General features: G+C 72.7%; 53 protein-coding genes and 2 tRNA genes (1 of these 55 only partly in view). 33 read left to right on the top strand and 22 right to left on the bottom strand.

From position 1 onward, the window contains the following. The 4 genes in view from ABZ342_RS10630 to ABZ342_RS10615 are tightly spaced (at most 11 nt apart) and all read right to left on the bottom strand, a layout consistent with a single transcriptional unit that may run on beyond the window. Positions 1-540 carry the 5' portion of an LLM class flavin-dependent oxidoreductase gene (locus ABZ342_RS10630; protein WP_360471185.1) on the bottom strand. It extends 300 nt beyond the left edge of the window, so only the first 540 of its 840 coding nucleotides appear in the window; its start codon is at positions 538-540; its stop codon lies beyond the left edge, outside the window. After that, entirely contained in the window at positions 537-1,307 is a 771-nt protein-coding gene (locus ABZ342_RS10625) for an aldolase/citrate lyase family protein (RefSeq protein WP_360471182.1), read from the bottom strand. The genes ABZ342_RS10630 and ABZ342_RS10625 overlap by 4 nt, the downstream gene beginning before the upstream one ends. Continuing rightward, positions 1,304-2,167, bottom strand: coding sequence for a hypothetical protein (locus tag ABZ342_RS10620; RefSeq protein ID WP_155547155.1), 864 nt, complete (start codon positions 2,165-2,167; stop codon positions 1,304-1,306). The genes ABZ342_RS10625 and ABZ342_RS10620 overlap by 4 nt, the downstream gene beginning before the upstream one ends. An 11-nt stretch (positions 2,168-2,178) precedes the next feature. Next, positions 2,179-3,069, bottom strand: coding sequence for a DUF6282 family protein (locus tag ABZ342_RS10615; protein WP_360471180.1), 891 nt, complete (start codon positions 3,067-3,069; stop codon positions 2,179-2,181). 150 nt (positions 3,070-3,219) lie between these two features. Here ABZ342_RS10615 and ABZ342_RS10610 point away from each other — a divergent pair, with 150 nt between their 5' ends. Further along, positions 3,220-4,581 carry an MFS transporter gene (locus ABZ342_RS10610; RefSeq protein WP_360471177.1) on the top strand — a complete coding sequence of 454 codons (1,362 nt, stop codon included), beginning with the start codon at positions 3,220-3,222 and terminating at the stop codon, positions 4,579-4,581. An 11-nt stretch (positions 4,582-4,592) separates the two neighbouring features. Then, complete coding sequence (locus ABZ342_RS10605) at positions 4,593-5,615, top strand: hypothetical protein (protein WP_360471174.1); 1,023 nt, start codon at positions 4,593-4,595, stop codon at positions 5,613-5,615. A 188-nt stretch (positions 5,616-5,803) separates the two neighbouring features. On the opposite strand, the gene ABZ342_RS10600 is transcribed toward ABZ342_RS10605, so the two are convergent. From ABZ342_RS10600 to ABZ342_RS10585, 4 genes are all read right to left on the bottom strand, one after another. Next, complete coding sequence (locus ABZ342_RS10600) at positions 5,804-6,595, bottom strand: IclR family transcriptional regulator (protein ID WP_155547159.1); 792 nt, start codon at positions 6,593-6,595, stop codon at positions 5,804-5,806. 103 nt (positions 6,596-6,698) lie between these two features. Further along, positions 6,699-6,869, bottom strand: coding sequence for a hypothetical protein (locus ABZ342_RS10595; protein ID WP_360471171.1), 171 nt, complete (start codon positions 6,867-6,869; stop codon positions 6,699-6,701). Positions 6,870-7,283: 414 nt separating this feature from the next. Then, complete coding sequence (locus ABZ342_RS10590; RefSeq protein ID WP_360471168.1) at positions 7,284-8,480, bottom strand: hypothetical protein; 1,197 nt, start codon at positions 8,478-8,480, stop codon at positions 7,284-7,286. Positions 8,481-8,726: 246 nt separating this feature from the next. Beyond that, a complete protein-coding gene (locus ABZ342_RS10585; RefSeq protein ID WP_360471166.1) occupies positions 8,727-9,677 on the bottom strand; it encodes a hypothetical protein in 951 nt (316 codons plus the stop codon). 176 nt (positions 9,678-9,853) lie between these two features. On the opposite strand from ABZ342_RS10585, the gene ABZ342_RS10580 reads away from it, so the two are divergent. The 5 genes from ABZ342_RS10580 to ABZ342_RS10560 are packed head-to-tail and all read left to right on the top strand — an operon-like array spanning position 9,854 to position 13,454. Next, positions 9,854-10,102, top strand: a complete 249-nt coding sequence (locus tag ABZ342_RS10580) for a PLD nuclease N-terminal domain-containing protein (RefSeq protein ID WP_360471164.1) — start codon at positions 9,854-9,856, stop codon at positions 10,100-10,102. After that, positions 10,099-11,001 (top strand): ATP-binding cassette domain-containing protein, encoded by a 903-nt coding sequence (locus tag ABZ342_RS10575; protein WP_360471161.1) that lies wholly within the window; start codon positions 10,099-10,101, stop codon positions 10,999-11,001. The genes ABZ342_RS10580 and ABZ342_RS10575 overlap by 4 nt, the downstream gene beginning before the upstream one ends. Further along, on the top strand, positions 10,998-11,672 hold the full coding sequence (locus ABZ342_RS10570) for a hypothetical protein (protein ID WP_360471158.1): 675 nt from the start codon (positions 10,998-11,000) through the stop codon (positions 11,670-11,672). Before ABZ342_RS10575 ends, ABZ342_RS10570 begins: the two co-directional genes overlap by 4 nt. Before the next feature lie 25 nt (positions 11,673-11,697). Beyond that, positions 11,698-12,813: a histidine kinase gene (locus ABZ342_RS10565; RefSeq protein ID WP_360471155.1), complete on the top strand. Its 1,116-nt coding sequence runs from the start codon at positions 11,698-11,700 to the stop codon at positions 12,811-12,813. Further along, the gene (locus ABZ342_RS10560; RefSeq protein WP_360471153.1) at positions 12,810-13,454 is read left to right on the top strand and encodes a response regulator transcription factor; all 645 of its coding nucleotides are present in this window, start codon (positions 12,810-12,812) and stop codon (positions 13,452-13,454) included. Before ABZ342_RS10565 ends, ABZ342_RS10560 begins: the two co-directional genes overlap by 4 nt. Here the strand turns inward: ABZ342_RS10560 and ABZ342_RS10555 are convergent. Both ABZ342_RS10555 and ABZ342_RS10550 read right to left on the bottom strand, forming a co-directional pair. Then, complete coding sequence (locus ABZ342_RS10555; RefSeq protein WP_196425678.1) at positions 13,451-14,008, bottom strand: helix-turn-helix transcriptional regulator; 558 nt, start codon at positions 14,006-14,008, stop codon at positions 13,451-13,453. The two genes, ABZ342_RS10560 and ABZ342_RS10555, sit on opposite strands and share 4 nt — an antisense overlap. Positions 14,009-14,014: 6 nt before the next feature. Next, positions 14,015-14,404, bottom strand: coding sequence for a nuclear transport factor 2 family protein (locus tag ABZ342_RS10550; protein ID WP_360471149.1), 390 nt, complete (start codon positions 14,402-14,404; stop codon positions 14,015-14,017). Between the two features lie 253 nt (positions 14,405-14,657). Here ABZ342_RS10550 and ABZ342_RS10545 point away from each other — a divergent pair, with 253 nt between their 5' ends. After that, entirely contained in the window at positions 14,658-15,401 is a 744-nt protein-coding gene (locus ABZ342_RS10545; protein ID WP_360471146.1) for an intradiol ring-cleavage dioxygenase, read from the top strand. Here the strand turns inward: ABZ342_RS10545 and ABZ342_RS10540 are convergent. The 3 genes from ABZ342_RS10540 to ABZ342_RS10530 are packed head-to-tail and all read right to left on the bottom strand — an operon-like array spanning position 15,398 to position 17,215. Beyond that, positions 15,398-15,763, bottom strand: coding sequence for an Ohr family peroxiredoxin (locus ABZ342_RS10540; RefSeq protein ID WP_360471143.1), 366 nt, complete (start codon positions 15,761-15,763; stop codon positions 15,398-15,400). The two genes, ABZ342_RS10545 and ABZ342_RS10540, sit on opposite strands and share 4 nt — an antisense overlap. A gap of 40 nt (positions 15,764-15,803) precedes the next feature. Then, positions 15,804-16,556: an SDR family oxidoreductase gene (locus tag ABZ342_RS10535; protein WP_360471140.1), complete on the bottom strand. Its 753-nt coding sequence runs from the start codon at positions 16,554-16,556 to the stop codon at positions 15,804-15,806. A 56-nt stretch (positions 16,557-16,612) separates the two neighbouring features. After that, positions 16,613-17,215 carry a hypothetical protein gene (locus ABZ342_RS10530; RefSeq protein ID WP_360471137.1) on the bottom strand — a complete coding sequence of 201 codons (603 nt, stop codon included), beginning with the start codon at positions 17,213-17,215 and terminating at the stop codon, positions 16,613-16,615. A gap of 71 nt (positions 17,216-17,286) precedes the next feature. On the opposite strand from ABZ342_RS10530, the gene ABZ342_RS10525 reads away from it, so the two are divergent. Both ABZ342_RS10525 and ABZ342_RS10520 read left to right on the top strand, forming a co-directional pair. Next, complete coding sequence (locus ABZ342_RS10525; RefSeq protein WP_360471134.1) at positions 17,287-17,694, top strand: cupin domain-containing protein; 408 nt, start codon at positions 17,287-17,289, stop codon at positions 17,692-17,694. Between the two features lie 58 nt (positions 17,695-17,752). Continuing rightward, the gene (locus ABZ342_RS10520) at positions 17,753-18,628 is read left to right on the top strand and encodes an RNA polymerase sigma-70 factor (RefSeq protein WP_360471132.1); all 876 of its coding nucleotides are present in this window, start codon (positions 17,753-17,755) and stop codon (positions 18,626-18,628) included. A gap of 4 nt (positions 18,629-18,632) precedes the next feature. Here the strand turns inward: ABZ342_RS10520 and fadD8 are convergent, their stop codons facing one another. Continuing rightward, the gene (gene fadD8 / locus ABZ342_RS10515) at positions 18,633-20,243 is read right to left on the bottom strand and encodes a fatty-acid--CoA ligase FadD8 (protein ID WP_360471129.1); all 1,611 of its coding nucleotides are present in this window, start codon (positions 20,241-20,243) and stop codon (positions 18,633-18,635) included. A 471-nt stretch (positions 20,244-20,714) separates the two neighbouring features. On the opposite strand from fadD8, the gene ABZ342_RS10510 reads away from it, so the two are divergent. After that, positions 20,715-21,983, top strand: a complete 1,269-nt coding sequence (locus tag ABZ342_RS10510) for a sigma-70 family RNA polymerase sigma factor (RefSeq protein ID WP_360471127.1) — start codon at positions 20,715-20,717, stop codon at positions 21,981-21,983. A gap of 33 nt (positions 21,984-22,016) precedes the next feature. On the opposite strand, the gene ABZ342_RS10505 is transcribed toward ABZ342_RS10510, so the two are convergent. Beyond that, the gene (locus tag ABZ342_RS10505; protein ID WP_360471124.1) at positions 22,017-24,314 is read right to left on the bottom strand and encodes a PQQ-dependent sugar dehydrogenase; all 2,298 of its coding nucleotides are present in this window, start codon (positions 24,312-24,314) and stop codon (positions 22,017-22,019) included. Positions 24,315-24,482: 168 nt separating this feature from the next. Here ABZ342_RS10505 and ABZ342_RS10500 point away from each other — a divergent pair, with 168 nt between their 5' ends. The 4 genes from ABZ342_RS10500 to ABZ342_RS10485 all read left to right on the top strand — a co-directional run bounded on the left by ABZ342_RS10500 (position 24,483) and on the right by ABZ342_RS10485 (position 28,928). Continuing rightward, positions 24,483-25,004: a PadR family transcriptional regulator gene (locus ABZ342_RS10500; protein WP_155547176.1), complete on the top strand. Its 522-nt coding sequence runs from the start codon at positions 24,483-24,485 to the stop codon at positions 25,002-25,004. Then, entirely contained in the window at positions 25,001-25,690 is a 690-nt protein-coding gene (locus tag ABZ342_RS10495; RefSeq protein ID WP_360471121.1) for an ABC transporter ATP-binding protein, read from the top strand. The genes ABZ342_RS10500 and ABZ342_RS10495 overlap by 4 nt, the downstream gene beginning before the upstream one ends. After that, positions 25,687-27,936, top strand: a complete 2,250-nt coding sequence (locus ABZ342_RS10490) for an FtsX-like permease family protein (protein WP_360471118.1) — start codon at positions 25,687-25,689, stop codon at positions 27,934-27,936. The genes ABZ342_RS10495 and ABZ342_RS10490 overlap by 4 nt, the downstream gene beginning before the upstream one ends. A 170-nt stretch (positions 27,937-28,106) precedes the next feature. Continuing rightward, positions 28,107-28,928 (top strand): hypothetical protein, encoded by an 822-nt coding sequence (locus tag ABZ342_RS10485; RefSeq protein WP_360471115.1) that lies wholly within the window; start codon positions 28,107-28,109, stop codon positions 28,926-28,928. A 61-nt stretch (positions 28,929-28,989) separates the two neighbouring features. On the opposite strand, the gene ABZ342_RS10480 is transcribed toward ABZ342_RS10485, so the two are convergent. Further along, on the bottom strand, positions 28,990-29,847 hold the full coding sequence (locus tag ABZ342_RS10480; RefSeq protein WP_360471112.1) for an alpha/beta hydrolase fold domain-containing protein: 858 nt from the start codon (positions 29,845-29,847) through the stop codon (positions 28,990-28,992). A gap of 136 nt (positions 29,848-29,983) precedes the next feature. Between ABZ342_RS10480 and ABZ342_RS10475 the strand changes: the two genes are divergently transcribed. Beyond that, entirely contained in the window at positions 29,984-31,210 is a 1,227-nt protein-coding gene (locus tag ABZ342_RS10475) for a hypothetical protein (protein ID WP_360471110.1), read from the top strand. Here ABZ342_RS10475 and ABZ342_RS10470 read toward each other — a convergent pair. Then, positions 31,207-32,175: a DUF5937 family protein gene (locus tag ABZ342_RS10470; protein ID WP_360471107.1), complete on the bottom strand. Its 969-nt coding sequence runs from the start codon at positions 32,173-32,175 to the stop codon at positions 31,207-31,209. The genes ABZ342_RS10475 and ABZ342_RS10470 overlap by 4 nt on opposite strands. Positions 32,176-32,242: 67 nt before the next feature. On the opposite strand from ABZ342_RS10470, the gene ABZ342_RS10465 reads away from it, so the two are divergent. Continuing rightward, positions 32,243-33,430 (top strand): MFS transporter, encoded by a 1,188-nt coding sequence (locus ABZ342_RS10465; protein ID WP_360471105.1) that lies wholly within the window; start codon positions 32,243-32,245, stop codon positions 33,428-33,430. Here ABZ342_RS10465 and ABZ342_RS10460 read toward each other — a convergent pair. The 3 genes from ABZ342_RS10460 to ABZ342_RS10450 form a co-directional block, all read right to left on the bottom strand. Next, positions 33,415-34,728 carry a jacalin-like lectin gene (locus ABZ342_RS10460; protein ID WP_360471472.1) on the bottom strand — a complete coding sequence of 438 codons (1,314 nt, stop codon included), beginning with the start codon at positions 34,726-34,728 and terminating at the stop codon, positions 33,415-33,417. The genes ABZ342_RS10465 and ABZ342_RS10460 overlap by 16 nt on opposite strands. Positions 34,729-34,833: 105 nt before the next feature. Then, on the bottom strand, positions 34,834-35,034 hold the full coding sequence (locus tag ABZ342_RS10455; RefSeq protein WP_155547183.1) for a hypothetical protein: 201 nt from the start codon (positions 35,032-35,034) through the stop codon (positions 34,834-34,836). Then, a complete protein-coding gene (locus tag ABZ342_RS10450; protein WP_360471470.1) occupies positions 35,031-35,450 on the bottom strand; it encodes a DUF6010 family protein in 420 nt (139 codons plus the stop codon). Before ABZ342_RS10450 ends, ABZ342_RS10455 begins: the two co-directional genes overlap by 4 nt. Before the next feature lie 129 nt (positions 35,451-35,579). On the opposite strand from ABZ342_RS10450, the gene ABZ342_RS10445 reads away from it, so the two are divergent. The 13 genes from ABZ342_RS10445 to ABZ342_RS10385 all read left to right on the top strand — a co-directional run bounded on the left by ABZ342_RS10445 (position 35,580) and on the right by ABZ342_RS10385 (position 52,211). Beyond that, the gene (locus ABZ342_RS10445) at positions 35,580-36,218 is read left to right on the top strand and encodes a helix-turn-helix domain-containing protein (RefSeq protein WP_360471102.1); all 639 of its coding nucleotides are present in this window, start codon (positions 35,580-35,582) and stop codon (positions 36,216-36,218) included. A gap of 87 nt (positions 36,219-36,305) precedes the next feature. After that, the gene (locus ABZ342_RS10440; protein ID WP_360471100.1) at positions 36,306-37,778 is read left to right on the top strand and encodes an amidohydrolase family protein; all 1,473 of its coding nucleotides are present in this window, start codon (positions 36,306-36,308) and stop codon (positions 37,776-37,778) included. Next, complete coding sequence (locus ABZ342_RS10435; protein ID WP_360471097.1) at positions 37,775-38,896, top strand: M20 family metallopeptidase; 1,122 nt, start codon at positions 37,775-37,777, stop codon at positions 38,894-38,896. The genes ABZ342_RS10440 and ABZ342_RS10435 overlap by 4 nt, the downstream gene beginning before the upstream one ends. A 32-nt stretch (positions 38,897-38,928) precedes the next feature. Then, a complete protein-coding gene (locus tag ABZ342_RS10430; RefSeq protein WP_360471095.1) occupies positions 38,929-39,810 on the top strand; it encodes a GNAT family N-acetyltransferase in 882 nt (293 codons plus the stop codon). Then, positions 39,807-40,913 (top strand): o-succinylbenzoate synthase, encoded by a 1,107-nt coding sequence (menC, locus tag ABZ342_RS10425; RefSeq protein WP_360471092.1) that lies wholly within the window; start codon positions 39,807-39,809, stop codon positions 40,911-40,913. Before ABZ342_RS10430 ends, menC begins: the two co-directional genes overlap by 4 nt. After that, complete coding sequence (locus tag ABZ342_RS10420; protein ID WP_155547190.1) at positions 40,910-41,053, top strand: hypothetical protein; 144 nt, start codon at positions 40,910-40,912, stop codon at positions 41,051-41,053. Before menC ends, ABZ342_RS10420 begins: the two co-directional genes overlap by 4 nt. 119 nt (positions 41,054-41,172) lie before the next feature. Then, positions 41,173-42,555: a serine hydrolase domain-containing protein gene (locus ABZ342_RS10415; protein ID WP_360471089.1), complete on the top strand. Its 1,383-nt coding sequence runs from the start codon at positions 41,173-41,175 to the stop codon at positions 42,553-42,555. Then, on the top strand, positions 42,552-43,442 hold the full coding sequence (locus ABZ342_RS10410; RefSeq protein WP_360471086.1) for a serine hydrolase: 891 nt from the start codon (positions 42,552-42,554) through the stop codon (positions 43,440-43,442). The genes ABZ342_RS10415 and ABZ342_RS10410 overlap by 4 nt, the downstream gene beginning before the upstream one ends. Then, entirely contained in the window at positions 43,439-45,028 is a 1,590-nt protein-coding gene (locus ABZ342_RS10405; RefSeq protein ID WP_360471083.1) for an ABC transporter substrate-binding protein, read from the top strand. The genes ABZ342_RS10410 and ABZ342_RS10405 overlap by 4 nt, the downstream gene beginning before the upstream one ends. Continuing rightward, the gene (locus tag ABZ342_RS10400; protein ID WP_360471081.1) at positions 45,025-46,005 is read left to right on the top strand and encodes an ABC transporter permease; all 981 of its coding nucleotides are present in this window, start codon (positions 45,025-45,027) and stop codon (positions 46,003-46,005) included. Before ABZ342_RS10405 ends, ABZ342_RS10400 begins: the two co-directional genes overlap by 4 nt. A 1-nt stretch (position 46,006) precedes the next feature. Beyond that, entirely contained in the window at positions 46,007-47,893 is a 1,887-nt protein-coding gene (locus tag ABZ342_RS10395; protein WP_360471078.1) for a dipeptide/oligopeptide/nickel ABC transporter permease/ATP-binding protein, read from the top strand. Beyond that, positions 47,890-48,837 (top strand): ABC transporter ATP-binding protein, encoded by a 948-nt coding sequence (locus tag ABZ342_RS10390; RefSeq protein WP_360471076.1) that lies wholly within the window; start codon positions 47,890-47,892, stop codon positions 48,835-48,837. Before ABZ342_RS10395 ends, ABZ342_RS10390 begins: the two co-directional genes overlap by 4 nt. A gap of 26 nt (positions 48,838-48,863) precedes the next feature. Continuing rightward, on the top strand, positions 48,864-52,211 hold the full coding sequence (locus ABZ342_RS10385; RefSeq protein ID WP_360471073.1) for a serine hydrolase: 3,348 nt from the start codon (positions 48,864-48,866) through the stop codon (positions 52,209-52,211). On the opposite strand, the gene ABZ342_RS10380 is transcribed toward ABZ342_RS10385, so the two are convergent. Beyond that, entirely contained in the window at positions 52,201-53,115 is a 915-nt protein-coding gene (locus tag ABZ342_RS10380) for a zinc-binding alcohol dehydrogenase family protein (protein ID WP_360471070.1), read from the bottom strand. The two genes, ABZ342_RS10385 and ABZ342_RS10380, sit on opposite strands and share 11 nt — an antisense overlap. Before the next feature lie 74 nt (positions 53,116-53,189). Here ABZ342_RS10380 and ABZ342_RS10375 point away from each other — a divergent pair, with 74 nt between their 5' ends. Continuing rightward, on the top strand, positions 53,190-53,597 hold the full coding sequence (locus tag ABZ342_RS10375) for a MarR family transcriptional regulator (RefSeq protein ID WP_360471067.1): 408 nt from the start codon (positions 53,190-53,192) through the stop codon (positions 53,595-53,597). Between the two features lie 235 nt (positions 53,598-53,832). Here the strand turns inward: ABZ342_RS10375 and ABZ342_RS10370 are convergent, their stop codons facing one another. Next, positions 53,833-55,281 (bottom strand): DHA2 family efflux MFS transporter permease subunit, encoded by a 1,449-nt coding sequence (locus tag ABZ342_RS10370; protein WP_360471064.1) that lies wholly within the window; start codon positions 55,279-55,281, stop codon positions 53,833-53,835. Positions 55,282-55,472: 191 nt separating this feature from the next. Here ABZ342_RS10370 and ABZ342_RS10365 point away from each other — a divergent pair. Both ABZ342_RS10365 and ABZ342_RS10360 read left to right on the top strand, forming a co-directional pair. Next, positions 55,473-55,547, top strand: a tRNA-Val gene (locus ABZ342_RS10365). A gap of 39 nt (positions 55,548-55,586) precedes the next feature. Next, positions 55,587-55,658 (top strand) — tRNA-Val (locus tag ABZ342_RS10360). Positions 55,659-55,779 lie beyond the last annotated feature (121 nt).

The raw sequence follows: 55,779 nt of genomic DNA, 5'->3' as shown, positions 1-55,779 counted from the left end.
CACCGCCCACTGGACCACCGACAGGAAGAGGTCCCCGATCGTTTCGCGTGCCCAGCGCGTGTGCTCCGGCGTGACGAGGAACGTGATCAGCCCGTCGGCGCGCTCGGCCGCGAGCCGGGTGATCCCGGCCGAGTACGCCCCGAGCACCTTCGGCACGCCGTGCGCCACCTTGTCGACGCCGTCGAGGTACTCGCGCAGGAACGGGAGTGGTCCGACCCCGCGTTCACGGACCGCGCCACTCACGCCGAGCCCCAGCACGTAGCGCCCGGGATACCCCGCGGCGAGGTCCCGTGCGGCCGACCCCGCCGACTTCGGCACGCGCTCGAGAGCCCGCGCGACGCCGTTGCCGACGATCAGCCGCGAGGTCGACGCCAGGACCAGGGACGCCGTCGTGAACGCCTCCCGCCCGTTCACTTCGGGAATCCAGACCATGCGGTGGCCGTACTCCTCGAGCGCCCGCACGAACCGCACCACGCCGTCGTGGTCCAGGTCGTCCAGCTCGGCGATCGACAACGCCGTGCGCGGCAGGGACAGCGTCATGCGGTCGCGTCCCGGAACGCCGTGACGAGGTTTCGCGCGGCCTCGGCCAGCATCGTCGTGTCGTTGCTGAGCAGGACGAAGTCGCAGCCGTCGCGCACGGCCTGCGCCGCCTTCTCCGGCAGCCCGCCGAACGCCAGCCCGCACTTCTTCCCGGCGTCGTGCGCGGCCGCGATCGCCGCGGCGATCAGGTCGAGCACGTCCGGTGACGCGGGCGTCGAGCCCATCGACATCGACAGGTCCGCCGCACCGACGAACACGGCGTCCACCGTGTCCAGCGCGAGCATCTCGGGCGCGGCCTTGATCGCCTCGACGCTCTCCAGCTGCGGGATGCACAGCACGTCGTCGTTGCCCGTGGCCAGGTACTCGGCGTTGGGCCGCAACCCCCACGCCCCGGCCCGGCTGGTGCCGCCCGCGCCGCGGACGCCGTGGGGCGGGAACCGGCACGCCCGCCCGACGGCCGCCGCCTCCTCGACGGTGTCGACGTGCGGCACGAGGATGCCCATCGCGCCGGCGTCGAGGATCTTCTGGATCGTCGACGGCGTCTTGTCCGGCACCCGCACGATCGGCGTCAGGCCGAGCGCGGCGGCGGTGTTGATCAGCCGGTACGCCGTCACCAGGTCCAGCGGCGCGTGCTCCAGGTCGACGACCACGAAGTCGAACCCGGCGAACGCCATGATCTCGGCCGGCTCGGTCGAGGCGATCTTCAGCCAGGTGCCCACGGGCGTGGCGTCGCGGGTGAACAGCCCGCCTCCGGTCCGCCCGCTCACGGCATCGGGTAGTCGTCGGCGTTCAGGACCCAGCCCGGTTTCTCCGAAAAGTCCACCCGCGGCGGGCTGAAGATGTCGATCAGCTGGTTCACGCCCGGGTCGCTCGCTTCGGACGTGTGCACGGTCGGCGGCGGGATGACCGTCACCGACGGGCTCCCGATCCGGACGTGCTCGTCCTCGCGCCAGGTGCTGCTGTCGGGCAGCCACGGTGTCCGGATGTGGTGCACGTATTCGCCCTGCACGGCCAGCGAGAGCTGCTCGAAGTCGTCGTGGTGGTGCGGAGACAGCTTGTGCGGGTCGCGTGGGCCGTCCTGCAGGGGCAGGAAGTTGACCATGAAGGAGCGGGTGCGGAAGATCCGTCCGAACCGCTTCGGGTCGTCCGGCACCTCGGACAGCGGGTAGAAGCGGACCCGCTCTTCGGCGGGCGCCGGCCAGCGTTCCAGCAGCGTGACGCGCGGGTGGGCTTGCGCGTACGCGTCGGCGTTGGCGACACGATCCCGCCACGCGGGTTCGGTCGCCTCGACCAGCCGGACGAGCGGGCCGTCGCCGTGGACGCTGATCCGCGACGCGCCCGGCGGGACGACCACGAGCCCGGGGGAGTCCACCTTCGTGGCGCCGTCGCCGGTCAGCACGGTGAACGCGGGGGAGGCGTCGGTGACGATGATCGCCAGCTCGCCGTCCAGGGTGCCGTTGTCGAGGTCGTCGCCGTCGCGGGCGTCGGTGTGGACGAGGATGACGTTCTGCGCGCGCACCACCGGCGTCGCGCGCAGGTCGAGGTACTGCGCGGCGGTGATCGCGGCGCCGCTGTCGGGCCGGGCCGCGGTGGCCAGCGCCGAACGGGGATCGTCCTTTTCGTACACGGGAGGTCCTTTCAGGCGTCGAGGTTCAGCAGGTACGTCGGGTTGTCCCGGACCATCCGGCGCAGGTCCTTCTCCGGCAGGCCGAGGTCGAGCAGCGCTTCGCCGACGCGCAGCCACGCGTCGACCGGCTTCGGGTTGGCCTTCTGGCCGAAGTCCGACGCCAGCACCGTGTGCTCCGGGCCGAGCGCTTCGATCCAGGTCAGCAGGTTCTTCGGGTCCCACTTCTGGGTGCCCTCGGGGTCGTACATGCCGACCTCGTGCTCGATGAACGCGCCCAGTTCGATCAGCTCGCGGCACAGCGCCGGGTCGGCGCCGATGACGAAGTCCGGGTGGCTGACGACCATCCGCTTCATGCCGCGCTCGTGCGCTTCCTGGAAGAGCGTCTTGATGTACTCGGGGTACATGTGGCCGCCGTTGAGGACGGCCTGCTGCTCCTTGATCTCGTCGAGGATCTCGATGGCTTCGGGCTTGAGCGCGCCTTCGCCGTCGACGATGTCGATGCGCTCCAGCGTCAGCGGGACGGTGGTGGTCGGGAAGGCGCCGTCTTCGGGGTGGCAGTCGATGTGCCGGCCGGAGGAGATGGTCGGGAACCAGACGACCTTGCCGCCCATGCGCAGGGTCATGCGCACGGCGTGGACGTTGAGCCCGCCGACGGTGCTGTTCAGCGCGATCCCGCCGAAGGCCTGCGCCTTGACCCCCTCGAGCCGGCCCTTCATCGCGAGGATGTCCATCTGGGTGTTGTGGTGGTGGGACTTCGCGACCATGGCGCGCATCCCGATGCGCGCGCCGTCCTGCGCGGCCTCGACGTGGTCGAAGCGGCGGGGGAACGGGCTGGGGCCGGAGTGGACGTGCATGTCGACCAAGCCGTCCAGGACGGAGGCGATGGCGGGACGCGAGCTCATGAGCGGCCTTTCGGTTCACATTATGAAGTCAAAGTTCACTATAAGACCGGCTGTCAACCCTGTGACCGCTCTTGTGCATCGACGAGTCCATATTTAGAGTGTCTGACGTTCACTTGGTGAACATTCAGTTCGGAGTAACGGAGGACGCTGATGTCCACACCGCCCAGCGCCGCAGAGGCGGCCGCCCGTCCCGGCACCCCGCACGGCCCGGACGCGACCAAGGTGCGCGCCGCGGTCCGTGGCGGGACGCTCGCCTACTTCGTCGACCAGTTCGACATCTACCTGCCGATCGTCGTGCTGGCCCCGGCGACGGCGTACTTCCAGGCGGCCAACCTCAGCGCGAGCACGACGGCGCTGCTGGCGTCCCTGGTGTTCGCCTCGACGCTGATCGGCCGCCCGCTCGGCGCGATCATCTTCGGCCACTTCGCCGACACGGTCGGGCGCAAGCGCACGACGCTCGTCGCGGTCGGCGGTTTCGGCATCATCACGCTGCTGACCGCGTGCCTGCCCGGGCACGAGACGATCGGGATGTGGTCGGTCGGCATCCTCATCGCGCTGCGGTTCGTCGACGGCATCTTCCTCGGCGGCGAGTACACGACCGCGGTGCCGCTGGCGATGGAGTGGAGCCCGAAGCACAAACGCGGGCTCTACGCCTCGATCATCACGTCGACCTCGCCCGCCGCGTACGCGGTGATCGCCGCGATCACGCTGCTGATGCTGCAGCTGCTCCCGGCCGCCGGCCTGCACAGCGCGTACGTCCAGTGGGGCTGGCGGATCCCGTTCTTCGTCGGCGCGCTGCTGGCGGCGGTGCTGTTCCGCTACTACCAGAAGCAGGTCCACGAGCCGCCGTCCGAACTGACCGGCGAGAAGCACAAGGTGCCGTTCGTCCGGCTGGTGAAGAAGTACCCGCGGGCGCTGGGCCAGGTGTTCATCCTGATGACCGGCACGTGGCTCGCGACCAACATGGAAGCCGCCGTGACCCCCGCGCAGCTGAAGGCGCACCTCCTGCTCTCCAGCAAGGAGGTCACGCTGACCATGCTCGTCATCAACGCGGCCGCCGCGTTGTCCTACCCGGTGTTCGGCGTGCTGTCCCAGCGCATCGGCCGTCGCCGGTTCTACATCGGCTACGGCTTCTCGATGGTCGTGATCGGCGCGGGTTCCTACACGCTGCTGATGGCGTCGAACGGCGGCTTCGGCGCGGCACTCGGCTTCGGCGTCCTCATCGGGGTGTTCACCGTCGGCACGTTCGGCCCGATCGCGGCCTACCTGACCGAGCGGTTCCCGGCGAGCATCCGCTCGACCGGCTACGGCGTCGGCTACAGCCTCGCGCTCATCGCCCCGGCGTTCTACCAGTTCTACCTGCAGCGGTTCGACGGTTTCATGCCCGCGCACCTCGCCCCGGGCGTCCTGATCGTCCTCGCCGGGCTGCTGATCAGCCTCGGCGGCTTCCTCGGCCCGGAGACCAAGGACGTCGACATGGCCGACGACAGCACGATCCCCGCACTGTCCTGAATGGACTTCGGATGGATGTCGCGGGACTCGCCACCGCCAACCCGGTGTGGGTCGGCTCGTCGGAGCTGACCATGACCCTCGACGGGCTCCTCGCGTGCATCGACGCGGGCGCCGGGGCGGTGGTGGCGAAGTCGGTGAACGAGAGCGCGGCGGCCCGGCGGCAGCTGGACATCGCCGACTACGCCTTCGTGTCCTGGGACGGGCGGGTGCGGCCGCCGGGTACGGCCCGGCCCGGCGACGGGCTGCTGAACCGGTCCGGGCTCGCGCAGGTGGACCTGGACCACTGGCTCGGGACCCTGGCCACCGCCGTCGCCCGCGGCGCGCCTCGCGACTGCCCGGTGCTCGGCAGCATCACCCTCGGAGACCCGGCCGCGGCCGCGCGCATCGGGCGGGCGATGGCGGCCGTGGTGCCGGCGGTGGAGCTCAACATCGGCGCACCGCACGGACGTGAGGCGCGGGCGGTGCGCCAGCTGACCGAAGTGGACGGTGTGGGCGAGGCGGTGCGGACCGTCCGCGACGCGGTCGACGTCCCGCTGTTCGTGAAGCTGCCGGGCCAGGCATCGGACGTCGTCGCGCTGGCCCGCGCGGCCCGCTCGGCGGGAGCGGACGCGGTCGGCCTGGTCGGCCGCTACCCGGGCTTCCTGCCCGACCTCGACGGCGGCGCGGTGCTGGGATCGTGGGGCGCGTGGAGCTCGCCCGGGTGCCTGCCGATGAGCCTTTACTGGGTGAGCAAGGCATTTTCGGCACTGGACGTGCCACTGGTCGGCACGAACGGCGCCCGCTCGGCGGCGGACGTACTGCGGTTCCTGGCGTCGGGCGCCCGGGCGGTGGAGGTCGTCACGGCGTTGTGGGTCGGCGGCCCCGCGGTCATCGGAGCGATGGTGGCCGGAGTGGCGAAGTACCTCGCCGGCCGGGACTTCGACGAGTTCGTCGGCAGTGCGGTGGCCGGAACGCGGGAGTACGCGGAGGTGTCGCCGTTGCCTGCGCCGGCGTGGTTGCCTTATACGGCGCGTTGGATGTCGTCGGGTCGGTAGTGGTCGCGCGGTTTGTGGGTGGGTTCGGGTGTGGTGTCGGCCGCGCCCTGTGGCTCGGGGGCTGCTTGCGCTGGCGTGGTTGCCTTACGCGGCGCGTTGGATGTCGTCGGAGTCGGTAGTGGTCACGCAGTTCGCGTGCGGTGTCGGCCGCGACCGCCGCGAAGCTCCCGATCGTCGGCGTGGTTGCCCTACACCGCTCGCTGGACGTCGTCGGGTCGGTAGTGCCCACCCAGCTCGTGGGTGAGCTCGCGCGCGGTCTCGACCACCACCCGCAGCTCCGGTGTGTCGTCGGCCATCGACAGTGTGTTGTCCGGGCCCACGATCGCGATCGTCGCGCAGATGCCGTACTCGTCGAACACCGGCGCGGACACCGCCACTATCCCGGGCGTGCTCATCGCGGAGCAGTGGCCGACCGCGCGCACCCGGTCGACGTCGGCGCGCAGCTCGTCGCGCGCCGTGCCGGACAGGTTGCCGATCAGGCGTTCCATCGCCAGCTGGTCGGCGTGGTAGGCGAGGAAGACCTTGCTCTGCGCCGTGTCCAGCGGCAGGTGGCTGCCGACCCGCACGGACACGATGACGATCGTCGAGGGGTTCTCCTCCACCCGCGACACCACCGGGCCGCTGATACCCCAGAGACTGAGCACGACACTGGTCTGCGTGGCGCGCGAGAGCGCCTGCATGTGCCGCGGCGCGAGGTTGACGACGCGGCGGTGCCCGATCGCGAACGCGCCCAGCTGCAGCAGCAGCCCGCCGGGCACGTAACCGCCGTCGGCACTGCGTTCCAGCAAGCCGGCCGCGACGAGCGAGGTGCAGTACCGGTACGCCGTGGTGCGGTTCAGGCCGAGCCGCTCGGCGACCTGGGCGGCGGTGACATCCGGGGTGGCCGGGTCGAACAGCGAGAGGATCTGGCTGACCCGGCTCACCGCCTGGATGTCCGCCTGGTCGGCGCGGGCGTCCGGGGACCGCGTCGGTTTGGTCACGGGGAGCCCTCCGCCGGAAGTCTGGAATCGCTGTTCACTTCGTGAACACGGACATCAGGCTACCGGACCGGACGCTTCGGCCGCACCCTCGGAACCCGCACCCTCAGAACTCGGTGAGACCGACGTGGACGAAGGCCAGCAGCGAACCGGGCCCGACGAGCAGGCAGATCCCCAGCCCGCCGAACAGGGGCTCGTCGTGGCGGAACATCTTGACGAGCAGTCCACCGGCAACGGCGACGGTCGCGACGAGCAGGGTCAACACAACAACGGGCATGACGGGAAGTCCTCCGGGCAGCAGTGAGCGCGACACCGGGAAGCGGTGCCGGGTAAGGGATTCAGCTCACGAAGGACGGAGGCGCGCGGCTGGACCGCGCGAGCGGGGGAGCGCCGGCCGAAGACGACTCGGCGGGCTGATCGAGCAGCGCCGACAGCGCGGGCGGCGGAGAGCCGACGGAGGAAGGGCCAACAGCGAAAGGGATCGAAGCGGGCACGCGGGGCGCGGCGTTCCGGCCTGACAGAACGGACTGCGACTGCGTCGTGGCCACCGCGGGACCGTCGGCCGCGGCCGAGACCGGGTGGACGACCGGTGCCCCGGACAGGAACAGCAGGACGGCGAGCAGCAACCCGAGGCGGTGCTTCCGCCCCGGGTCGCGCTGCTGTCCGAAGTGTCCGATGTGGTCAGGCTACCTCAGCCGCCGCCGTAGGTGGCCTGGGTGACCGCGAAGACGTTGCGGTTGCCCGCGCCCTCCTGCAGGGACCACAGCAGATCCGCGGCGGTGTCGTCCTCCCAGTACGAGAGGCTTTCCCCGCTGCCGACCCAGGCGAACGTCGACGGGCCCGCGGTCGGCGTCCAGTAGTACAGCTGCTTCGAGCCGGACGAGTTGAACCACCAGCGCCCGTTGTGCGACGCGACGCCGTTGAGCTTGTACCAGGGCAGCTGCAGCGCCTGGCTCGCCGTGGTCGTGGCCGCGAAGGTGCCGGACGAGGCGAACGGGTACCGGATCGCGCGCGGTGCGCGGTTCGGGTAGTCCGTGCAGCCGGACGAGCACGTGTACTCCGTCATGACGATCGACTTGCTCACCCGGTCGAGGGAGATCGACGACCACGCGAGGTTCGTGCCGGACGTCGTCTTCGACGTGATCGTGCCCACCTGGGGCAGGACGTACCCGTAGTTGTGCGCGTAGTACGTGCTGCCGGTCTCGTGCCCGATCTGGTCGGCCGTGCCGCCGGTGTCGGTCTTGAGGATCTTGCGCATGTCGAAGACGCGCATGCCCTTCCCGGTGTCGGCGACGTAGAGGTAGTCGCCGTACCAGGAAACGCCGCCCGCGTGGACCGGGATGTCCTTGAAGTCGGGTGCCGCCGCCGTGCCGGTCGGCTCGACGAGCAGGACCTTGCGGTACTTGTTCGGGTAGGTGGCGTCCCAGTCGACCAGCGTGATCCGGCTGCGCGTCTGGCCGCCGTCGCAGCCGTCCTTGGTGTACCAGCTGACCACGACGAGCTGGTGGCCGTCGTAGTTGCCGCTGTTGGCCGTGCCGACCGCGTCACGGCTGGTCGTGATGCCCTGCGGGTAGTTCGCGCAGTCGGAGTTGTCCCCGCTGTCGAACCGGAAACCCGTGGACAGCCCGGCGACGGAGAACGACGACGGCAGCGCCGTCCGGTCGTGGTTCGCGTTGTCCATGACCGTGTGGACGGCCGCGGTGCCCAGCGTCGAGACGAGTGCGGAGTTGACGGCGTCGAACTGGTTGTAGTTCGCCGCCAGGGTGTACTGCGAGGCGGGCAGGGTCGTCGGCCCGGCCGCGGCGAGCGCCGCCGGCGGTGCGGCGACCAGGCCCGCGAGGATGCCGGCCGCGAGGACGGCTTTGCCCAATCGGTGGCGCAATGACATGAGACCCCCAGTAGTCCGATCAATGCCCGGGACACAGTAGAACCGGGCGGGGTTAATGGGCAACAACTTCTTGACGAATAGGGGAAGATCTTTTCCGGCGTCTCACATTGAGACCTGCGAGGGCGGGGTCACGTGGTGTGATCACAGCCATGGAGTCCGAACCCGAACCCGGCGAGCACCGGGCGTGCTTCGAGCGAACCCTGGTGCCCGCCGGGTGGCGGATCGACTTCGAGGACGCCGGCGGGACTACCAGCTCGACGGGACGTAAGCCCAGCCGAGGTAGTCGGAGCGCTGTGCGTACGTCGTCGTCTGGTACACCGACGGGCCCGTGCTGATCGCGACGCCGCCGCCGAGCGCGAGCATGATGTGCCCGTTGCTGGTGGTGCTGGTGAAGAACACGGCCGTGCCGGCCGGGGCGACCGATCCCGTGTGGATGCGGCCGTTGGCCTTCTGCCACTGGTAGTGCGTCGTGGCCGAGGCGAACCGGCCGCTGGTCCCGAAGGAGCGTTCGACGAACAGCTCGCACTGGTTGTTCCAGTCCGTGTGACCCAGGCGCGCCTTGGCGAAGGCGATCGCGCTGTCGGCCCGCGAGTCCGCCGGGTACGCCGAGCCGCCCGCCTTGAGGCCGTCGGTGTCGCAGTGCGGGACACCGCTGACGAACCCGTCGGTCCCGGTCTTGATGAGGGCGTCCGGCACCCACAGGTTGTCGCTGGTGAAGTCCCAGATCTCGTCGGACGCGGTCGCCTGGCAGACCACCGGCACCGACGCGCCGGTCGGGTACTTGTTCGCGACGCTGCCGGCCGCGTCCGCCGCGTCACCCTTCTTCGCCCGGCCGTTGAGGTCGGCCTTGGCCGGGAACGCGTGCGGCGTGGTGCACTGCGGCGCGACCATCGACGTCGACCCGGTCTTGACGTAGGCGTCGGGGATCCAGAGACCGTCGGTCGTCAGGTCCCAGATGCTGCTGCCGCCGTACTCCGGGCCGGTGTCCTGGCACGCCAGCGTCACCGAGGTGCCCGAGGTGTACATGTTCGCGATGCGCTGCTTGCCCACCGCGACGTCCGGGTCCTTGACCGTGCGACCGTCCACTGTGGTCGTGACGGGGTAGGCCGACGCGGCCTGGGCCGCGGGGGCGGCCAGCCCGGTGAGCGCGACGCCGAGGCCGATCGTGGCCACCGCCGCCTTGAGTGTGGTTCTCACTTTTCCTCCAGAACGATTCCGTGGGGCGAATCGTCGGCGGCCGCCGTACAAGAGCCGTACAAGCGAGCCCGGCGGCCTAGTACTTTCCGCCTATCCCGGACTCCCCGAAGATCGGATGCGCGGGCACCGGCGATCGGCGATCGTGGATGCGACAGACCGACGTGAGGAGAAAACCCATGCATCCGGCCGCCCTGATCGAAGGCCACGAACAGACCTGGTCGTGGCTCGCGCTCGGCCTGACCGGCGCCGTCGTCCTGGCGTTCCTCGGGTTGTTCCTGGGCGCGCTGATCAGCATCCTCGGCTCGCGGCTCACCGGCGGCATGAAGCTCGTCTGGGTGATCTTCGCCTTCTGCGCGCCGTTCCTGGGCAGCCTGCTGTGGTTCGTGTTCGGCCGTCGTGACGCCTCCGAGCCGGCCCGCCGGTGATCGTCGCGGAAGGGCTGGCGAAGACCTACCGCGGCGGGGCCGGCGTCGAGGACCTGTCCTTCACCGTGCGGCCCGGCGTGGTGACCGGCTTCCTGGGACCCCACGGCGCCGGCAAGTCGACGACGATCCGGCTGATGCTCGGCCTGACCCACGGCCGCGGGCACACCACCTTCGGCGGCCGGGCCTACGCGGACGTCCCGGGTCCATTGCGGACGGTCGGGGTGCTGACCGACGCCGCCGCCGTGCACCCCGCCCGGCCGGCCGCCGCGCACCTGCGGATGGTCGCCGCGGGCGGCGGCCTGCCGGCGCGGCGCGTCCGCGAGGTGCTGCGGACCGTCGGCCTCGAGTCCGTCGCGAACAAGCCCGCCGGCCGGTTCAGCCTCGGCATGAAGCAGCGGCTCGGCCTGGCGACGGCGCTGCTCGGCGACCCCGAGTACCTGATCCTCGACGAGCCGGCCACCGGCCTCGACCCGGAAGGCGTGCGATGGCTCCGCGGCCTCCTGCGGCGGCTGGCGGGGGAAGGCCGCACGATCCTCGCGTCGTCGCACCTGCTGGCCGAGGTGTCGCTGCTCGCCGAGGACCTGATCGTCATCGGCGCCGGGCGCCTCGTCTCGGCCGGACCCCTGGACGAGTTCGTCCGGCGGCACGCGCGCGCCGACGTGGTGGTCCGCGCCGAGAACCGCAGCGTGCTGATGGTCGCGCTGGCCCGCGCCGGGCTGAAGGTGCGGCAGGAAGCCGCCGAACTGGTCGTCGACACCGCCGACACCGAACGGGTGGCGGCGATCGCGGGCCGGGCCGGGATCGGCGTGCGGGAGCTGTTCGTGCGGCGCATTGGGCTGGAAGACGCCCTCCTCGCCGCGACCGCGGCCGCCGTCCGGCCCCGGGGGGACCTGCCGTGAAGCACGCTCTGGCCTACGAGTGGGTGCGGGCCCGGTCGCTGCGCTCGACGTGGCTGCTGCTCGCCGCCGCCGGGGTGCCGCAGTTCGCGTCGGGCCTGTATTGGGGCCTGAAACGCGACCTCGGCGCGTTCACCTCGGCGTTCGGACCGGCCGCCCGGCTGGGGGCGCTGCTGGTCGCGGCGATCGGGATCGCCGCGTTCGGGCTCGACCGCCGGCACGGCACCCTCGCGACCACCCGGCTGGTGCTGCGCTCGCCGGCCCGGATCGTCGCCGCGCGCGCCCTGGTCACCGCCGGGCTCGCGCTGCTGGGCGGGCTTCTGATGGTGGTGCTGACCGCCGCCGGGGTGCTCACCGGCGGGGGTGCCCTGCCTGCCGGCGCGGGGGCGGCAGGCAGGGCGGGGGCCGCGGTGCTGCCGCTGACCGTCCTTTCCGGACTCGCCGGCGTCGCGCTCGGCGGGCTGCTGCGGCACACCGGGCTCGCCGTCGGGCTGTTCGCGGCGTGGACCTTCGTCGCCGAGACGGCGCTGGCCGCGCTCGGCTGCGTGCCGGTGACCGCGCTGCCCTTCAGCGGCACGGCGCTGTTCGCGCTGCCGGGGACGGCGGTGTTCGCCGTCCTGGTCGTCCTCGCCCTGGGCGCGACGACGTTCACCCTGGCTCGCCGTGACGGCTGATCCGGCGCGCCCTAACCTGGGCACGGTGAAGCGCTGGCTGAGCTGGTGGGACGGCCGAGTCGTCCTGCTGGCGCTCGACGTCGCGGTGGCTGCGGCCACTATCGCGTTCAGCCTGCTCGGCGGCGACCCGCGCGACCAGCACCCGGCGCTCTACGTGCCCGCGGTGGTCGTCTCCGGGCTCGCGCTGCTCGCGCGGCGCCGGTGGCCGCTCCTCGTGCTGGGGGTCGCCGCGCTGTGTTTGCTGGCGGACGTGACGCTGCTGCCGGTGACCATCGCGACGTACTCGGTCGCGGCCCGGCACGGCGTCAGCTGGCAGACCGGGGCCGCGGTCGTCGTCGCCGGCGCGACCGGCAACGCGTTCGGCCTGCTGCGGCAGCCGGGGGACGTCACGATGGTCGTGATCGGGCTGGGGTTCTTCGTGCTCGGCCCGGTGCTGGGCGGGCTGTGGATGCACCAGCGCGCGACGTTGCTGGCCGTGCTGCGGGATCGCGCCGAGGAGGCCGAGCGGGCCCGGACGCTGCTGGCCGACCAGGCCGTCTTCGCCGAACGGCGGCGGATCGCGCGCGAGATGCACGACGTCGTCGCGCACCGGGTGACCGCCGTCGCGCTGCAGGCGGGCGCGCTGTCGCTGCGGGCGCCGGACGAGAAGACCGAGCAGGCCGCCGAGACGATCCGGGCCACCAGCGCGACGGCGCTCGACGAGCTGCGCGGCATCCTGCAGGTGCTGCGCGACGACGCCCCGGACCCGGGCCCGGGCGTGCTCGCGTCGCTGGAGGACCTGGTCGCGGAGGTCGCGGCGACCGGCGCGCGGGTCGAGCTGACGCTGCCGGACCCGCTGCCCGCGGTACCCGACCAGGTCGGCCGGGCCGTCTACCGGGTGGTGCAGGAGTCGCTGACCAACGCGGGGAAGCACGCGCCGCACGCGGCCGTCGACGTCCGGCTCGCCGTCACCGGGGAGCGGCTGGCGGTCGAGGTGACGAACCGGCTGACGCCGCACGGCAGCGCCGTCCCGGGGTCCGGCTACGGGCTGGTGGGCATGCGCGAACGCGTCGAGCTGGCCGGCGGTGACCTGCGCACCGGCCCGACGGGTGACGGGCGGTTCCGGGTGCTGGCGGCGTTTCGGGTGGGGGAGGGACCGTGACGGTCAAGGTCGTGCTGCTGGAGGACGAGGAACTGGTCCGCAGCGGTATCCGGATGATCCTCGAGTCGGCCGACGACGTCGAGGTGGTCGCCGAGGACACGAACGGCGCGCGCGTGGTCGAGCTGACCGACCGCTACCGGCCGGACGTGGTGCTGACCGACGTCCAGATGCCCAAGGTGGACGGCATCGAGGTGGTCCGGCGGCTGGCCGCGCACCCGGCGGCGCCGGCGGTGGTGGTGCTGACGACGTTCGACGTCGACGAGTACGTGTACGCGGCCCTGCGCCACGGCGCGGCGGGCTTCCTGCTGAAGGACACCCCGCCGCGCGAGCTGGTCAACGCGGTCCGGGTCGCGGCCCGCGGCGAGGCGATGCTGTCCCCGAAGATCACCAAGCGGCTGCTGACGGACTTCGCTTCCGGGGGAGGGAGTTCACGGGCCCGGATGCGGCTGGCGGAGCTGACGCCGCGCGAGCACGACGTGGCCGTCCACATCGGACGCGGGCTGAGCAACGCCGAGATCGCGAAGGCGCTGACCGTCAGCGAGTCGACCGTGAAAGTCCACATCGGACACATCATGGCCAAGCTGGAGGCGGCGAACCGCACCCAGGTGGCGATCGTGGTCCACGACGCCGGGCTGAGCTAGCGCGCCGCCCGGCGTTCGAGGATCTTCAGCGACTGCTCGCACCAGCGGAGGTTCTCCCGCTCGAACGCCAGCCCGCGCATCAGCGTCAGGTACGGGCCCACCCGCTCGGCGTCGGCGAGGTAGTCGTCCTCGAAACGGCCGTCGAGCAGCTTCGCCCGGAGGCGCTCGTACCGGTCGATCTTCGTCTCCGCCCGGGTCATCCGGTCCTTCAGTGCCTGCCGGACGGCGGCTTCGTCGCCGGTGTCGACCGCCTGGACCTGGATCAGCAGCTCGTCGCGGATCACGCCCGGGCGCGGCGGGCGCGCGGTGAAGTCGTGGAGGGCCCGCGTGCCCGCCTCCGTCAACGAAAACAGTCTCTTGTCCGGCCGCTTCTCCTGGTGGACCAGCCGGGCGTGGACCAGCCCCTCGGACTCCATCCGGTCCAGTTCGCGGTAGAGCTGCTGGGGCGTCGCCGGCCAGAAGTTGGCCACCGACGCGTCGAACCCTTTCGCCAGGTCGTAGCCCGACGCCTCGCCCTCCAGCAGCGCGGCCATCAGCGCATCACGCAGAGCCATAGTGAACTAGTTGAGTGCTTCGCGCTGGATCTGGTCGAACTGGGCCGCCATGGCTTCCGACAGCGCCTGCGCGGCCGACAGCGGGCGGACCATCACCGTGAACTCGTCGATCAGCCCGTCGTCGTCGAAGTGCAGGAAGTCGCAGCCCTCGACGCGCGCGTCGCCGATCCGGGCCTCGAAGACGAGCGCGTGGTCACGGCCTTCGCCGCCGCTCAGCTCGCGCACGTAACGGAAGTCTTCGAACACTCGCAGCACGCCCCGCAGGATCGCGGCCGTGATCGCCTTGCCCGGGTACGGCTTGAACGCCACCGGGCTGCGGAACACGACGTTCTCCGCCAGCGTCGCCGCCATCGCGTCGGGGTCACGGGCCTCGACGGCCTTCCGGAAGCTGGCCATGCCTCACCTCACCTAGTCAACTTGTTGAATAGAACTGTACCGCTCGGCGACCCACAGCGTCACCACAGCTCCGCCACAGGCCCGGCCGCCACCTTGGTTCAAGGCCGGCTCAGGCGACCGTCAACCGGCCTTTACTCCCGAAACCTGACCGCGAAAGGACACCCATGGACCACGACCATGAAGGACAACGGGTCAGCAGGCGCCGGATGCTCGCCGGGGTGAGCTCGGTCGGCCTGGGCGCGCTCGTCACGGCGTGCGCGGGCAAGAGCCCGGTCACGACGTCCACCGGCGAGACCGTCGCCCTGCAGGCGGTGACCTCACTGCCCTGTTCGCCGGCGCGCGGACCTGCACCCTCACCGCGTCCACCACCCAGGGCCCCTACTACTTCGACGCCGACAAGATCCGCGGCGACGTCCGCGAGGACAAGCCGGGCGCGAAGCTGCGGCTCGCCCTGCAGGTGCAGGACAGCGAGACGTGCAAGCCGATCCCGCACGCGGTGGTCGAGATCTGGCACTGCGACGCGGGCGGCCTGTACTCCGGCGCGGAAGCGGCGTCCGGCGGCGGTGGCGGCACGCCGCCCACCGGTCCGCCACCGACCGGGACCCCGCCCACCGGGGGCCCGCCGCCCGGTGGGGATGCCGACCTCGAGCCGACCGACGACAAGCGGTACCTGCGCGGCGCCCAGGTCACCAACCAGCGCGGGATCGTCGAGTTCACCACGATCTGGCCGGGCTGGTACCGCGGCCGCACGATCCACGTCCACGTGATGGTGCACGTGGGCAACGAAAAGACCCTCACCACGCAGCTGATGTTCGACGAAACCCTGAACTCCGCGGTGATGGCGACCGAGCCCTACGCGCAGCGCACCGGCCGGGACACCTTCAACGACGGCGACTCCATCTACCAGCCGAGCATGCTGTTGAAGGTCACGAAGGCGCGTGACGGGTACGTCGACTGCATCGTGCTCAACGCCGACCCGGACCACGACGGCAGCTAGCCCAGCTTCGCGTACGGGCACAGGGTTTTCGCCCGTTCGACCAGCCGCCGGACGTCGCCGGCGCCGGGCCACGCGACCGCGATTTCGGTGCGCAGCACGGAACCGGCGCCGGCCGGGTCGCGGCCGACGGCGACCGTCACCGTGACGGTCAGCGCGGCCGGGTCGGCGCCGGTCTCCCGCGCGAGCACGCTCAGCGTCGCGTGGAAGGAGGCGGCGTACCCGGCCGCGAACAGCTGCTCCGGGGTGGTGCCGCCGCCTTCCCCGCCGAGTTCGGCGGGGAGCCGGAAGTCCAGCTGGAGGGTGCCGTCGGCGGACCGCGCCCGGCCGGACGCCCGGCCGTGCGCGAGCCGCCCGCCTTCCACCGTGACGGTGGTGGTGTGGAAGGCGGTGAACCCGGACCGGTCAGGCGCGGGAATCGCGGGCCAGCCAGTCGGCGAGCTTCGTCTCGGCGAGCTTCGCGCCCGGCCCGGGGAGGAGGTCTTCCGGTCCCGGCACCGCGCCGAAGTACGGCGCCTCGGGGTCGGTGACGACCTCGCGCGGGTCCTCGCGCGCGGTCAGCACGGTGCGCACCCACTCGTCGAGGCCGAAGACCTCGGGACCGGCGATCTCGGTGCGGCCGCCGACCGGCTGCCCGGCCGCGGTCCGGGCGACGGCGGCGGACACCTCGGCCGCGGCCATCGGCTGGACGCCGGCACCCGGCAGCCGCACGACGCCGTCGGTGGTCGAGGTGTCGGCGATCCCGCCGGCGAACTCGAAGAACTGCGTCGCCCGCACGATCGAGAACGGCAGGCCCGACTCGGTGATCAGCTTCTCCTGCGCGACCTTGGCGCGGAAGTAGCCGACGTCCGGCTGCCGGTCGGTGCCCACCACCGACAGCGCGACGTAGTGCGAGACGCCCGCTTCCTTCGCCGCCGCGACGAGGTTCCCGGTCGAGGTGCGGAAGAAGTGCATCACGTCGTCGTCGGCGAACGACGGCGAGTTCGAGACGTCGATCAGGACGTCGGCGCCCAGCAGCACCTCCTTCAGCCCTTCGCCGGTGAGGGTGTCCACGCCCGTGCTGGGGGCGGCGGCGACCGCCTCGTGGCCGTGCTCGGCCAGCCGCGCGACCACGTTCGTGCCGATCAGGCCGGTTCCGCCGATGACGACGACCTTCATGTCCGTTCCTTCCGCTCGGCGCCGCCCCGGAGGGCCCGGAACGGCTGCACAACCCACTAGGACAAGACGGCGTGCGCGTTCGTGACAACGGTCCAGCCTCGCAGCTTCGCGGGATTGAGGACCAGCCAGAGGTCGGTGAGCACCCGGTCGCGTGCTTGCCAGACGACGATCGCCGCGACGAGGTCGTCCACTCGCACCACGAGTCCGGTTCCCCCGTTGACCGAGTGCTCGTCCACCCGCGTGCCGGGGCGCGGGGCCAGCAGGGCGAGGACGGCCCGCGTCACTTCGGCGCGGCCCCGCACCGGCCGGTCCGCCGTGCGCAGCTTGCCGCCGCCGTCGAACCAGGCGGTGACGTCGTCGGCCAGCAGGGCGCCCAGTGCGGGGGTCGATTGCCCGGCGCACGCGGCGCGGAACCGCCGCGCGAAGTCGTCGGCCGGCGCGGGGCGAGGGGGAGCGGCGAGCCGGTGCAGGCAGCAGCGGCCGACCGCCCGGGTCAGCCACTCCGTCGGCGACACGACGGCCGCCCGCTCGGCGGCGCCGAGCGCGTACCAGGCGCGGTAGGCCTCGTCGACGACGTCGCCGGGCCCGGCGAGCCAGGCGGCGACCTCCTCGAGGTGGCGGCGTTCGGCCAGCAGTTCGGCCAGCGCGGCATCGACCATGTCCGTTCGACAAGACGGCGCGCCGGAACGTGACGTGTCACAACGGCGAGGGCTGTCTTGTCTGCACTGGCATGACCACTCACATCCCGGGGCCGCCCCCGCAGCTGGACGTCGTCGCGACCGTGCCCGGCGCGCCGCAGATCCACGAAAACGCCGAAGCGATGACGATCCTCGTCACGCTGCCACCCGGGAGCCCGGGCGCGCCGCCGCACCGCCATTCCGGCCCGGCCTACGGCTACGTTCTCAAGGGCGAAATCGTCTTCGAGCTGGAAGGCGAGCCCGAACGGGTGGTCAAGGCGGGCGAAGCGTTCTGGGAGCCGGGCGGCGACGTCATCCACTACCAGGACGGCAACCACCTGACCGACGCGGAGTCCGCGTTCGTGGTCACGATGTTCTGCGTGCCCGGCCGGCCGATGCTGGAGCCGGTGAGCGCGGAAGAGCTGGAGCGGCGCCGGGACCGCCGCGCGCCGCGGCCGTGATCCGCCGGATCGCATGATCGACACCGGTAGGCTGACGCTGTCGGAGGGAGCCGCGCGCATGGAGGACACCGGCCTCGAGGACGCGACCGCCGTCTTCGCGGAGGTGCGGCCGCGGCTCTTCGGGATCGCGTACCGCATGCTGGGCAGCGCCGCCGACGCGGAGGACCTGCTCCAGGAGGTGTGGCTGCGCTGGCAGGCCAGTGACCGGGCCGCGGTGCGCACGCCGGCGGCCTACCTCGCGACGACGACCACGCGGCTCGCGATCAACGCGACCAAAACGGCCTACGCGCGCCACGAGACCTACATCGGCCCGTGGCTGCCGGAGCCCGTGGACACCTCGGCCGATCCCCAGCTGGGGGCCGAGCGGGGTGCCGCGCTGGAGCTGGCGGTGCTGCTCCTGCTGGAGAAGCTGACGCCGACCGAGCGCGCGGCTTACGTGCTGCGCGAGGCATTCGACTACCCGTACGTCCAGATCGCGGAGATCGTGCAGACGACGGAGGTCGCGGCCCGCCAGCTCGTCAGCCGCGCGCGCAAGCACCTCGCGGCGGAACGACGGACACCGGCCGCACTGCCCGAGCAGCGGCGGCTCCTGACGGCGTTCGTGACGGCGGCCCAGGAAGGCGACTTGTCGACACTGGAAGAGCTGTTCGCGGCCGACGTGATCAGCTACTCCGACGGCGGCGGCGTGGCCCGCGCGTCGCGCATCCCGGTGCGCGGCGCTTCGACGGTGGCGAAGTACATCCGCGCGTTCAAGGACCGTTTCTGGGAGGGCGTGACGGTGACCCCGTCGCTCGTGAACGGCGCGCACGCGATGCTGCTGTCCCGCGACGGCGAGGTATTCACGGTGCTGACGGTGACCGCCTCGGCCGAGGGCATCGACCAGGTGCTGTGGATGATGAACCCCGGCAAGCTCAAGGCGGTCGCCGCCGTATAACGCCCTACACGCTCGCTCCCTTGGGCTGGTACTGGGCCCGCAGCGCCTTCTTGTCCGGCTTCCCCAGTCCCGTCATCGGCAGCGACGCCGCCACGATCACCTGCTTCGGCACGTGCACCGGGCCCTTCTTCTCCCGCACCGACGCCTGGATCTCGGCGGTCAGCTTCTCGATCGCCGCGTCGTCGGTGGCCGCGTCGGGGCGGAGGACCACCACTGCCGTCACCGCTTCGCCCCACTTCTCGTCCGGGGTGCCGATCACGCCCACCTGGGCGATCGCCGGGTGCTCCGCCACCACGTCCTCCACCTCGCGGGGAAACACGTTGAACCCGCCCGTCACGATCATGTCCTTGACGCGGTCGACGATGAACCAGAAGCCGTCCTCGTCCTCGCGGGCGACGTCGCCCGTGTGAAGCCAGCCGTCGCGGAACGTCTCCGCCGTCACCTCCGGGAGGTTCCAGTAACCCGCGGCCAGCAGCGGGCCGGCCACGCAGATCTCGCCGGGTTCGCCGGGCGCGACCGGGTTGCCGTCGGCGTCGAGCAGCGCCGTGCGCAGGAACGCCGACGGCCGTCCGCACGAGGACAGCCGTGCGTCGTCGTGGTCGCCCTTCGCCAGGTAGCTGATCGCCATCGGGGCCTCGGACTGGCCGTAGTACTGCGCGAAGATCGGCCCGAACCGGTCGATCGCCTCGCGCAGCCGCACCGGGTTGATCGACGCCGCCCCGTAGTACACCGTCTGCAGCGACGACAGGTCGCGCGTGCGCGAGTCGGGGTGGTCCATCAGGGCGTAGAGCATGGTCGGCACCAGCATGGTCGCCGTGATCCGCTCCTCCTCGATGATCCGCAGGACGCCGGCCGGGTCGAACTTCGGCACGACGACCAGTGACCCGCCCTTCAGCAGCGTCGGCGCGAAGAACGCCGCGCCGGCGTGGGAAAGCGGTGTGCAGATGAGGAACTTCGGCGCTTCGGGCCATTCCCACTCGGCGAGCTGGATCTGCGTCATCGTCGCCATCGCCTGCGCGGTGCCCATGACGCCCTTGGGCTTGCCGGTCGTCCCGCCGGTGTAGGTGATCGAGACGACCTGGTCCGGCGGCAGGTCGGCGGGGGCGAGCGGGCGCGGGTCGAACTTCGCGGCGGTCGCGGTCAGGTCCGTGCCGACGTGGGCGAGCTGCTCGGGCACCGGCCCGATGGTGAGCACCTGGGTCAGCCCCGGCACCTTGTCCAGCAGGCCGAGCGCGCGCTCGACGAACATCGGCGCCGGGTCGATGATCAGCGTGGTGATCCCGGCGTCGCCGAGGATGTAGGCGTGGTCGTCGAGCGAGCCGAGCGGGTGCAGCGCCGTCCGCCGCGACCCCTGCATCTGGCCGGCCGCGATGATCAGCAGGACCTCGGGGCGGTTCAGCGACAGCAGCGCCACCGCCGCCCCGGTGCCGGCCCCGAGCTCCTCGAACGCCTGGGCGTACTGGCTGACCTGCTCGGCGGTCCCGCCCCCGGTCATCGTGGTCTCGCCCAGCACCATCACCGGCGCGTCCCGGTGGCGCTTCAGGGCGGAGACGACCAGATGCCCGAGGTGGTTCGGATACCGCATCGCCTGCTCGTCCATCCCGGTCCCTTCCACGGCACAATACTAGAACACGTTACTGTTTTCGGCACTATACCCGCACGAGGCAAGGGGTGTCCGGCTCCTGCTTCGGTGGAACAGGTTTCACGAGATGGGATGGCCTGAGCGCGGTGTCCTGCCGGACCGAGCCCGTCGCAGATCCGGCGATCCGGTTGAACAGCGTTCGCATAGGTGGTCGCGGGAAGTGCTGGTGCGACGGGGAGATGGCCGGACCGTCCACATCGGACACTGATACGCTGGCCACCGCCCTTCGTCCTTCCGGTCCGGTAACGCCGCGGCAACGACCCGTCGTGGCACCGGGACGAAACCGGGCCGGAGTGCTCACTTACCTGACAGACGCGGGTCCGGGATGCTCACCGCAGAAGAAAAAGGGCTTTCCGCGCCGAGACCTTGCGCCGGGCCTCCGGGTGGACGACTATCGCGTGACGTTATGCACGTGCAAGCGCACGAGCAAAGGGGGAGGTGCGGGTGACCGAGGTGGCACCGGCGGTGGCGGAGGCGGAGGACGTCCCGAGCGACGCGGTTCTGATCCAGGCGGTCCGCGGTGGCGACATCGCCGCGTACGGCCGGCTCTACGACCGGCACCTGGTCGCGGCCCGCCGGGTGGCGGCCACGATCGCGTCGGGCGAGGCGGAACGCGACGACCTCATCGCCGAAGGATTCACCCGCGTACTGCGGATTCTGCGTGCGGGCGAGGGCCCGGACGAAGAATTCCGCCCGTACCTCCTGACGACGATCCGGAACACGCTGATCAGCTGGCGCCGGCGCGACTCGGCCGTCTCGCTGGTGGCCGAGGTGCCGGACGTCCTGCCGAGCGAGGGCAGCGACGAGCCGGTGGACAGCCGGCTGCACGGCACCGTCGCCGCGGGCGCGTTCGCGAGCCTGCCCGAGCGGTGGCGGGCGGTGCTGTGGCGGACCGAGATCGAGGGCGACTCGCCCGCCAAGATCGCCGAGGACTTCGGGATGACGCCGAACGGCGTCGCCGCGCTGGCCTACCGCGCCCGGGAAGGGCTGCGGCAGGCGTACCTGGACCAGCACATCCCGGAAGCCCGGCGGCGCAACTGCCGGATCGTCTCGGGCCAGCTCTCCCGCTGGGTCCGCGACGGCGTCGGGGACCACAAGGCGCACCGGATCACGACCCACCTGGACCGCTGCCCGGACTGCCGGAAGCTGGCCACCGGCCTCCGTGAGCTCAACGAAGAACTGCCCGCCACCGTCGCCCCGCTGATCCTGGGCATCCCGGTCGTGACGCACTGGCTGACCACCACCGGCTCCCTCGCCTCGTCCGGGGCCGCCGCGAGCACCGGGGCCTCGGTGCTTTCGTGGGCCACGGCGGCGAAGGTGGCCGTCGCGAGCGCGGCACTGGTCACGACGGTGACCATCGGCGCGAGCAGCTCCGACGTGGCACCGCCGCCCCCGGCGACCGGCGCGGACGGAGCGACCACGCAGCCGGTGGGAACGCCGCGCGCGGCGGGTGTCCCGGGCGGCGGCGACCAGCGGCCGACCTCCGAAGCGCAGCTCACGTCGGCACCGCCCGCACCGGAGTCGTCCGCGGCGGAGCCGGCGGCCGAGGAACAGGTCGTGACGACCGGAGCCGACGGGCAGGTCACCACGGACAAGCAAGCGGCCAAGGAGTCCAAGCAGGCCGCGAAGGAGTCGAAGCAAGCCGCCAAGGAGTCGAAGCAGGCGGCGAAAGAGTCGAAGAAGGCGGAGAAGACGAACGTGCCCACGAGCTGACCCGGCCCCGCGGTCGGGGGCCGGGCCACCCGGTCAGCAGGGCTGCAGCAGCCAGCAGAGCCGGTACTTCGCCTGGTAGGTCGCGGATGTCGCCGGGGCGACGATGTTCTGCGTCCGGGCTCCGCCGTGCGCCCAGCTCGAGAAGGCGTACTTCAGGTTGAGCGGCGGCAGGTTCTGCGGGCTGTCCGCGCTGATCGAGTTGGTCGAGCCGGCGATCACCGTCCGCGAGAACGGCGTGCGCTGCTGCGTCCCGCCGACCGTGAGCAGCGCCTGGTCCGGGCTCGACGTGAAGGTCAGCGCCACCGTCTTCGGCTGCAGGTCGACGGTCTTGGCGCCGGTCCGGCCGGTCGAGTCCGTCGCCGTCAAGGTGAGCTGCAGGTACGACGGGTACTCGTGGTCCGGCGCGACGAACGTGCCCGCGGCGACGCCCGGGAAGTCCTGGACGGTGTGCGTGTGGCAGGTGCCGTTGGCCGCGCAGTGCCGGATCGCGAGCCGCCAGGACAGCGCCGACGGCGGCAGTTCGCCGTCCTGGGCGTCGATCGCCCGGCCGGAGAACGACACGGTCTGGCCCACCGACCACGTCAGCGACGCGGCGGGCGCGTCGACCACCGGCACCGGGTCGAGCCCGGCGGGCGTCCCGGCCGTCACCCGGACCGTCGTGGTCGCCGTCGCGCCGTGGGAGTCGGTCACCCGCAGTCCGGCGTCGACCGCCGCGGCCGTGGTGTAGGTCCAGGTCGGGTCCGGCGCCGCCGAGTCGTCGTACGCGCCGTCGGCGTCGAGGTCCCAGGCGTAGGTCAGGGTGTCACCGGCGTCCGGGTCGGTGGACCCGGTGCCGTCGAACCGGACGGTCAGCGGGGCGGGGCCGCTCGACGGCGTCGCGGTGGCCGACGCGACCGGCGGGCGGTTGGTACCGCCGGGGTAGCTCACACGCCGGAGCTCACCGCTGCCGAGCGCGACGTAGAAGACGTCGCCGCCGGGGCCGGTCAGCACCTGCACGGGCGTGTTCGCGCCGGTCACGAACGGGACCAGGCGGCTCGGGCTGGGCTGGCCGTTCGCCGTCTGCATCGCCCAGATGCAGCCGCGTGACGAGTCGGCGAAGAACAGCGCGCCGGCGTACGCGGCGGGGTAGTTGCTGCCCGATTCGAAGGCGATCCCGCTGATCGACGAGCCGCCGGTGGGACAGGGATCGCCCGCCACGACCTTGGCGTTGTGGTTGTAGGCGTAGAACGGCGCCGCCTGCCCGCCCGCGGTGTACAGGGATTCGCAGCGGTCGAGGTTCGCGCCGTCGTAGCCCGCTTGCCGCGCGGTGCCTTCGAAGCAGGGCCAGCCGAAGTTCTCCGCCACCGCGTCCCCGGCGTTCGCGACGCGGTTGATCTCCTCCCAGGTGTTCCAGCCGACGTCCCCGGCCCACAGCTCGCTCGTGCCGGGCCGGAACCCGAACCGGAACTGGTTGCGCGCGCCGTAGGCGATCACGCGCCGGGCGTTGGCGTCGGAGCTGCCGGCGAACGGGTTGCCGGGCAGCCCGTCCCCGGTGTCGGGGTCGAGGCGCAGGAGCGTGCCGTTGAGCAGCACCGGCTGCCCGGCCGCGCGGCGCGGCGACTGGGACCGCAGCGCGCCGCCTTCGGCGTTCGGCGGGGCGAGGTTCGTGCCGGCGGGGGACGGCGGGTCGGCGCAGGGGTTGCCGACCTGGCCGTAGTCGGCGAAGTTGAAGCTGGCGCCGTCCCCGCCGCCCGCGTACAGGGCGCCGTCCGGGCCGAAGGCCAGCGCGCCCACCGAGTGGCTGGGGAACTGCTGGCACCAGCCGGTCACGAGGGGCTTCTCGCTGACGGCGGTGCCGTCCGGGCCCATGGTGAGCCGGGAGATCCGGCCGGTGACGACGCAGCCCTGGTCGGTCGCGCCCGGCGGGGTCGGGCAGGCGTCGCCCCACTGCGGCGCGGTCCCGCCCGGCAGGGCGTCGAAGGTGTAGGAGACGTAGACGAACGGCCGGGCGGGGAACGCGGGGTCGACGGCCAGGCCGAGCAGGCCGCGGTCCCAGAAGTCCTGGGTCGGGGTCCGCAGGTCGGCGAACACGGTCGCGGTCGGGTCGGCGAGGGAGTCGAAGACCTTGACCAGGCCGCTCTTCTCGGCGACGAAGACCCGCCCGTCGGGGGCGAACGCCGCGGCGGTCGGCGAGGTCAGGCCGCCGATCGCGACGGTGTCGGTGAACCCGGTGGGCACAGCCCCGGCAGGAGTGGCGACGGCGACGGCGAGTGCGCCGGCGAGCGGCACGACCACCGCGGTGGCCAGGGCGCGTCGTGATCTTCGGGGGAACAGGGGACGACGGAAGAGCATCACTCGAACTCCAGGTGCGCGGGGGACCGGGACCGTCCCCTATGGCGCCGGAAGTCCGATCGTTGTTACACCTCGGACCGGAAATGCACACGGCTGGCCCATCCTCGGGTGATCACTATGCACGGGGTGTATAAACCTCGGCTATACACTCTGTGTACAGTCGCCCGCATGTCATTCGGACACACCCTGCTCGGGCTGCTGGAGAACGGCCCCCGGCACGGCTACGACCTGAAACGCGCTTACGACGACCGGTTCGGGCACGACCGCCGCGTCCACTACGGCCAGGTCTATTCGACCCTGGCCCGGCTGCTCAAGCAGGGACTCGTCGAGGCCGACGGCATCGAGGCCGGCGGCGGTCCCGAGCGCAAGCGCTACGCGATCACCGACGCGGGGGTCGCCGACGTCGGCAGCTGGCTAGCGACCCCGGAGAAGCCGGAGGCCTATCTGCAGAACACGCTCTACACCAAGGTCGTGCTCGCCCTGCTCTCCGGCCGTCCCGCCGCCGACGTCCTCGACGTCCAGCGCTCGGCCCACCTCGACGCCATGCGCGAGCTGACCCGCCGCAAGACCCGGGGCGACCTCGTCGACCAGCTGGTCTGCGATCACGCGCTGTTCCACCTGGAGGCCGACCTCCGCTGGCTGGAGCTGACCGCGGCCCGGCTCGACCAGCTGGCGAAGGAGATCGCGTGACCATCCCGGGGGACGTCCTGCTGGAGGCCGCCGAAGTGCGGAAGGCCTACGGCGCCACGGACGCGCTGACGTCGGCGAGCCTGCGGGTGCGCGCGGGGGAGGTCGTGGCGCTGATGGGCCCGTCGGGGGCGGGCAAGTCGACGCTGCTGCACTGCCTGGCCGGGATCGTCCGGCCGGATGCCGGCGCGGTCCGCTACCAGGGCGCCGACCTCGCGCTGCTGTCCGACCGCGCGCGCTCGGCGTTGCGCCGCACCGACTTCGGGTTCGTCTTCCAGTTCGGCAGGCTCGTTCCGGAGCTGACCTGCCTGGAGAACGTGGCCCTGCCGCTGCGGCTCAACGGCGAGCGCGGCCGGGTCGCGGCCCGGCGGGCGCGGGACATGCTGGGCGAGCTCGGCCTGGCCGACGTGGCCGGCAAGCGGCCGGGCGAGGTGTCGGGTGGCCAGGGGCAGCGCGTGGCGATGGCCCGCGCGCTCGTGACCGGGCCGCGCGTCGTCTTCGCCGACGAGCCGACGGGCGCCCTCGACTCGCTCAACGGCGAGCAGGTCATGCAGCTGCTGACCACGGCGGCGCGCGACCGGGACGCGGCGGTGGTCCTGGTGACGCACGAACCCCGCGTCGCGGCCTACTCCGACCGCGAGGTCGTCGTCCGCGACGGCCGGACGCGGGAGCTCGAGGTGATCGGGTGATCCGCCGCTGGGTGGCCGACCTCGCCCTCGGGATGCGCCTCGCGCTGGGCGGCGGCGGGGCGCGAACCGCCCTGGTGCGGCTCACGCTGACGGCGGTCGGCGTCGGGCTCGGCGTCGCCGTCCTGCTCACCGCGACGTCGGTGCCGCACCTGCTCGGTGCCCGCGACGACCGGGCGAGCGCGCGCGTCCTCGCCCCGGGGACGGCCGCCGAAGGCGTCGACCCGGTCCACGCCGTCACCCGGAACGACGAGTTCCGGGGCCGCGGCCTGCAGGGCGTCCTGGTGCAGCTCACCGGCCCGCACCCGCCCGCCGCGCCGGGCGTCGCGCGGTTGCCGGGGCCGGGGGAGGCCGTGCTGTCCCCGGCACTGGCGGAGCTGCTGCGGTCGCCGGACGGCGAGCTGTTGCGCTCGCGGCTTTCGCAGCGGGTGATCGGCACCATCGGCGACGCCGGGCTCACCGGCCCGAACGAACTGTTCTTCTACATCGGCTCCGACACCGTCGCGCAGCAGCCGGACACCGTCCTGGTCGGCCGGTTCGGGTACGAGACCTCCCGACGTCCCCTGTCCTCGCTCGAGCTGCTGCTGGTCGTGGTGGGTGCGACGACCTGCCTGGTGCCGGTGTTCGTCTTCGTCGTCACCAGCACCCGGCTCGCGGCGGCGGCCCGGGACCGCCGGCTCGCCGCGCTGCGCCTGGTCGGCGCGGACCGCGGCCAGGTGCACCGGATCGCGGCCGGCGAGGCGCTGCTCGGGTCGTTCGCCGGCCTGCTCGCCGGCCTGGCGTTGTTCCAGCTCATCCGCGTCCTCGTCCCGGCGATCACCGTGGACGCCTTCCGCGGCGGTCTCTTCGGCACCGACGTCGTCCCCGACTGGCGGCTCGGCGTCCCGGCCCTGCTGGCACTGCCACTGCTGGCGTGCGCGGCCGCCGTGGTCGCGCTGCGGCCGGTCGTCATCGAGCCGCTGGGCGTCGAGCGGCGGGGGACGCGGAGCCGGCGGAAGCTGGCGTGGCGCCTGTTCCCCGCCGTCACGGGCGGCGCGTTGCTGCTGACCGGCCTGGGCGGCGACGGCGCCGGTGCCGGCAACCCCGCCGTGATCGTCGGCGTCGTGCTCGTCCTCACGGCCGTGCCCCTCGTGCTGCCGTGGGTGGTCGAGCGGGTCGCGGGCCTGCTCGGCGGCGGTTCGCCGGCCTGGCTGCTGGCCGTCCGCCGCCTGCAGCTGGACAGCGCGACGGCGGCGCACCTGGTCAGCGGCGTCGCCGTGGTGCTGGCCGGATCCATTGCGCTGCAAGGGGTCTACGACCGCGCTGAGAGCGAACGTCCCGTGCCGCGGCAAATCCGGGTGCTCGCGACCTACTACGCCACGAGCGTCGCCGACGGCGACGCGTTCGCCGCCGCCTTCCACGCGCTGCCCGGGCTGAGCGGCGTCCCGGTGCGGACCGGCGCCCTGCTCGACACCGCGGCGGGGGACCGCGTTCCCGCCGTCGTCGAGAGCTGCCCGGCGCTGCGGGCCCGCGCGCGGCTCGCGGACTGCCGCGACGGCGAGGTCTACGCCGCGGCGACCCTCGCCGACCGGGTGCCCGAGCAGGGGGATCACGTGTGGTTCTCCGAGGTCCGCCGCGCCCGCGCGATCGACCGTCCCCAGTGGACACTGCCGGAGGTGCACCGCGTGCCGGTGTACGGGGACGGCGGGCTGGAGCTGCTCGTCACCCCGGGCGCGCTGGCGACGGTGTCCGGGGTCGGGCTGACGGTGAACGCGACCCTGCCCACCGCCGACCCGGACCTGGTGGAGCGCGTCCGGAACGTGGTGGGGTGGAACGGATCGGTGGACTCGCTCGGCACCGGGCGGGACGGCACCTCCGCGCTGATCACCCGGGTCCTGTCGGTCGGTTCGGTGCTGGTGCTGCTGTTCGTCGCGGGCAGCCTGCTGGTCGCCGCGTGGGAGCAGCTGCGGGAACGGCGGCGCAGCCTCGCCGCGCTGGCGGCGAACGGCGCCGGGCGCGGCGTGCTCGCCCGGTCGCTGGTGTGGCAGCTGGCGATCCCGGTCGCGGTGGCGGTGGTCGTCGCCGTGCCGGCCGGGCTCGCGCTCGACTGGCTGGTGCTCACGTTCGTGGTGCACCGGCCGATGGCGGCGGACGTGCCGTCGATCGCGCTCCTGACGGCGACCGCGATCGCGGCGGTACTGTTCGTCACCGCTTTGACACTGCCCGCGTTGTGGCGGACGACGAACCTGGAGAATCTGCGCGAAGAATGACCCGGCCGGCGGGCGGGTCCGGTTCTTTCCGGGCCCGCCTCCGGCCGTGGAGCCTTTTCGGTGGGCCGATTCCGCCCGAAAAGGCGCCCTTTCCGCCGTTGTGGCGCTATCCTCTTTCCGCGATCGTGAATACGTCGATATCCGCCGCCCCACGATTTCGAGGCAAGCAGATGCGCACCATGTATGACGCCGTCACCGCGCGGAACATCCTCAAGAAGGACCGTCGGCCCGCGCTGGTGGCCGGGTACGTCGACCGGATCAGGCTGGCGCCGTGGACCGCCGCCGACTGGGCGCTCTTCCCGGACGCCCTCAAGGTGCGGATCGTCAAGAAGGCGTCGACCGATGACGGGCACGTGCTGGACGTCGAGCCGGGTGACGCCGCGCCGGAGGAGGCGCCGGGCTGGGCCCGGCGGCGGCGTGCGTCGGGGTTCGCCTACCCCGTCATCTACTGCAACCGGTCGACCTGGCCGAAGGTGAAGGCCGCGTTCAAGGCCCAGCGCGTCGAGCCACCGCTGTACTGGATCGCCACGGCCACCGGCAAACCCGAAATCCCCGAAGGCGCGATCGCCGCGCAGTACCTGCTGGACGTCGCGCCCGGCATCGACATCTCCGTCGTGGCCGACTTCTGGCCCGGCGTGGATTCGCCGGGCGGATCCCTGACCGCTGAACCGGAAGTGGAGCTCATGGAACGCATCACCGTCACCCCGCCCAACGCCGGGCAGAACACGGTCCGGCTCAACCTGTCCGGCAGCGCCGGCGCCGCGCTCGTCGTCCGCCCGCGGATCAACGGCCAGGGCGTGTCGAAGCCGATGTGGGTCGGCAACATCTTCGCGTGGGGCTCGGACAAGACGGGCGTCGGGCACAACCCCAAGACCGACCCGAACTACGACGACCGCCTGACGTCCCACCGCCGGTTCTCGCTGCCGGGCGCGGTGTGGGCCGACCTCGAGTACAGCGCCTCGGAGCCGTTCGAGATCGACATCGTCGGCTGAGCTCGGCTGAGCCGGACTGAGGCGTGGCCGTCCGGCACGCCGCCCCCGGCCGCGGTGCCGCTCAGGCTTCCGCCGTGAGGTGGTTGCGGAGGAAGGCGATCCCGGCGTCGGTGACGTGCTGGAGCCGGCGTTCGCCGTAGAAGTGGCCCGCGCCGTCGAGGCGGATCAGGTCGGCGTCGGCGCCGGCTCGCCAGTAGGCCGAGACCAGTGCTTCGCTGTGGGCGATGGGGATCCCGGCGTCGTCGGTGCCGTGGGCCAGCAGGAGCGGGGCCGCGGTCGCCGACGCGTGGAGCAGCGGGCTCGCGGTCGGCCCGGGGAGCCAGTCGTGCGGGTCGTGACCGCTGCTGTGCAACGGGGAATCCGCCGGCGGCGGCGGGATGCGCGTGAAGTCCGTCGGCGGGCTCCAGGCGATCGCGGCGCCGACGTGACTCGGCGGGCCCGTGATCCCGAGGTCGCCTTCGAAGCCGGCGTCGTCCGCCGTGACGGCGAGCATCGCGGCCAGGTAGCCGCCGGCCGAGTGGCCCCACGCCGCGACGCGGCCGGCGTCGAGGTCCAGCTCGCCGGCGTGGTGACGCACCCAGCGCACGGCGGCCTTCACGTCGTGGACCTGCGCGGGGAAAGCGGCTTCGCGCCCGTGCCGGTACTGGGCCCGCGCGACGGCGAACCCGGCCGCCACCAGCCGATCCGTCACGCGGTCGCCGAGCAGGCTGTGCTTGTGCGACCCGCCGGCCGGCGCGCCGCCGTAGAGGTAGACCACCACCGGATGGCCGCCGCGCGGCGCCGGACCGGCCGGCACGACGAGGTCCAGCAGCAGCGGCCGGTAGCCGGCGAGCGTCGCGACGAGTGCGTCCCGATAGGACACTCGCGCCCCGGTCCGTTCGGCCCGGGGCAGGGTGAGCGGGGCACGGGAAGTGAGCACGCGACCACTATCGGGGCATCCCGGGCACGGCGGCCAGCCGTACCAGGATGCGGGAGGGGTCCGAGCCGGCCCACCGGTGGCCGGCTAGTACGAGCGTTGTACGAAATTTGGATCCGCCTCTGGCGCAATGCCACCCATGCGAACTCCGAAAGTGCTCCTCCTCGCGCTGGCCGTGGTGGCCGGCGCACTGGCATGGCCCGGGACGGCCGGTGCCGCCTACAGCGATCCGCTGACGACCACGACCAAGCAGAACCTGGTCTGGCACGCGACGCCGGCCGCCGCGCTGACCGCGCTCGACAACGCCCTGCCGAACGTCAGCCTCAACACCGTCGTCAACGACACCAGCTACGCCATGACCGGCTGCACGAGCGCCGAAAAAGCCGCGCTGCCCAAGGCGCCGGCCGCCGCGAAGTCGTTGTGCTGGGACTCCGAACGCGCGGGCAGCACGACCTGGGTCCCGCAGGGCATCACGACCTCCGGGGACGCCGACGACGACGGCATGTGGGGCGCGGACAAGGTCATCCTGTCCGGCTGGCACGGCACCGACGCGCTCGGCCGGTACAACGACGCCCGGATCCAGGCGGTCAACTACAACGACCCCGCCGCGGCCGCCCACCGGATGATGTACCTCGCCGTGCCGAACAGCACCGGCAGCAGCTTCTCCGCGGCGAAGGCCCACATGGGCGGCATGGCCTGGCTCGGCGACAAGATCTACGTCACCGCCGTCGGGAACACCTCGACCGCGATCCGGGTGTTCAGCACCAAGCACATCCTGCAGCTGACCGACACGACGTCGGACGCGATCGGCAAGACCTCGGCCGGATATGCCGCGTACACCTACAAGTACGCGATGATGCAGGTCGGCTACTACACCTACGCGGGCGGGACCTGCAGCATGGCCTCCGACACGGGCGTGCCGTGCTTCTCGTCGATCTCCCTGGACCGCAGCACGAGCCCGGCCAGCATCGTGACGACCGAGTACTTCTCCGACCAGAGCCTCCACGGCCGCCTCTACCGCTTCCCGATGGGCACGGACTACCTGCTCACCGGGACCGCGGCGGAGGCGTTCCGCAGCTCGGTCGGCAACATGCAGGGCGTCCTGTCCCACGACGGCAAGTGGTACGTCGCCCACAGCTCGGCGACGATCAACGGCCAGCTCTGGGCCCAGACGACCGCGGCGAGCACGGCGGCGACCTGCGGTTCGACGTCCGCCTGCTGGGCGGTCCACCCGGAGGCGCTGACCTACGACTGGTCGACCGGCCTGGTCTGGTCCCAGTCGGAGTGGTCGACGGCCGACTGCCAGGCGCAGAGCCAGACGTGCGGCCGGTCGGTGTTCGCGGTCCCGCTGTCCTCGCTGGGCTAGCGGGCGAGCAGGGACGCTCCGAGCGCGGTGATCAGGTAGAGCACCTGGCGCCCGGAGCGTTCCCGCTCGACCAGCCCGTTCTCCCGCAGGACCGCCAGGTGCTGCGACACCGCGCTGGGTGTCACGCCGAGGGCGCGGGCCAGGTCGGTCGTGGTGGCGGGGGAGCGCAGCGCTTCGAGGAGCCCGGCCCGCGCGCGGCCGAGCAGCCGGACCGTGCCGCCTGAGGGCGCGCGGGTGCCGGCCGTCCACAGGGCGCCGCGGCCGCGGGCCGGGTAGCGGACCGTCGTCTGCGTGGACGTGCTCCGCTTGACCAGGACGTGCGGGCAGCCGAGCACGACCGGGATCAGGACGAGGCCGCCGGGACCCCGGTTCACCCGGCGGTCGCCGTCGAGCAGCAGCTTCCCGTTGTCCCAGCGCAAATCCGGGTGCAGGCCGGCGAACAGCCGTTCGGCGCCGCCCGCGGCCAGCATCCGCGCGCGGTGGGCGACGTCGGCGTCGAGGACGGCCCGGATCCTCGGCCAGTGCGGGGCGAGCAGCCGGTCGTGCGCCTCCCGCAGTTCCGCGGCGATCGCCGTCAGCCCGGCCGCCGGGCGCTCGGCCAGCTCGGCGACGGTGCCGCGGAGGTCCGACCCGAACACGCGCCCGAGGCTGTGCCGGACCTGACGCGCGGTCGTCCGCCGCAGCGCGGCCAGATCGTCCTCGATGGACGGACCGGAGCCGCGCGGGGCGGGCACCAGGAACTCCGGCCAGTTGGGCCGGTCGCTGACGATCAGCGGCCAGGTCCACGGGAGGTCCAGCGGCGCGCGGGTGAGCTCGTCCTCGGCCCAGCGCAGCCACGGCAGCGCGCTCGCCTGCCGCTCGCGGCCGCCCAGCTGCTGCAGGCACGCGACCGTCTCCGACAGCGGCGAGATCGCGAAGCGGGTCGCGGCGAGCTGCGCGACGTCGAGTTCGATCGTCAGGCCCATCGTCCCGAGTATGTAGCACCGGGCTAAATCGTGTCCGGCCCCGGCTCGGGCCCCGAGGATTCGGCGCATGACCCTGCCGACGGCGTACCGGCGGCTGTGGTGGGCCACCGGCATCGACAACCTCGGCACCGGCGCGTTCACCGCGGCGGTGCCCCTCCTGACCGTCACGGTCACGCACGACCCGCGGCTCGTCTCGCTCGTGTCGGCCGCGGCGTACCTCCCGTGGCTGCTGCTGTCCCTGCCCGCCGGTGCGCTGGCCGACCGCCATGACCGGGCGGGCCTCATGTGGCGCGCGCAGGCGGCGCAGGCGGTGCTGGTCGGCGCGACCGCCGTCCTGACCGCTTGCGGCGCGATCGGCATCCCGGTCCTCGCCGTCACGGCGTTCGGGCTGGGCGCCGGTGACGTCGTCTTCGGCACCGCGGCCCAGGCGATCCTGCCGGACCTGGTCGCGAAGCCGCTGCTGCCGCGGGCCAACGGCCGTCAGCAGGCGGTCGCGACGGTGACCGGGCAGTTCTCCGGCCCGCCCCTGGGCAGCCTGCTGTTCGGCGTCGCGGCGGCACTCCCGTTCGGTGTCGACGCCGTCTCGTTCGCGGTGTCCGCCGTCCTGGTGGCGACGCTGCCCCGGCGGGACCGGGGCGCCCGGACCCGGTCCGCCGTCCGGGAAGGACTGGCGTGGTTGCTGCGGCACCGGCTGCTGCGCACGCTCGCGATCCTGGTGGGCGTCAACGCCTTCTGCGGCCAGCTCGCCTTCGCCACGCTCGTCCTGCTCGCCACCCGGGTCGTGCACCTCGACGCGCGCGGCTACGGCCTGCTGCTCGCCGGGGCCGCGCTGGGCAGCGTGCTCGGCGGCCTGGTCAACGCGCGCGTCGTGGCCCGGATCGGCTCCCGGCCGGCGGTGCTGACCGCGCTGGTCGCGAACATCGGCGCGTTCGCGGGCATCGGCCTGAGCCGCGACGCCGTGGTGCTCGGCGCGTTCCTCGCGGTGAACGGGTTCGCGACGACGCTGTGGAACATCGTCACCGTCGGTCTCCGGCAGCGGCTGGTGCCGCCGGCCCTGCTCGGCCGGGTCACCAGCGCGTACCGGCTGCTCGGCTGGGGCCTGCTCCCGGCCGGCACCCTGGCCGGCGGGCTGGTGGCCCACGCGCTGGGGCTGCGGGCGCCGTACCTCGTCGCGGCCGCCGTGCGCGGGCTCGCACTGGTGGCCGCGCTGCCCGCGCTGGCCGGTCCTTTGTGGACGGATCAGCGCCGCGTGTAGATCACCCCCAGCTGATCCACTTCGTCACCCGCGCGGCCGTGGAAGCCGGCGATCTGCCAGCCGTCCGGTGCGGTGGCCGTCGTGCAGTCCGACGTCTTCGTGCCGCCGGCGAGCGTGCCGCCGCGGTTGGTCGTGAGGCGGGCGGAGAAGATCCGGGTGTGGCCGTTGTAGCTGCCTCGGCACAGTTCCGCCGAGACCGCGTACTCGCCGTCGGCCAGCGGATAGGTCCGCGAGGTGCCGCCGGTGCCGCCGTGACCGGACGTCGTACCGTCGGCCAGGGTCAGGCCGATCCGGTCGACCCGGGTGCCCGCGCTCAGCGTCAAGGTCGTCGCGCGGCCGCCCGCCGGCACCCGGTCCAGGTCGGTGAACGGCGTGCCGTGCGGGCCGCCGAAGCGGTCGCTCAGGCGGAACGCCGGGTTTTCCGTCCAGCCGAACCGCACGGTCACCGGGTCGTGGTCCGACAGCATCGCCCCGGACGCGTCGAGGAACGCGGTGTGCTCGTTGTTGTAGTAGGTCGCGTCGAGGGAGATCTGCTTGTTCCCGCGGTAGAGCACCTTGTCGACGATCTCGCACGCGTTGGTGACCGCGTTTTCGTCGCACAGCAGGGGATCGCTGCCCGCCGCGGGCGGGACGCCGCCGCGTTCGAGCCGGACCCACGCGTCGGTGAGCCCGTTGGCGGCGGCGAACGCCCGGATCGTGTCGGCGGCCCGGGTGTAGCGCGTGTTGGTGTCGCCCATGACCACGACGGCGTTGCCCGCCGAGTGCGTGGTGAGGTAGGCGGTGAGCTGGTCGAGGTTCGCGGCGCGCGAAGCCTGGTCGCCGTCGTTCGTGCCCGCGTTCGTGTGGATGTCGTACGCGTCGACGTAGACGCCTTCGGCGAGCCGGAGCCGGGTGAAGGTGAAGCCCTTCGGCGTCAGGCAGTCGCCCGAGTCGAACTGGCACGAGTTCCAGCGGACTCGCTCCAGCTCGTCGACGGGCAGGGCGGACAGGCTGTTCAGGCCGCTCCCGATCCCGGCGCCGCCGCTGGTCGGTGTCCGGTACAGGTGGGCGTCGGCCGCGTACAGGTTCGCGTGGTAGTTGAAGTCCTCTTGGACGTGCACCAGGTCGTACGGGCCGAGGCGCTGCCCGATGGCGGTCGTGCTGGATGCGCGCGGGGTGGGGGCGCTGGAGATGCCCTCGGGCAGCCCGGCGATGTTGTAGGACAGCACGCTGAAGGTGCCGCCGGCGGCGTGGGCGGTGGGAGCGGTGACGGCGAGCCCGGACGCGGCGAGGACGGCGGTCGCGAAGGCGGTGAACACTCTGCGCAAGGCGGTGTTCCTTCCGTGGCGGGGGAGCGGGAACAACCGGCGGTGACGTGAACGAAATTCACGTTAGCCGGTTGTTCGCGCTCACACAACCGCCCCTCAGCCGCCGGGGTGGCCGCAGGCGTAGACGTTCGCCGAGGCCAGCCGGACACAGGCGGGGCACGTGTTCACCGGTCGGTCGCGGCGGCCGTAGTAGGGGTGCCGGGCGCCGCACAGCGCGATGAGCACTTCACCGGGCTGCGGGTCCGGGTGGCACCGCGGGCAGAAGGCGTGCGCGGCGCGTTCGACGTCGGTGCTCATGTCCGGCCGGGTACCCGCGGCTCCGGCGCGCCAATCCGCCGGAACCACCCGGTGACCGGCCGGCCGCCGGTGAAGCACCAGATCGCGATCACCGGGTCGCAGAACGCGCAGCCGAACGACGAGTCGTGCGCGAACGGCAGGATCGGCTGGCCCTTCAGGTGGTGGACGACGTCCCAGGCGGTGTGCAGCAGCCAGCCGACACCGATGAACGTCCACGAGTCGAGCCCGCGGAACGCGACGTAGGTCATCACCGCGCAGAACACCAGTTCCCACGGCCCGAGCGCGCCGCCGGAGAGGTAGGCCGCGCCCGCGCCGCCGACCAGGACGGCGTTGACCTTCCGGCGGTGGGGCTCGGGGATCAGGGAGCTGAGCACGACGTAGAGGAGGCCGATCAGGATCGGCGCGAGCACGGCCATCATGATCGACCACGCTAGGAACGCACCGCCCGGGCGGCCAGTGGCTGTTCTGCCACGCTCCGCCGGTTTCTCGCCAGCGGGGACGGCTCCGTAAGGTGGGGGTCCGGTGGATGATCAGGTGGTTGCGAAATGAACGTGAAGGCGGCCCGCGCGAGTGCGACGCGGGAAAGCATCCTGGTGACGGCGGAGCGGCTCTTCGCCGAGCACGGGGTGCAGGTGGTGTCCAACCGGCACATCAGCGAGGCCGCCGGGCAGGGCAACAACGCCGCCGTCAACTACCACTTCGGCACGAAGGTCGACCTGGTCCGCGCGATCGTCCGCAAGCACGCCGAGCCGATGGAGCGGCTGCGCGCCGAGCTGGTCGAGGCCACCGCTGCTGATGCGGGCCTGCGCGAATGGGTGGCTTGCCTGGTCCGCCCGAGCACGACGTACCTGCGCGAGCTGGGTGCGCCGACGTGGTTCGCCCGGTTCAGCGCCCAGGTGATGACCGACCCGGCCCTGCGGGCGATCATCGCGGAGGAGTCCCTGTCGTCCCCGGCCCTCGCCCGCGCGGTCGAGGGGCTGAACCGCTGCTTGGCGGGGCTGCCCGCGGACGTGCGCGCCGAGCGGAGCGACATGGCCCGGCAGCTGATGATCCACATGACGGCGGAGCGCGAGCGGGCGCTGGCCGAGGGCACGCCGACCCCGCGCGCGACCTGGGACGACGCGGGGACGGGCTTGATCGACGCGGTCACCGGGCTGTTCTTGGCTCCGGTCACGCCGGCCTGACGGTTCGTCCGCGCGGATCAACCGTGCCGCTCCGGTTCGTCGTCGCGGACGAACGGCTTCGCCGGAAATCCTCCTAACGTCGGCCCGATGCGGACACTCTTGCGGGGCGGCCGGGTCGTGGATCCCGGCAGCGGCTTCGACGGCATCGCCGACGTCCTCCTCGACGACGGCCGGGTCGAAGCCGTCGGTCCGGGCCTCCACGCGCCCGAAGCCACCGAAGTCGACGTCGAAGGGCTCGTCGTCGGGCCCGGGTTCGTCGACCTGCACAGCCACGTGCACTCCATCGCCGGGCAGCGGCTGCAGGCCATGGACGGTGTCACCACCGCCCTCGACCTCGAAGCCGGGCTCATGCCGATCGACCGTGCCTACGCCGAGGCCGCGAACGCCGGGCGGCCGCTGCACTACGGCTTCTCCGCCTCCTGGGGCGCCGCCCGGGCGCAGGTCCTCGCGGACATCGCGCCCGACGCGAGCATCGACAGCGGGCTCGCGATCCTGGGAAACCCGCGGTGGCAACGCAGTTCTTCGAAGGCCGAACTGACCGCCTGGCTTTCCCTGCTGGAAGCCGAGCTCGCGAAGGGCGCGCTCGGCATCGGCATCCTCATGGGCTACGCGCCCGCGACCGAGCCCGGCGAGTTCCTGGCCGTCGCGCACCTCGCCGCGAAGGCGGGCGTGCCCACCTACACCCACGTCCGTGAGCTGGTCGAGGTCGACCCCGCGATCCCGGTCGACGGCTCCGTCGAGATCGTCGCGGCCGCGGGCGAGACCGGCGCCGCGATGCACCACTGCCACGTCAACAGCACCTCCGGCCACCACATCGACCGCGTCCTCGCCACCCTCGAAACCGCACGGAGCGAGGGCTCGCGGGTCACCGTCGAGGCCTACCCGTACGGCGCGGGCAGCACGGCCGTCGGCGCCGCCTTCCTCGAGCCGGACCGCCTGCGCCTGAAGGGCTTGCGGCCGTCGAGCGTGGTCATCCTCGAAACGGGGGAGCGGGTCCGCGACGAAGCCCGCCTGCGCCAGGTGCGGCAGCAGGACCCGGGCGCGCCCTGCCTCCTCGAGTTCCTGGACGAGCGGGACCCCCGCGACCGCGGCCTGCTGCACCAGGCGCTCGCCTTCCCCGACGCCGTCGTCGCCAGCGACGCCATGCCCGTCTACTGGAAGGACGGCCGCACCGAGAGCACCGAGTGGCCGCTGCCCTCCGGCGGCACGACGCACCCGCGGACCGCCGGCACCTTCGCCAAGACCCTGCGCCTGATGGTCCGGGAAGCGGGCGAGTGGACCTGGCTCGAAGCGTTCCGCCGCTGCTCGTACCTGCCGTCGCGGCTCCTCGACGACGTCGCGCCGCAAGCCCGTCACAAGGGCCACCTGGGCACGGGCGCCGACGCCGACCTCGTCGTCCTCGACCCGGCCACGATCACCGACGCCGCCACCTACACCGATCCGACGCGTCCGTCGATCGGCGTCCGGCACCTGTACGTCGCCGGTGTTCCCGTGGTCAGCGAAGGAAACCTGAACACCGACGCGCTGCCCGGCCGGCCGCTGCGAGGTGAGCCGCGGTGATCGACGACATCGAGACGCTCGTCCGCTGCGAGTCGCCTTCGGACGACCACGACGCCGTCGCGCGCAGTGCCGAAACCGTCGCCGGGGTCGGCCGCCGCCTGCTCGGGGCCGAGCCCGAACGTCTCGTCACCGACGGCTGCACCCACCTGCGCTGGCGGTTCGGCGACGGCCCGCCGCGCGTCCTGCTGCTCGGCCACCACGACACCGTGTGGCCGCTGGGTTCCCTGCGCACGCACCCTTTCGAAGTCCGCGACGGCGTCCTGCGCGGACCCGGCTGCTTCGACATGAAGGCCGGCGTCGTGATGGCCCTGCACGCCGCCGCGGCACTGCCCGACCGCGACGGCCTCTCGATCCTCATCACCGGCGACGAGGAGATCGGCTCGCCGCTGTCCCGGCCCCTGATCGAGGACGAGGCCAAGACCTGCGACGCGGTCTTCGTCCTCGAAGCCTCGGCCGACGGCGGCGCGCTGAAGACCCGCCGCAAAGGTGTTTCCCGGTACTGGATCGAGGTCGAGGGCCGCGCCGCGCACGCCGGGCTCGAACCCGAAAAGGGCGTGAACGCGGGGATCGAGGTCGCCCACCAGATCCTCGCGGTGGCCGCGCTCGCCGACCCGGACCGGGGGACCACGGTCGTCCCGACCGCGCTGACCGCGGGCACGACGACCAACACCGTGCCCGCCAAGGCCAGGGTCGCCGTCGACGTCCGCGTGTGGGACGTCGCCGAACAGGCCCGCGTCGACCGGGCCGTCCGAAGCCTGACACCGGTCGACGAGAACGCGCGGATCCACATCGCCGGCGGCATCAACCGGCCGCCGCTCGACGCGAAGGCTTCGTCGGAACTGTTCGCACTGGCCCAAAAGCTTGCGGCGGGACCCCTCGCCGAGGCGGCGGTCGGCGGTGCGTCCGACGGCAACTTCACGGCGGGACTGGGCATCCCGACCCTCGACGGCCTCGGCGCCGTCGGTGGCGGCGCCCACGCCGACGACGAACACGTCCTCGTCGCCGAACTGCCCGCGCGCACCGAACTGCTCCGGAAACTCACCGAAACCGTGCTGGCGCAACGGAGTTCGTCCGCCCCGACGAACGCGCGGGGCGAATCCGGTGCGGGACAACGGTGACCGGCCGGCAGTCTCCGGAGAGGATCGGAGGCGTGACAGAAGTCGTGACGAACACAGCCCCGCCGCTGCGGGACGAGGCGGCCGCCGCGGCGACCGCCGCCGCCACGGCCTCGGGGGTCCAGGTCCGGACCCTGGCCGAGGTCGCCGACCTGACCGCCGTGACCCGCCTCTTCGAGTCGATCTGGCGCCCGGCCCCCGGCAACCAGCCCGTGACGTCCGAACTGTTGCGCGCCATGGTTTCGGCGGGCAACTACGTCGGGGGCGCGTTCGACGGGCCCGACCTCCTCGGCGCCTGCTTCGGGTTCTTCGGCGGTCCCGCGAAGGGGGGACTGCACAGCCACATCGCCGGGGTCGCCACCGCGGGACACGGCCGCGGCATCGGCTTCGCGCTCAAGCTGCACCAGCGCGCGTGGGCGCTCAGCCAGGACGTCCCGGTGATCTCGTGGACGTTCGACCCGCTGGTGCGGCGCAACGCCCACTTCAACCTGACCAAGCTCGCCGCCCTTCCGGAGCAGTACCTGCCCGACTTCTACGGGCCGATGAACGACGGCATCAACGGTGCCGGCGACACCGACCGGCTGATGGCCGTCTGGGACCTCTCGAGCCCGGCCGTGCGGGCCGCCGCCGAGGGCAAGCCGGCCCGGTTCGACGCGGCCACGCTGCGAGCCCGGGGTGCCGCGGTCGCGCTGGCGGCCGGTTCCGACGGCGGCCCGGTCACCGGCCCCGCCGACGCGCCGGTCGTGCTCGTCGGCGTGCCGCCGGACATCGAGGCGCTCCGGCGCGCCGACCCCGGCCGGGGCCGGGCGTGGCGGGTCGCGTTGCGGGAGGTGCTCGGCGGCCTGCTGGCCGACGGCGCCTCGGTCATCGGATTCGATCGTGCCGGCTGGTACGTGGTCTCGAAGGAGCAGACGTGAAACTCACCGGGGTCGAACTCCTGCGCGTCCGGATGCCCCTGGTCGCGCCGTTCCGGACGTCGTTCGGCACGCAGGCCGAACGCGAGCTGCTGCTCCTGCGCGCGGTGACGTCCGATGGCGAGGGCTGGGGCGAGTGCGGGGCGATGGTCGACCCGCTCTACTCCTCCGAGTACGTCGACGGCGTCGAGCACGTCCTGCGGACCTTCCTCGTGCCCACGCTGCTCGCCGCCGGCGACCTCACCGCGAACAAGGTCGCGCCGCTGCTGGCGAAGTTCAAGGGCCACCGGATGGCCAAGGCCGCCCTGGAGATGGCGGTGCTCGACGCGGAGCTGCGCGCCCACGGCGTCTCGTTCGGCACGGCGCTGGGCTCCACCCGGGACTCGGTGCCGTGCGGGGTGTCGGTCGGCATCATGGACACCGTCCCGAAGCTCCTGGACGTCGTCGGCGGCTACCTCGACGCCGGGTACGTCCGGATCAAGCTCAAGATCGAGCCCGGCTGGGACGTCGAGCCGGTGCGCGCGGTCCGCGAGCGCTTCGGCGGCGACATCCTGCTGCAGGTCGACGCGAACACCGCGTACACGCTTTCGGACGTGCCGCAGCTGCAGCGGCTCGACCCCTTCGAGCTGCTGCTGATCGAGCAGCCCCTCGAAGAGGAGGACGTGCTCGGCCACGCCGAGCTGGCCAAGCACATCCGGACGCCGATCTGCCTGGACGAGTCCGTCGTCTCCGCCCGTTCGGCGGCCGACGCGATCAAGCTCGGCGCGTGCCGGATCGTCAACATCAAGCCGAGCCGCGTCGGCGGGTACCTGGAGGCGCGGCGGGTGCACGACGTCTGCGCCGCGCACGGCGTCCCCGTGTGGTGCGGCGGGATGATCGAGACCGGGCTGGGCCGGGCGGCCAACGTCGCCCTCGCGTCGTTGCCCGGGTTCACGCTGCCGGGCGACACGTCGGCGTCGGACCGGTTCTACACCGAGGACATCACCGAGCCGTTCGTGCTCGAAGACGGCCGGCTGCCGGTGCCGTCGGGTCCCGGTCTCGGCGTCACGCCGATCCCGGAGCGGCTGGCCGAAGTGACCACCGCCCAGGCTTGGCTCAGGTCATGACCACAGTGGACACGGTGGTCGCGCGGGTCCGGCAGTACGCGGTCCGGGCGGTGGTCACCACGTCGAAGGTCAGGATCCGGGTCGCGGTGGGAGTCGCGGCGGCCAAGTCGGCCTTGCCCCGCCGGCTGCGGCCCCCGTGATTCGTCCGCCGGGATGAAAGTTTCCCCGGGTCTCGTCGATTTCGACGAACCGCACCGTCCCGGTCCCGTCCTAGCATCCCGGCATCGCCGGTTCCCCCATCGTCGGACGAGAGGCAACCATGTCGAAACTCACCGAACTCGCCGCCTGGCTCGAAACGCGGCTGCCCGCCGTCCTGGCCGAGCACCACGTGCCCGGCGCGTCCGTGGCCGTGTACGCCGGCGGCGAGATCATCGACCACGCGGCCGGCGTGCTCAACACGGGCACCGGTGTCGAGGCGGACGTGGACTCGCTGTTCCAGATCGGGTCCATCACCAAGATCTGGACGACGACGCTGGCGATGCAGCTCGTCGACGAAGGTGTCCTCGAGCTCGACGAGCCCGTGCGCAAGTACCTGCCGGAGTTCGTGCTGGGCGACGACGACGCGGCCGCGCGGATCACCGTCCGGCAGCTCCTGTGCCACACCGCCGGTTTCGAGGGCGACATCTTCACCGACACCGGCCGCGGCGACGACTGCGTCGAGAAGTACGTCGCCACCCTCGGCGACGTGCCGCAGCTGTTCGCCCCCGGCGAGATGTTCTCCTACAACAACGCCGCGTTCTGCGTGCTCGGCCGCGTCGTGGAAGTGCTGCGGGACAAGGCCTACAACACCTGCCTGGCCGAGCACCTGTTCGCCCCCTTGGGACTGACGCACGCCGCGGCGAGCCCGTACGAGGCGATCCGCTTCCGGGCCGCGCTGGGGCACCTCACGTCCGAGCCCGGCGCCGACCCGGAACCCGCCGGCGTGTGGGCGCTGGCGGCGTCCAACGCCCCGGCCGGCTCGATGCTCGCCATGCGGCCGCGCGACCTCGTGACGTTCGCCGGCATGCACCTGCGCGACGGCGAAGGCCCGGACGGCACCCGCGTGCTGAGCGCTGCCAGCGCCCGCGCCATGCGGGAGCGCCAGGTGGAGCTGCCCGACCTCGGCCTGATGGGCCGGGCGTGGGGCCTCGGCTGGTCGCTGTTCGACGACGGCGGCGGGATCGTCGGCCACGACGGCGGCACGATCGGCCAGGCCTCCTTCCTGCGCCTCGCGCCCGGGCACGACGTCGCCGTCGCGCTGCTGACCAACGGCGGCGACCCGGTCGCCGTCTACACCGAGGTCGTCGGCCACCTCATGAAGGAGCTGACCGGCATCGAGCTGGCCGCGCCGCCGGTGCCGGATGCGGACTCGCCGCGCATCGACGCCACGCGGTACGTCGGCGAGTACTCGTCGTCCGTCGCGGACATCGTCGTCAGCCAGGACGACGACGGCCGCGTCTGGGTCGAGCGCGTACCGAAGGGCATCTTCGCGGAGCTGGCCAAGCCCGAGAAGACCGAGCTGGTCGCGATGAACGGCGACACGCTGATCCTGGCCGAGCCGATGCAGGGGATGTACCTGCCGCACGCCTTCGTCGGCGACGACGGCACCGGCCGGGCGCTGTACCTGCACACCGGACGCGCCGATCGGCGGGTGGACGCGTGAGTCCGGTCGAGGCGGCGATCGCCGACGTCTTCGCCGCGGCCGGCGCGCGGGGTTTCCTGCACGCGCGGGAGATCGGCGGCGGACCGGAGGTCGCGGCCGGCGCGGACGACCCGGTGGTGCTCGCGTCGGTGTTCAAGATCCCGGTCGCCGTCGCCTACGCCCGCGAGGTCGTCGCCGGACGCCTCGACGAAACCGGGCGGACCCGTGTCGGGAAGCGCTACCGCATCGGCGGGATCGGCACCGCGGGCTGCGCGGACGACGTCGAGATGAGCTGGCGCGACCTCGCGCTGGTCATGCTGACCATGAGCGACAACGCGGCCACCGACGTCCTCTACCACCAGGTCGGTCGAGAAGCGGTCGACCGCGTGCTCGCCGACCTCGACCTGAGCCGGACCCGGCTGATCGGCTGCTGCGAAGACCTCTTCGCCTCGGTGCTCGCCGATCTCGGGGCCGCCGAGGATGCCGACCTCGACGCCGTGTTCGCCGCCGCGACCCCCGAGCAGCTGGGGAAGCTCGCCGTACTCGACCCCGAACGCACGTCGGCGTCCACGCCCCGGGAGATCACCACCCTGCTCGACGCGATCTGGAGCGACCGCGCCGCCGAACCGGCGGCGTGCGAACGGGTGCGCTCGATGATGGCCCACCAGATCTGGCCGCACCGGCTCTCGTCCGGCTTCCCCTCGGACGTCGCCGTCGCGGCCAAGACCGGCACCCTGCCCGCGGTGCGCAACGAAGCGGGCGTCGTGTCCTACCCGGACGGACGCCGGTTCGCCGTCGCCGTCTTCACCCGCGCGGACTCCCTCGCCGAGCGGCAACCCGCCGTCGACGCCGCGATCGGCAAAGCCGCCCGGCTCGCCGTGGATCACCTCCGGAAGGAAACCCCATGACCAAGACACGGACCGCGGCGGTCCTGCTCGGGGTCGTCGCCCTCGCCGCGACCGCCTGCGGGGGCTCGGGCGGCAGCACCGGCAGCGGCGACGGAACTCCGGTCGACGGCAAGACGTTCAGCTTCGGCGTCGGCTCCGACCCGGGCAGCCTCGACCCGCACATGACGGTGCTGTCGGTGGCCATCCAGGTCGACCGGTTCCTCTACGACACGCTGCTGAACCTCGACGCCGACGGCAAGGCGGTCGCCGGGCTGGCCGCCAAGTGGGAGGCGTCGACGACGACCGCGTCCTTCACCCTCCGGCCGGGCCTCACCTGCGCCGACGGCAGCCCGCTCACCGCCGCGGACGTCGCGGCCAACATCAACTTCATCGGCGACCCGGCGAACAAGTCGCCCATCGCCGGGCTCTACATCGCGCCGGGCACCAAGGCGACCGCGGACGCGAGCGGCACGATCTCGGTCACCAGCGGGAAACCGGACGCGTTCCTGGCCCGCAACGTCGGCGGGGTGCCGATCGTCTGCGCCAAGGGGCTCGCGGACCGCAAGCTGCTCGCCAAGGGCGAGGCCGGCACCGGGATGTTCAGCGTCACCGAGGCCGTGCCCAACGACCACTACACCTTCACCCGCCGCAAGGACTACACGTGGGGCCCCGGTGACTGGAAGGCCGGCACGGGCCTGCCGGAGAAGGTCACCATCCGCGTGATCCCGAACACCACGACCGCGACGAACCTCCTGCTGTCGGGCGAGCTCAACGCGGCCGCGATCAACGGGCCGGACCGGCAGCGCCTGGAGGGGCGCAAGCTCTTCCACGCCGACTACACCGCGCCGATGGGCGAGGTCTTCTACAACCAGGCGACCGGGCGGCCCGGGCAGGATGAGGCCGTCCGCAAGGCGCTCACCCAGGCGCTCGACCTGCCCCAGCTCGGCAAGGTGCTGACCGCGGGCGCCGGCAAGCCGTCGCAGGGCATGATCACCAACGAGCCGAGGGTCTGTCCGGGCAACACCGTCGAAGGCAACCTGCCCGCGCACGACCCGGCCGCGGCGGCGGCCGCGCTGGACGCGGCGGGCTGGAAGGCGGGCCCGGACGGCGTGCGCGCGAAGGACGGCAAGAAGCTCGCCCTCACCGTCCTCTACGGCACCCAGCTCGGCCCGACGATGGCGCCGACCGCGGAGCTCGCGCAGCAGACGTGGAAGTCCCTCGGCGCCGACGTGACGCTCAAGGGGGTCGACAGCCCCGGCCTCAGCCAGGTCCTGTTCGGCACCGGCGAGTGGGAGGTCTCCCTGGCCCCGGTCGGGTTCTCGCTGCCGAGCCAGCTCGTGCCGTTCGTCTCCGGTCCGGCCGCGCCCGACGGCACGAACTTCGCCCACATCAGCAACCCCGGCTACGACCAGGGCGCGCAGCAGGCGGCGTCGAAGTCCGGCGACGCCAGCTGCGCGGACTGGACCGCGGCGGAGTCCGCGCTGGTCAAGCGGGTGGACGCGGTGCCCTACTTCGACTCCGTCGTGCCGATCTACGGCAGCGGCGCGAAGTTCGAGCTCAGCCAGGGCAGCGTGACCCCGTCCTCGATCCGGATGTACGCGAAATGACGACCGCGGCGGCGCCCGCCGGCTTGCGGGGCAGCCCGTGGCCGGCGTTCGCCGCGCGGCGGCTGGCCCGGTTCGCCGTGTCGCTGTGGGCGCTGCTCACCGCGGCGTTCCTGATGATCCACCTGGTCCCCGGCGACCCGGTGCGGGCCGCGCTCGGCATGACCGCGCCCGCCGAGCTGGTGGCCGCCAAGCGGGCGGCGCTCGGCCTGGACGACCCGCTGTGGGTGCAGTACGGGCACTACGTGCGCGGCCTGCTTTCCGGCGACTTCGGGACGTCGATGGCGAGCGGCCAGCCGGTGGCGGAGGTGATCGGCGACCGGCTGCCCTCGACCCTGCGGCTGGCCGTGCTGGCCTTCGCCGTCGTGGTCGTGGTGGCGATCCCGGTCGGCGTCTGCTTCGCGGTGCTGACCCGCGGAGGCCGCCGCCGGGGCGCCGAGCTGGGCTTCACGTCGGTGAGCGTGTTCCTCGCCGCCGTCCCGGAGTTCCTGGTCGCGGTCGGGCTGGTGGCGCTGCTCGCCGTCGGCCTCGGCTGGTTCCCGGTGGCGGGCAGCGACGACGTGAGCGCGTACGTCCTGCCGGTGGCGGCATTGGCGGTCGGGCCGGCGGCGGTGCTCGCGCGGATGGTCCGGGTGGAGCTGCTTTCGGTGCTGGGCGCCGACTTCGTCCGCACCGCGCGGGCGAAGCGGCTGCCCGCGCGCCTGGTGTACGTCCGGCACGCGCTGCCGAACGCGCTGACCGCGACGCTCACGCTGGGCGGGCTGATGCTGACCGGGATGGTGGCGGGCACCGTGCTCGTGGAGAACGTGTTCGCCTGGCCCGGCCTCGGCTCGACGATCGTCGCGTCGATCCTGCAGAAGGACTACCCGCTGGTGCAAGGGATCGTGCTGGTCTACGGCGTCGGCGTGCTGCTGGTGAACCTGCTGGTCGACGTCGTGCTCGGGCTGCTCGACCCGCGCTCGGCCATTCGGGAGGCGTGAAATGGCGCGACGCGGTTCAGTCTGGGTGGCGGCCGTGCGCACGCCGGTCGGCGCGTGCTCGGCGGTCCTGCTGGCGGGGGTCGTCCTGCTCGCGGTGCTGGCCCCGCTGCTGTGGGGTGACGCCGCCGCCGCGATCGACACGGACGCGATCGGCCAGAGCCCGTCCGGGGCGCACTGGTTCGGCACCGACTCCCTCGGCCGCGACCTGTTCTTCCGCACGCTGGTCGCGACCCGGCTCTCGGTCGGGCTCGCGGTGCTGGCCACCGCGATCGGCGTCGGCGTCGGGGTCGTGCTCGGGACGCTGCCGTCGGTGCTGCCTCGCTGGGCGGGCCGGCTGCTCACGGCGGCGGTCAACGTCGCGGTCGCCTTCCCGGGCCTGCTGCTGGCGCTGTTCTTCGCGGTGATCTTCGGCGTCGGCACGCAGGGCGCGGTGCTGGCGATCGCCTTCGCGGTGGCGCCGGCGTTCGCCCGGCTGGTGCAGACGCTGTCCGCGTCGGTGAGCGGGCGGGACTACATCGCCGCGGCCCGGGTCTCCGGCGTCGGCCGGATCCGGCTGCTGGCCCGGCACGTGCTGCCCAACATCGGGGAGCCGCTCGTCGTGAACGCGACCATCGGGGCCGGCTCGGCGTTGCTGGCCTTCGCCGGGCTGTCGTTCCTCGGGATCGGCGTGCAGGCACCGGACTACGACTGGGGCCGGCTGCTGCGCGAAGGCCTGGACGGCATCTACGTCAACCCGGTGGCGGCGCTGGCGCCCTGCGCGGCCGTGGTGCTGGCCGGGCTGGCCTTCAACCTGGTCGGCGAGACGGTGGCCGCGGTGGTCGGCGTCCGCACCCGGGCGACGCGGCGCTCGCCGGCTCCGCGGCCCGCCGCGCCGCTGGGCTCAGCTGCGGCCGAGCCCGCGGCCGACGCCGTGCTCGTCGTCGAGAACCTCCAGGTCGCGTTCCCCGGCCCGAACGGGTGGACCGTGCCGGTGCGCGGGGTGAGCTTCAGCGTCCGCCCGGGCGAGGCGATCGGCGTCGTCGGCGAGTCGGGTTCCGGCAAGAGCCTGACCGCGCTGGCGGTGTCCCGCCTGATCGAAGCACCCGGCGTGGTCACCGCGGATCGGCTGGAGTTCGCCGGGACACCGCTGGCGAAAGCGCCGGACCGCGAGCTCGGCACGTCGCTCGCCATGGTGTTCCAGGACCCGATGACGTCGTTCAACCCGGCCCGCCGGGTCGGCAGGCAGCTCGCCGAGGTGTCCGAACAGCACCACGGCCTGTCGCGGCGGGCCGCGTTCGCCCGCGCGGTCGACCGGTTGACCGCGGTGCGCGTCCCGGCTCCGGCCCGGCGCGCCCGGCAGTACCCGCACGAGTTCTCCGGCGGCATGCGGCAGCGGGCGATGATCGGCATGGGCCTGATGGGCCGGCCGAAGCTCGTCATCGCCGACGAGCCGACGACCGCGCTCGACGTCACCGTGCAGCGGCAGGTGCTGCGCCTGCTCGCCCGCACGCGCGAGGCGGAAGGCGCGGCCATCCTGCTCATCAGCCACGACATCGCCGTCGTTTCCCAGACGTGCGAACGGATGCTGGTGATGTACGCCGGCCGCGTCGTCGAGGACCTGCCGACCGGGGCCCCGGCCCAGCACCCGTACACGCGGGCGCTGCTGGCCACGACCGTGGACCTCGAAACCGACCGCGACGAGCCACTGGCCGTGATCCCCGGCCGCCCGCCGGAGCCGGACCAGGTGCCGGAGGGTTGTGCCTTCGCCGCCCGCTGCCCGCTGGCGACCGACCGCTGCCGGGACGAGGATCCGGTGCTGGAACCGACCGCGGACGCGCACCGGGTCGCGTGCTGGCACCCGCAGGTCAGTGTCCTTTCCGGACAGTCGCACGAGGAGGGTGCAGCGTGAGCGCGCTGGAGTTCGACGCGGTGAGTGTCCGGTACGGCAGGCTGACCGCCGTCGACGGCGTCAGTCTCACTGTCCCTTCCGGACAGGTCGTCGGCCTGGTCGGCGAGTCCGGCTCGGGCAAGTCGACGCTCGCCCGGGCGGCCGTCGGGCTTTCGCCGGTCAGCGCGGGCCAGGTGCGCCTCGACGGCGTCGACGTGCGGAGGCTGCCGCGGCGGCGTCCGCTGCAGATGGTGTTCCAGGACCCGTACTCCTCGCTCGACCCGCGGATGGGGATCGGCGAGTCGATCACCGAGGCGATGCCGCGGAGCACGTCCCGCGGGGCCCGGCGGGCCGAGGTGGCCCGGCTGCTCGAGCTGGTCCAGCTCGACCCCGAACGCGCCTCGATGCTGCCCGGGCAGCTTTCCGGCGGGCAGCGCCAGCGCGTCGCCCTCGCCCGGGCGCTCGCCGGGCAGCCGAAGGTGCTCATCGCCGACGAGATCACCTCGGCGCTCGACGTCTCGGTGCAGGGCGCGGTGCTCAACCTGGTTCGCGACGTGCAGCGGCGGCTGTCGCTGTCGATGCTGTTCATCTCGCACAACCTCGCCGTGGTGCGGTACGTCAGCGACATCGTCGCCGTGATGTACCTCGGCCGGATCGTCGAAGCCGGGCCCGCCGAGCAGGTCCTCACCGATCCGCAGCACCCGTACACGCGGGACCTGCTGGCCGCCGCGCCGTCGGCGCACCGGAACCTGCTCGCCGACCCCGCCGACCCCGCTGACGTCACCGCCGCGCTCGCCGACACCGAGCCCGCCGACCCGCACCACCCGCCGCCCGGGTGCCGCTACCACCCGCGGTGCCCGATCGGCCCGCTCGTGCACACCGACCGCACGTTGTGCGTCAGCGCCGACCCGGCCGACGACGCCGCCCACCGGCCGCACCACGCGGCCTGCCACTTCGCCGCGTGAAGCCTTCATCCCACAAGGAGATCCGCATGACCCGCCGTATCGGCACCGACGACCTGTACGCCCTGGAGTTCCCCGAGCAGCCGGCCCTTTCGCCCGACGGTGCCCGGATCGTCTACGTGCTGCGCACCGCCGATCGCGAGAAGGACGAGGACACCTCGTCGCTCTGGCAGGTCGCCACGAGCGGCGGCGAGGCGCGCCGGCTGACCCGCGGCCGCGGCGACGTGGCCCCGGCGTGGTCGCCGGACGGGACGCGGATCGCGTTCCTGCGCGCCCAGGACGGCCCGGCCCAGCTGTGGCTGCTGCCCGCCGACGGCGGTGAGCCCGAGCAGGTCACCACGCTCCCGCTGGGTGCGGGAACGCCGGTGTGGCGCCCGGACGGCGCCGAGATCGCCTTCAGCGCCCCGATCGACCTCAACGCCGAGGAAGGCGAGGACGACGGCGCGCAGGGGCGTCGCGCGAACGCGCCGGTGGTCGCCGACCGGCTGGACTTCAAGGCCGACGGCGCCGGGCTCCTGCGGACCCTGCGCAAGCACGTCCACGTCCTCGACGTCGCCACCGGCGAGGTCCGGCGCGTGACGGCGGGGGACTGGCACGCGGGCGACCCCGCCTGGTCGCCGGACGGCGGGCGGCTGGCCTTCGCCGCGGCTCTCGACGCCGACCCCGACCTGACGTTCCGTTCGGGCGCCTACGTCCTCGACGCCGCCGATCGCACCGCCGAGCCCCGCTTGGCCGGCTCCGGCGAGGGCATGGCCGGCACGGTCACGTGGACCGCGGACGGCGAGTCCCTGCTCGTCGTCGGCCGCCGCGACACCGCGTCCGGTCACCTCGGGCTGCTGCGGATCCCCGTGGACGGCGGGGAAACCGTCGACCTCGCCGCGGCGCTCGACCGCAACGTGATGCCGGGTGGCCCGGGCTACCCGGGCGCGCTCCCGCAGCTCGCCGGCGACGGCTCCACGGTCCTGTTCTGCGTCCGCGACCGCGGCTACACGCACCTGTACGCCGTCGACGTCACCGGCGGCGAGCCGCGGCGGGTCCTCGGCGAGAACGGGACGACGGTGGCCGCGCTGAGCGTCGCCGGGACCACCGCGGCGGTCCTGCTGACCACGCCGACGTCGTACGGCGAGATCGCGACCGTCGACGTCACCGGGGGAGCGGCGACAGTGCTCACCTCCCACGGCCCCGACGACGTCGAGCTGTTCACCCACGAGGAGCGGGAGTTCACCGTCTCCGACGGCACGGTCGTGCACGGCTGGCTGCTGCGCGACCCCGCCCGCACCGGCCCGCTCCCGCTGCTGCTGGACATCCACGGCGGCCCGCACAACGCGTGGAGCGGCACCGCCGACGCCGTGCACCTCTACCACCAGCGGCTCGCCGCCCGCGGCTGGGCGGTGCTGCTGCTCAACCCGCGCGGCAGCGACGGCTACGGCGAAGCGTTCTTCACGGCCGCGGTCGGCGCCTGGGGCGTGGCCGACGCCAAGGACTTCCTCGAGCCCCTCGACGACCTCGTCGCCGAGGGAGTGGCGGACCCGCGCCGGCTGGCCGTGTCCGGCTACAGCTACGGCGGCTTCATGACCTGCTACCTGACCAGCCGCGACGACCGGTTCGCCGCCGCGGTGGCGGGCGGGGTCGTCAGTGACGTGGTCAGCATGGCCGGCACGTCCGACGCCGGCCACTACCTCGGGGTCGCCGAGCTCGGCGCGGTCCCGGCGGAGAACCGCGCGCACTACGCGGCGCTTTCCCCGCTGGCGCAGGTGGAAAAGGTGCGGACGCCGACGCTGGTCCTGCACGGCGCCGCCGACGACCGGTGCCCGGCCGGGCAGGCCGAGCAGTGGTTCACCGCGCTGCGCGAGCAGGGCGTGCCCAGCCGGATGGTGCTCTACCCGGGCGCGTCGCACCTGTTCATCCTCGAAGGCCGCCCGTCGCACCGCGTCGACTTCAACCGCCGCGTCGCCGACTGGGTGGAGCAGTACGCGGGCGAGCCGGGCAAACCGGGGCGGGTGCCGATCGACGCCGCGCACTGGCGCCGCCGCCTCGGCGAGCTCGCGCGCAAGCACCGCGTCCCCGGTGCCGCGCTGGGCATCCTGCGCCTCGACGGCGACGAGGTCGTCCAGGTGAGCCACGGCGTGCTGAACAAGGCGACCGGCGTCGAGGTCACCGACGACTCGGTGTTCCAGATCGGCTCGATCAGCAAGGTGTGGACGACCACCGTCGCCATGCAGCTGGTCGACGAAGGACTGCTGACGCTGGACGGGCCGATCACCGACGTCCTGCCCGAGCTGCGGCTGGCCGACCCCGACGTCACGAACAAGGTGACGCTGAGGCACCTGCTGACGCACACCAGCGGCATCGACGGCGACGTCTTCACCGACACCGGCCGCGGCGACGACTGCCTCGAGAAGTACGTGGCGCTGCTCGACCAGGCCGCGCAGAACCACCCCCTCGGTGCGACCTTGTCCTACTGCAACTCGGGTTTCGTGCTCGTCGGCCGGGTGATCGAGAAGCTGACCGGCAAGACGTGGGACGCGGCCCTGCGCGAGCGGCTGTTCACGCCGCTCGGCCTGAAGCGCACGGGCACCCTGCCGGAGGAAGCCATGCTGCACCGCGCGGCGGTGGGCCACGTCGCGGCGGGCGACGCCGAGCCGCAGCCGGCGCCGGTGTGGGGGCTCCCGCGCTCGGCGGGCCCGGCCGGGCTCATCTCGGCGTCGACCGACGACGTCCTGGCGTTCGCCCGCCTGCACCTGACCGGCGGCCTCGGCCCGGACGGCTCGCGCGTGCTCTCGGCGGAGTCGGCCGAGGCGATGACCCAGGAACAGTTCGAAATGCCCGACAAGGACACCCTCGGCGACTCGTGGGGCCTCGGCTGGATCCGTTTCGAGTGGGACGGCCGCCGCGTGTACGGCCACGACGGCAACACGATCGGGCAGTCGGCGTTCCTGCGGATCCTGCCGGAGCAGGGGCTGGCGGTCACGCTGCTCGCCAACGGCGGCAGCACCCACGACCTCTACGAAGAGCTCTACCGCGAGATCTTCGCGGAGCTGGCCGGCGTCGCGATGCCGCGCCCGCTCGAGCCGGCCGCGGAGCCGCCCGCGGTCGACGCGTCGGAGTTCCTCGGCGTCTACGAGCGGGAGTCGGTCCGGACCGACGTCCTCACCCGCGACGAGAAGCTGTGGATGCGCCAGACCGTCACCGGCCCGCTCGCCGAGCTGATGCCGGAGACGACGACCGAGGACGAGCTGGTGCCGATCGGCCCGAGCCACTTCGCCTACAGCCCCGCGGGCATGCGGGGCTGGGTTTCGGTGACGTTCTACACGCTGCCGACGGGGGAGCGGTACCTGCACTCCGGCGTGCGGGCGACGCCGAAGATCAAGGAGTGACGACGACGCGCTGAGTGCTCGCGGTGTCCCTCCAGGCGCTTTCGACGTCCTGGAGGGCCACCGCGCGCGCGTCGATCCGGAAGGTACCGATCTCCTTCAGGAGGGCGTGCAGCTCCGCGACGATGTCCCGGGTCGGTACCGAACCCTGCCCGCTGCCGACGAGCTGCAGGCGCGCCGCCCGCAGCGCGGCCGAAGGCAGTTCGGTGGTCCGCCCCGCCACCGAGCCGATCTCGACCCAGGTCAGCGGGCGGCTCCGGTCGGCGCGCTCGGTGACGATCGTGCGCAGCGCCTCGGCCGTCGGCGGACCCCAGACGTAGTCGAGGACGACGTCGACGTCGGCGGCCTTGCCGAGCTCGTCGAAGGTGAGGGTTTCGTCGGCTTCCACCGCGGTCAGTCGCCCGGCGTCGCGGCCGGCGCCGATCACCCGGCCCGCGCCGAGGTGCTTCGCGACCTGGACGGCGAGCCGGCCCGCGTTCCCGGTGGCGCCCAGGACGAGCACGTCCTGCCCGGCGGTGAACTCGATGCGCCGGCGCAGGGCGACCCAGGCCGACATCGCGGGGTTCATGCCGGCGGCGACGAGCACCGGGTCGGCGTCCTCGGGCAGGACGACGCTGCGCCGCAGGTCCACGACGGTCCGTTCGGCCATCGCGCCCATCGAGGTGTCGGGCAGCACGAAGTACCGCAGCGTGCCGTCGGGTGCCCGGCCGACGCCGTCGATGCCGGGGACGAGCGGGAGTTCACCCGATTCGGTGTAGTGCGAACCGTCGGCCTGGGAGCGGACGCGGGGGTGCAGGCCCGCGGCGACGACGTCGACGAGAACCTCGTCCGGGCTGGTGGGCTCGGGTTCGGCGAAGTCCCGGCAAGTGGGCGGAGTACCGAACCCGGTGACGACAGCGGCGCGCATGAGGACTCCTTTTAGTTGGTAATGCCCACTACTTTAGATGGCATTGCCAACTAGTTCAAGGTAGTCTCGACGGCATGACCGAACCCGACGAGGTGCTGGACAACCTGGCCCAGGTGTCCTTCGCCGTGATGGCGCACCTGAGCCAGGTCGCGGCCGCGCACGAGCTTTCCCTGACGCAGCTGCGGGTTCTGGGGATCCTGCGGGACCGCACGCCGAAGATGGCCGAGCTGGCGACCCACCTGGGACTGGACCGCTCCTCGGTGAGCGGGCTGGTGGACCGGGCGGCCCGCCGCGGTCTGGTTTCGCGGGAGGCCAGCCGTGACGACGGCCGTTCGGTGCGCGTCAGCCTGACTCCGGAGGGCGCCGACCTGGCTCGTGAGCTGACGGCGGAAGTGGCGCGGGTGATGGCGCCGATGACGTCGAGCCTGGGTGCGGCGGACCGGAACCGGCTCGGCGTCCTGCTCGGCCGGATGCTGGCATGAGCCCGGTCACGTCGAGGAACACCGGCGGGCCCAGGACGTTGTAACGGGTGTCGGTACGGAGGAGTCCCCGGGCCTCACCCCAAGCCTTCACGGACCACTGGTCTTCCAGAGCCGTGCAGCGCCCCTCGCCGCGAGGCGACCCCCGTACCGGCCTCGAACTCCCGCTTTCGCTCGCAGGTCTCCCCCCAGCCTTCGCTGAGCGGAAGCGGGACCTTATCCGTCCGAAGTGGACAGGTCAGTGCTTCGGCGCGGTCGCGGCCCCGGGCGTGGACTTCCGGATCGCCCAAGTCCCGGCGAAGGCCAGCAACCCGATCACCCCGGCCACGATGAACGCGGCCCGCAGCCCCGAAGCGTCCGGACCCGTCGCGGCGGCGCCGGAGCTCCAGAGCGTCGCCACGGTCACGAACAGCGCCGTGCCCAGCGCCCCCGCCACCTGCTGCAGCGTCGACAGGATCGCGCTGCCGTGCGAGTACAGGTGCTCCGGCAGCGACCCCAGTGACTCGGTGAACAGCGGCGTCATCATCAGGCCCAGCCCGGCCATCAGCAGCACGTGGATCCCGATCACCGCGATCAGCGGCGAACCCGCTCCCAGCGTCGTGAACAGCCAGAGCGACAGCGCCATCGCCGCCGCCCCCGGGATCACCAGGGGACGCGCGCCGACCTTGTCGAACAGCGCGCCCACCGGCCGGCCCAGCAGGCCGAGCACCAGGCCGCCGGGCAGCACCGCCAAGCCGCTCACGAACGTGCTCGTGTGGAGCACCGTCTGCAGGTACAGCGGCAGCAGGATCGCCGCCGCGCCGATCAGGCACACGAACAGCAGCGACGTCAGCACCAGCGCCACCACGAAACTCCGGTGCGTGAACGGCCGCAGGTCCAGCAGCGCCCGGTCACGGCGCTGCAACCGCAGCTGGCGCCACGTGAACACCACCAGCGCGACGACACCGGCGACGATCGGCGCCCACGCCGGCACCGGCGGCTCCGCGCCGCCCTGCTCGCCGGTCGACGACAGCCCGTACAGCACCCCGCCGAACCCGATCGCCGACAGCAGCACCGACGGCACGTCCAGCGGCACCCGCCGCGTCTCGCTGTCCAGGCGCAGCTGCAGCGCACCGGTCACCAGCGCCGCGATCGACAGCGGCAGCACGATCCAGAACATCCAGCGCCAGCCCAGCGACGACAGCACCGCGCCGCCGATCGTCGGCCCGATCGCCGGTGCCACCGCGATGACGATCGTGATCGTGCCCATCGTCGCGCCCCGCCGCTCCGGCGGCACCAAGCGCATCACCGTCGTCATCAGCAGCGGCAGCATCACCGCCGTGCCGCACGCCTGCACCACGCGCCCGGCCATCAACATCCCGAACCCGGGCGCCAACGCGCACAACAGCGTGCCCAGGCTGAACGCCGACAGCGAGAAGAGGAAGACCTGCCGCGGCGAGAACCGCTCGAGCAGGAACCCGGTCGTCGGGATGACGACCGCCATGGTCAGCAGGAACCCACTGGTCAGCCACTGCACGGTCGTGGTCGGCACCCGCAGGTCGACCGTCAGGTCGCGCAGCGCGACACTCAGGATCGTCTCGTTGAGGATCATCACGAACGCCGACAGCACGAGGACCCCGATGAGGAGCCCCGGACGCACCGGAGCGCGATCCAGGTCGGCGGGCGGGGTGGACACGGTGTCGGTCACGGGGCGAGACTCTCCTGATCCGGGCACGCGAACCCGGCGGAGGCCGGGCCCGAGCATGCGTCTTCTTGCAGTGTGCCCGTTTCGACGTCTTCGTGTCACGGCGGTTTACGCCGTGCGCGCGGTCACACCGGACCCCCTGCTGACCCTCCGCAGCCGTCCGATATGCTTTCTCGAGTACGGAGTTCCGCAGCGCGCGATTAGCTCAGCGGGAGAGCGCTTCCCTGACACGGAAGAGGTCACTGGTTCAATCCCAGTATCGCGCACCACGAGCCCGCCCCCGGGAAACTCGTGGAAGTTCGTACGACGGGCGATTAGCTCAGGGGGAGAGCGCTTCGTTCACACCGAAGAGGTCACTGGTTCGATCCCAGTATCGCCCACTCGAATCGGGAGAGTCGTGTTCGCGGAAAGCGCGAACCGGCTCTCTCGTTCTGTGTCCTGTGGGGGCCGAGCCCCCCCCCCCCCCCCCCCCGGGGGGGGGGGGGGGCGGGGGCGGGCGCG

The sequence above is a fragment of the Amycolatopsis sp. NPDC005961 genome (assembly GCF_040629235.1).
GTDB classification, from domain to species: Bacteria; Actinomycetota; Actinomycetes; order Mycobacteriales; family Pseudonocardiaceae; genus Amycolatopsis; species Amycolatopsis camponoti.
Note: the sequence above shows the minus strand (reverse complement) of the source record. Positions and strands in the feature narration are given on the sequence as shown.

What these genes read in the sequence shown, in the direction of transcription:
- ABZ342_RS10615 (WP_360471180.1), bottom strand. Translation starts at nt 3,069, where the DNA reads ATGAGCTCGCGTCCCGCCATCGCCTCCGTCCTGGACGGCTTGGTCGAC.
- ABZ342_RS10610 (WP_360471177.1), top strand. Translation starts at nt 3,220, where the DNA reads ATGTCCACACCGCCCAGCGCCGCAGAGGCGGCCGCCCGTCCCGGCACC.
- ABZ342_RS10605 (WP_360471174.1), top strand. Translation starts at nt 4,593, where the DNA reads ATGGATGTCGCGGGACTCGCCACCGCCAACCCGGTGTGGGTCGGCTCG.
- ABZ342_RS10595 (WP_360471171.1), bottom strand. Translation starts at nt 6,869, where the DNA reads ATGCCCGTTGTTGTGTTGACCCTGCTCGTCGCGACCGTCGCCGTTGCC.
- ABZ342_RS10590 (WP_360471168.1), bottom strand. Translation starts at nt 8,480, where the DNA reads ATGTCATTGCGCCACCGATTGGGCAAAGCCGTCCTCGCGGCCGGCATC.
- ABZ342_RS10580 (WP_360471164.1), top strand. Translation starts at nt 9,854, where the DNA reads ATGCATCCGGCCGCCCTGATCGAAGGCCACGAACAGACCTGGTCGTGG.
- ABZ342_RS10555 (WP_196425678.1), bottom strand. Translation starts at nt 14,008, where the DNA reads ATGGCTCTGCGTGATGCGCTGATGGCCGCGCTGCTGGAGGGCGAGGCG.
- ABZ342_RS10550 (WP_360471149.1), bottom strand. Translation starts at nt 14,404, where the DNA reads ATGGCCAGCTTCCGGAAGGCCGTCGAGGCCCGTGACCCCGACGCGATG.
- ABZ342_RS10535 (WP_360471140.1), bottom strand. Translation starts at nt 16,556, where the DNA reads ATGAAGGTCGTCGTCATCGGCGGAACCGGCCTGATCGGCACGAACGTG.
- ABZ342_RS10530 (WP_360471137.1), bottom strand. Translation starts at nt 17,215, where the DNA reads ATGGTCGATGCCGCGCTGGCCGAACTGCTGGCCGAACGCCGCCACCTC.
- ABZ342_RS10525 (WP_360471134.1), top strand. Translation starts at nt 17,287, where the DNA reads ATGACCACTCACATCCCGGGGCCGCCCCCGCAGCTGGACGTCGTCGCG.
- ABZ342_RS10520 (WP_360471132.1), top strand. Translation starts at nt 17,753, where the DNA reads ATGGAGGACACCGGCCTCGAGGACGCGACCGCCGTCTTCGCGGAGGTG.
- ABZ342_RS10505 (WP_360471124.1), bottom strand. Translation starts at nt 24,314, where the DNA reads ATGCTCTTCCGTCGTCCCCTGTTCCCCCGAAGATCACGACGCGCCCTG.
- ABZ342_RS10500 (WP_155547176.1), top strand. Translation starts at nt 24,483, where the DNA reads ATGTCATTCGGACACACCCTGCTCGGGCTGCTGGAGAACGGCCCCCGG.
- ABZ342_RS10485 (WP_360471115.1), top strand. Translation starts at nt 28,107, where the DNA reads ATGCGCACCATGTATGACGCCGTCACCGCGCGGAACATCCTCAAGAAG.
- ABZ342_RS10475 (WP_360471110.1), top strand. Translation starts at nt 29,984, where the DNA reads ATGCGAACTCCGAAAGTGCTCCTCCTCGCGCTGGCCGTGGTGGCCGGC.
- ABZ342_RS10470 (WP_360471107.1), bottom strand. Translation starts at nt 32,175, where the DNA reads ATGGGCCTGACGATCGAACTCGACGTCGCGCAGCTCGCCGCGACCCGC.
- ABZ342_RS10465 (WP_360471105.1), top strand. Translation starts at nt 32,243, where the DNA reads ATGACCCTGCCGACGGCGTACCGGCGGCTGTGGTGGGCCACCGGCATC.
- ABZ342_RS10455 (WP_155547183.1), bottom strand. Translation starts at nt 35,034, where the DNA reads ATGAGCACCGACGTCGAACGCGCCGCGCACGCCTTCTGCCCGCGGTGC.
- ABZ342_RS10450 (WP_360471470.1), bottom strand. Translation starts at nt 35,450, where the DNA reads ATGGCCGTGCTCGCGCCGATCCTGATCGGCCTCCTCTACGTCGTGCTC.
- ABZ342_RS10445 (WP_360471102.1), top strand. Translation starts at nt 35,580, where the DNA reads ATGAACGTGAAGGCGGCCCGCGCGAGTGCGACGCGGGAAAGCATCCTG.
- ABZ342_RS10440 (WP_360471100.1), top strand. Translation starts at nt 36,306, where the DNA reads ATGCGGACACTCTTGCGGGGCGGCCGGGTCGTGGATCCCGGCAGCGGC.
- ABZ342_RS10420 (WP_155547190.1), top strand. Translation starts at nt 40,910, where the DNA reads ATGACCACAGTGGACACGGTGGTCGCGCGGGTCCGGCAGTACGCGGTC.
- ABZ342_RS10415 (WP_360471089.1), top strand. Translation starts at nt 41,173, where the DNA reads ATGTCGAAACTCACCGAACTCGCCGCCTGGCTCGAAACGCGGCTGCCC.
- ABZ342_RS10405 (WP_360471083.1), top strand. Translation starts at nt 43,439, where the DNA reads ATGACCAAGACACGGACCGCGGCGGTCCTGCTCGGGGTCGTCGCCCTC.
- ABZ342_RS10400 (WP_360471081.1), top strand. Translation starts at nt 45,025, where the DNA reads ATGACGACCGCGGCGGCGCCCGCCGGCTTGCGGGGCAGCCCGTGGCCG.
- ABZ342_RS10395 (WP_360471078.1), top strand. Translation starts at nt 46,007, where the DNA reads ATGGCGCGACGCGGTTCAGTCTGGGTGGCGGCCGTGCGCACGCCGGTC.
- ABZ342_RS10385 (WP_360471073.1), top strand. Translation starts at nt 48,864, where the DNA reads ATGACCCGCCGTATCGGCACCGACGACCTGTACGCCCTGGAGTTCCCC.
- ABZ342_RS10380 (WP_360471070.1), bottom strand. Translation starts at nt 53,115, where the DNA reads ATGCGCGCCGCTGTCGTCACCGGGTTCGGTACTCCGCCCACTTGCCGG.
- ABZ342_RS10375 (WP_360471067.1), top strand. Translation starts at nt 53,190, where the DNA reads ATGACCGAACCCGACGAGGTGCTGGACAACCTGGCCCAGGTGTCCTTC.